At 69.2% G+C, this 56,720-nt stretch carries 49 protein-coding genes, 6 tRNA genes, 2 pseudogenes and 1 riboswitch (2 of these 58 only partly in view); of the genes and pseudogenes, 14 read left to right on the top strand and 43 right to left on the bottom strand.

Annotated elements, in window-relative coordinates; all coding sequences use genetic code 11:
* On the bottom strand, nt 1–420 hold the 5' portion of the coding sequence (gene hisS / locus DYE07_RS02495; RefSeq protein ID WP_115296262.1) for a histidine--tRNA ligase. It extends 930 nt beyond the left edge of the window; 420 of the gene's 1,350 nt are visible here — the first part of the coding sequence; it begins with the start codon at nt 418–420; its stop codon lies off the left edge, out of view.
* Complete coding sequence (locus tag DYE07_RS02500; protein WP_115296263.1) at nt 417–1,133, bottom strand: MBL fold metallo-hydrolase; 717 nt, start codon at nt 1,131–1,133, stop codon at nt 417–419. Before DYE07_RS02500 ends, hisS begins: the two co-directional genes overlap by 4 nt.
* Before the next feature lie 151 nt (nt 1,134–1,284).
* Between DYE07_RS02500 and DYE07_RS02510 the strand changes: the two genes are divergently transcribed.
* Both DYE07_RS02510 and DYE07_RS02515 read left to right on the top strand, forming a co-directional pair.
* Nucleotides 1,285–2,757, top strand: coding sequence for a DUF349 domain-containing protein (locus DYE07_RS02510; RefSeq protein WP_440588207.1), 1,473 nt, complete (start codon nt 1,285–1,287; stop codon nt 2,755–2,757).
* A gap of 8 nt (nt 2,758–2,765) precedes the next feature.
* Entirely contained in the window at nt 2,766–4,145 is a 1,380-nt protein-coding gene (locus DYE07_RS02515; RefSeq protein WP_115296266.1) for a M18 family aminopeptidase, read from the top strand.
* A 136-nt stretch (nt 4,146–4,281) separates the two neighbouring features.
* On the opposite strand, the gene malQ is transcribed toward DYE07_RS02515, so the two are convergent.
* From malQ to pdxT, 11 genes are all read right to left on the bottom strand, one after another.
* A complete protein-coding gene (gene malQ, locus DYE07_RS02520; protein ID WP_115296267.1) occupies nt 4,282–6,525 on the bottom strand; it encodes a 4-alpha-glucanotransferase in 2,244 nt (747 codons plus the stop codon).
* Between the two features lie 85 nt (nt 6,526–6,610).
* Entirely contained in the window at nt 6,611–8,965 is a 2,355-nt protein-coding gene (locus tag DYE07_RS02525) for a RelA/SpoT family protein (RefSeq protein ID WP_115296268.1), read from the bottom strand.
* A 24-nt stretch (nt 8,966–8,989) separates the two neighbouring features.
* Entirely contained in the window at nt 8,990–9,520 is a 531-nt protein-coding gene (locus DYE07_RS02530) for an adenine phosphoribosyltransferase (RefSeq protein WP_038567957.1), read from the bottom strand.
* 10 nt (nt 9,521–9,530) lie between these two features.
* The gene (gene secF / locus DYE07_RS02535) at nt 9,531–10,658 is read right to left on the bottom strand and encodes a protein translocase subunit SecF (RefSeq protein ID WP_115296269.1); all 1,128 of its coding nucleotides are present in this window, start codon (nt 10,656–10,658) and stop codon (nt 9,531–9,533) included.
* Complete coding sequence (gene secD / locus DYE07_RS02540) at nt 10,658–12,511, bottom strand: protein translocase subunit SecD (RefSeq protein ID WP_115296270.1); 1,854 nt, start codon at nt 12,509–12,511, stop codon at nt 10,658–10,660. The genes secF and secD overlap by 1 nt, the downstream gene beginning before the upstream one ends.
* On the bottom strand, nt 12,508–12,813 hold the full coding sequence (locus tag DYE07_RS02545; RefSeq protein WP_006944834.1) for a preprotein translocase subunit YajC: 306 nt from the start codon (nt 12,811–12,813) through the stop codon (nt 12,508–12,510). The genes secD and DYE07_RS02545 overlap by 4 nt, the downstream gene beginning before the upstream one ends.
* A gap of 84 nt (nt 12,814–12,897) precedes the next feature.
* The gene (ruvB, locus tag DYE07_RS02550; RefSeq protein WP_006944831.1) at nt 12,898–13,992 is read right to left on the bottom strand and encodes a Holliday junction branch migration DNA helicase RuvB; all 1,095 of its coding nucleotides are present in this window, start codon (nt 13,990–13,992) and stop codon (nt 12,898–12,900) included.
* Nucleotides 13,989–14,594 carry a Holliday junction branch migration protein RuvA gene (gene ruvA / locus DYE07_RS02555; protein ID WP_074045386.1) on the bottom strand — a complete coding sequence of 202 codons (606 nt, stop codon included), beginning with the start codon at nt 14,592–14,594 and terminating at the stop codon, nt 13,989–13,991. The genes ruvB and ruvA overlap by 4 nt, the downstream gene beginning before the upstream one ends.
* Complete coding sequence (ruvC, locus tag DYE07_RS02560) at nt 14,591–15,250, bottom strand: crossover junction endodeoxyribonuclease RuvC (protein WP_074045387.1); 660 nt, start codon at nt 15,248–15,250, stop codon at nt 14,591–14,593. The genes ruvA and ruvC overlap by 4 nt, the downstream gene beginning before the upstream one ends.
* A 132-nt stretch (nt 15,251–15,382) precedes the next feature.
* The gene (locus tag DYE07_RS02565; protein WP_038570805.1) at nt 15,383–16,156 is read right to left on the bottom strand and encodes a YebC/PmpR family DNA-binding transcriptional regulator; all 774 of its coding nucleotides are present in this window, start codon (nt 16,154–16,156) and stop codon (nt 15,383–15,385) included.
* A 136-nt stretch (nt 16,157–16,292) separates the two neighbouring features.
* Nucleotides 16,293–16,910, bottom strand: a complete 618-nt coding sequence (gene pdxT / locus DYE07_RS02570) for a pyridoxal 5'-phosphate synthase glutaminase subunit PdxT (protein ID WP_115296271.1) — start codon at nt 16,908–16,910, stop codon at nt 16,293–16,295.
* A 75-nt stretch (nt 16,911–16,985) separates the two neighbouring features.
* Between pdxT and DYE07_RS02575 the strand changes: the two genes are divergently transcribed.
* The gene (locus tag DYE07_RS02575; RefSeq protein WP_237723722.1) at nt 16,986–18,926 is read left to right on the top strand and encodes a potassium transporter Kup; all 1,941 of its coding nucleotides are present in this window, start codon (nt 16,986–16,988) and stop codon (nt 18,924–18,926) included.
* Between the two features lie 126 nt (nt 18,927–19,052).
* Here the strand turns inward: DYE07_RS02575 and pdxS are convergent, their stop codons facing one another.
* The 8 genes from pdxS to DYE07_RS02610 all read right to left on the bottom strand — a co-directional run bounded on the left by pdxS (nt 19,053) and on the right by DYE07_RS02610 (nt 25,102).
* On the bottom strand, nt 19,053–19,961 hold the full coding sequence (pdxS, locus tag DYE07_RS02580) for a pyridoxal 5'-phosphate synthase lyase subunit PdxS (protein ID WP_006946845.1): 909 nt from the start codon (nt 19,959–19,961) through the stop codon (nt 19,053–19,055).
* A 161-nt stretch (nt 19,962–20,122) separates the two neighbouring features.
* Nucleotides 20,123–20,782, bottom strand: a complete 660-nt coding sequence (locus DYE07_RS02585; protein ID WP_062257619.1) for a hypothetical protein — start codon at nt 20,780–20,782, stop codon at nt 20,123–20,125.
* Nucleotides 20,779–21,924, bottom strand: a complete 1,146-nt coding sequence (locus tag DYE07_RS02590; RefSeq protein ID WP_115296273.1) for a glycosyltransferase family 4 protein — start codon at nt 21,922–21,924, stop codon at nt 20,779–20,781. Before DYE07_RS02590 ends, DYE07_RS02585 begins: the two co-directional genes overlap by 4 nt.
* A 3-nt stretch (nt 21,925–21,927) precedes the next feature.
* Nucleotides 21,928–22,872, bottom strand: coding sequence for a phosphatidylinositol mannoside acyltransferase (locus tag DYE07_RS02595; protein WP_115296274.1), 945 nt, complete (start codon nt 22,870–22,872; stop codon nt 21,928–21,930).
* 4 nt (nt 22,873–22,876) lie between these two features.
* Nucleotides 22,877–23,497: a phosphatidylinositol phosphate synthase gene (pgsA, locus tag DYE07_RS02600; protein ID WP_074045394.1), complete on the bottom strand. Its 621-nt coding sequence runs from the start codon at nt 23,495–23,497 to the stop codon at nt 22,877–22,879.
* Nucleotides 23,498–23,562: 65 nt separating this feature from the next.
* A complete protein-coding gene (locus tag DYE07_RS02605; RefSeq protein ID WP_115296275.1) occupies nt 23,563–24,138 on the bottom strand; it encodes an HIT family protein in 576 nt (191 codons plus the stop codon).
* A gap of 83 nt (nt 24,139–24,221) precedes the next feature.
* Entirely contained in the window at nt 24,222–24,611 is a 390-nt protein-coding gene (locus tag DYE07_RS14635) for a hypothetical protein (protein WP_172462933.1), read from the bottom strand.
* Nucleotides 24,608–25,102 carry a GNAT family N-acetyltransferase gene (locus DYE07_RS02610; RefSeq protein ID WP_006944541.1) on the bottom strand — a complete coding sequence of 165 codons (495 nt, stop codon included), beginning with the start codon at nt 25,100–25,102 and terminating at the stop codon, nt 24,608–24,610. Before DYE07_RS02610 ends, DYE07_RS14635 begins: the two co-directional genes overlap by 4 nt.
* 123 nt (nt 25,103–25,225) lie before the next feature.
* Nucleotides 25,226–25,341: riboswitch (SAM riboswitch) on the top strand.
* Between the two features lie 72 nt (nt 25,342–25,413).
* Between DYE07_RS02610 and DYE07_RS02615 the strand changes: the two genes are divergently transcribed.
* The gene (locus DYE07_RS02615) at nt 25,414–26,727 is read left to right on the top strand and encodes a bifunctional o-acetylhomoserine/o-acetylserine sulfhydrylase (RefSeq protein WP_006944529.1); all 1,314 of its coding nucleotides are present in this window, start codon (nt 25,414–25,416) and stop codon (nt 26,725–26,727) included.
* 166 nt (nt 26,728–26,893) lie between these two features.
* Here the strand turns inward: DYE07_RS02615 and thrS are convergent, their stop codons facing one another.
* The 11 genes from thrS to DYE07_RS02670 form a co-directional block, all read right to left on the bottom strand.
* Complete coding sequence (gene thrS / locus DYE07_RS02620; RefSeq protein WP_074045395.1) at nt 26,894–28,891, bottom strand: threonine--tRNA ligase; 1,998 nt, start codon at nt 28,889–28,891, stop codon at nt 26,894–26,896.
* Nucleotides 28,892–29,384: 493 nt separating this feature from the next.
* Nucleotides 29,385–30,803, bottom strand: coding sequence for an argininosuccinate synthase (gene argG / locus DYE07_RS02625; RefSeq protein WP_006944507.1), 1,419 nt, complete (start codon nt 30,801–30,803; stop codon nt 29,385–29,387).
* 162 nt (nt 30,804–30,965) lie between these two features.
* On the bottom strand, nt 30,966–32,036 hold the full coding sequence (moaA, locus tag DYE07_RS02630) for a GTP 3',8-cyclase MoaA (RefSeq protein WP_237723721.1): 1,071 nt from the start codon (nt 32,034–32,036) through the stop codon (nt 30,966–30,968).
* On the bottom strand, nt 32,033–32,470 hold the full coding sequence (locus DYE07_RS02635; protein ID WP_006944537.1) for a molybdenum cofactor biosynthesis protein MoaE: 438 nt from the start codon (nt 32,468–32,470) through the stop codon (nt 32,033–32,035). The genes moaA and DYE07_RS02635 overlap by 4 nt, the downstream gene beginning before the upstream one ends.
* Before the next feature lie 77 nt (nt 32,471–32,547).
* A tRNA-Val gene (locus tag DYE07_RS02640) sits at nt 32,548–32,624 on the bottom strand.
* Between the two features lie 59 nt (nt 32,625–32,683).
* On the bottom strand, nt 32,684–33,151 hold the full coding sequence (locus DYE07_RS02645; RefSeq protein ID WP_115296277.1) for a TIGR02611 family protein: 468 nt from the start codon (nt 33,149–33,151) through the stop codon (nt 32,684–32,686).
* Nucleotides 33,152–33,318: 167 nt separating this feature from the next.
* Nucleotides 33,319–34,161: an aminotransferase class IV gene (locus DYE07_RS02650; RefSeq protein ID WP_006944510.1), complete on the bottom strand. Its 843-nt coding sequence runs from the start codon at nt 34,159–34,161 to the stop codon at nt 33,319–33,321.
* Nucleotides 34,158–35,252, bottom strand: coding sequence for a chorismate-binding protein (locus DYE07_RS02655; RefSeq protein WP_082740707.1), 1,095 nt, complete (start codon nt 35,250–35,252; stop codon nt 34,158–34,160). The genes DYE07_RS02650 and DYE07_RS02655 overlap by 4 nt, the downstream gene beginning before the upstream one ends.
* A gap of 116 nt (nt 35,253–35,368) precedes the next feature.
* Nucleotides 35,369–36,343 (bottom strand): calcium:cation antiporter, encoded by a 975-nt coding sequence (locus DYE07_RS02660; protein ID WP_337905396.1) that lies wholly within the window; start codon nt 36,341–36,343, stop codon nt 35,369–35,371.
* Nucleotides 36,344–36,626: 283 nt separating this feature from the next.
* Nucleotides 36,627–36,701 (bottom strand) — tRNA-Val (locus DYE07_RS02665).
* Nucleotides 36,702–36,713: 12 nt separating this feature from the next.
* A tRNA-Gly gene (locus DYE07_RS02670) sits at nt 36,714–36,789 on the bottom strand.
* Between DYE07_RS02670 and DYE07_RS02675 the strand changes: the two genes are divergently transcribed.
* The 3 genes and pseudogenes from DYE07_RS02675 to DYE07_RS02685 all read left to right on the top strand — a co-directional run bounded on the left by DYE07_RS02675 (nt 36,782) and on the right by DYE07_RS02685 (nt 38,330).
* Nucleotides 36,782–37,339, top strand: coding sequence for a hypothetical protein (locus DYE07_RS02675; protein ID WP_147286878.1), 558 nt, complete (start codon nt 36,782–36,784; stop codon nt 37,337–37,339). The two genes, DYE07_RS02670 and DYE07_RS02675, sit on opposite strands and share 8 nt — an antisense overlap.
* A gap of 298 nt (nt 37,340–37,637) precedes the next feature.
* Nucleotides 37,638–37,910: pseudogene (locus DYE07_RS02680) on the top strand (alpha/beta fold hydrolase); the annotation flags it as partial.
* 57 nt (nt 37,911–37,967) lie between these two features.
* A complete protein-coding gene (locus DYE07_RS02685; protein WP_006944512.1) occupies nt 37,968–38,330 on the top strand; it encodes a hypothetical protein in 363 nt (120 codons plus the stop codon).
* A gap of 50 nt (nt 38,331–38,380) precedes the next feature.
* Here DYE07_RS02685 and DYE07_RS02690 read toward each other — a convergent pair whose 3' ends face one another.
* The 5 genes from DYE07_RS02690 to DYE07_RS02715 form a co-directional block, all read right to left on the bottom strand.
* The gene (locus DYE07_RS02690) at nt 38,381–38,833 is read right to left on the bottom strand and encodes a DUF5709 domain-containing protein (RefSeq protein WP_115296279.1); all 453 of its coding nucleotides are present in this window, start codon (nt 38,831–38,833) and stop codon (nt 38,381–38,383) included.
* Between the two features lie 275 nt (nt 38,834–39,108).
* Nucleotides 39,109–39,183, bottom strand: a tRNA-Val gene (locus DYE07_RS02700).
* A 1-nt stretch (nt 39,184) separates the two neighbouring features.
* Nucleotides 39,185–39,255, bottom strand: a tRNA-Cys gene (locus DYE07_RS02705).
* Nucleotides 39,256–39,293: 38 nt separating this feature from the next.
* Nucleotides 39,294–39,366: transfer RNA gene (locus tag DYE07_RS02710), tRNA-Gly, on the bottom strand.
* Nucleotides 39,367–39,452: 86 nt separating this feature from the next.
* Nucleotides 39,453–40,622, bottom strand: coding sequence for a YihY/virulence factor BrkB family protein (locus tag DYE07_RS02715; protein WP_115296281.1), 1,170 nt, complete (start codon nt 40,620–40,622; stop codon nt 39,453–39,455).
* Between the two features lie 112 nt (nt 40,623–40,734).
* Here DYE07_RS02715 and glgX point away from each other — a divergent pair, with 112 nt between their 5' ends.
* Entirely contained in the window at nt 40,735–42,855 is a 2,121-nt protein-coding gene (gene glgX, locus DYE07_RS02720) for a glycogen debranching protein GlgX (protein WP_006944508.1), read from the top strand.
* A 121-nt stretch (nt 42,856–42,976) separates the two neighbouring features.
* On the opposite strand, the gene DYE07_RS15315 is transcribed toward glgX, so the two are convergent.
* Together DYE07_RS15315 and DYE07_RS02730 are read right to left on the bottom strand one after the other, a co-directional pair.
* Complete coding sequence (locus DYE07_RS15315) at nt 42,977–44,371, bottom strand: PPK2 family polyphosphate kinase (RefSeq protein WP_115296282.1); 1,395 nt, start codon at nt 44,369–44,371, stop codon at nt 42,977–42,979.
* Nucleotides 44,372–44,557: 186 nt separating this feature from the next.
* Nucleotides 44,558–45,736 carry an alpha/beta hydrolase gene (locus tag DYE07_RS02730; RefSeq protein WP_115296283.1) on the bottom strand — a complete coding sequence of 393 codons (1,179 nt, stop codon included), beginning with the start codon at nt 45,734–45,736 and terminating at the stop codon, nt 44,558–44,560.
* A 258-nt stretch (nt 45,737–45,994) separates the two neighbouring features.
* Here DYE07_RS02730 and DYE07_RS02735 point away from each other — a divergent pair, with 258 nt between their 5' ends.
* Entirely contained in the window at nt 45,995–47,047 is a 1,053-nt protein-coding gene (locus DYE07_RS02735) for an ATP-dependent DNA ligase (RefSeq protein ID WP_074045495.1), read from the top strand.
* A gap of 258 nt (nt 47,048–47,305) precedes the next feature.
* Here DYE07_RS02735 and DYE07_RS02740 read toward each other — a convergent pair whose 3' ends face one another.
* The 3 genes and pseudogenes from DYE07_RS02740 to ligD form a co-directional block, all read right to left on the bottom strand.
* The gene (locus DYE07_RS02740) at nt 47,306–47,626 is read right to left on the bottom strand and encodes a hypothetical protein (protein WP_038567925.1); all 321 of its coding nucleotides are present in this window, start codon (nt 47,624–47,626) and stop codon (nt 47,306–47,308) included.
* A gap of 236 nt (nt 47,627–47,862) precedes the next feature.
* Nucleotides 47,863–48,309: pseudogene (locus DYE07_RS15320) on the bottom strand (GNAT family N-acetyltransferase).
* Nucleotides 48,306–49,349, bottom strand: a complete 1,044-nt coding sequence (gene ligD / locus DYE07_RS02755) for a non-homologous end-joining DNA ligase (protein ID WP_074045403.1) — start codon at nt 49,347–49,349, stop codon at nt 48,306–48,308. Before ligD ends, DYE07_RS15320 begins: the two are co-directional and overlap by 4 nt.
* 69 nt (nt 49,350–49,418) lie before the next feature.
* Here ligD and DYE07_RS02760 point away from each other — a divergent pair, with 69 nt between their 5' ends.
* Both DYE07_RS02760 and msrB read left to right on the top strand, forming a co-directional pair.
* Nucleotides 49,419–50,225, top strand: a complete 807-nt coding sequence (locus tag DYE07_RS02760) for a (2Fe-2S)-binding protein (RefSeq protein WP_115296284.1) — start codon at nt 49,419–49,421, stop codon at nt 50,223–50,225.
* Between the two features lie 153 nt (nt 50,226–50,378).
* Nucleotides 50,379–50,789, top strand: a complete 411-nt coding sequence (gene msrB, locus DYE07_RS02765; protein WP_006945288.1) for a peptide-methionine (R)-S-oxide reductase MsrB — start codon at nt 50,379–50,381, stop codon at nt 50,787–50,789.
* A gap of 180 nt (nt 50,790–50,969) precedes the next feature.
* Here msrB and DYE07_RS02770 read toward each other — a convergent pair whose 3' ends face one another.
* A complete protein-coding gene (locus tag DYE07_RS02770; protein ID WP_006945215.1) occupies nt 50,970–51,557 on the bottom strand; it encodes a TetR/AcrR family transcriptional regulator in 588 nt (195 codons plus the stop codon).
* A 178-nt stretch (nt 51,558–51,735) separates the two neighbouring features.
* Between DYE07_RS02770 and DYE07_RS02775 the strand changes: the two genes are divergently transcribed.
* The 3 genes in view from DYE07_RS02775 to betT are tightly spaced (at most 46 nt apart) and all read left to right on the top strand, a layout consistent with a single transcriptional unit that may run on beyond the window.
* Nucleotides 51,736–53,232: an aldehyde dehydrogenase family protein gene (locus tag DYE07_RS02775; RefSeq protein WP_115296285.1), complete on the top strand. Its 1,497-nt coding sequence runs from the start codon at nt 51,736–51,738 to the stop codon at nt 53,230–53,232.
* A 46-nt stretch (nt 53,233–53,278) separates the two neighbouring features.
* Entirely contained in the window at nt 53,279–55,021 is a 1,743-nt protein-coding gene (betA, locus tag DYE07_RS02780; RefSeq protein ID WP_038567914.1) for a choline dehydrogenase, read from the top strand.
* A protein-coding gene (betT, locus tag DYE07_RS02785; RefSeq protein ID WP_115296286.1) for a choline BCCT transporter BetT crosses the window boundary here: on the top strand, nt 55,018–56,720 show its 5' portion. Its footprint extends 337 nt past the window's final position; 1,703 of the gene's 2,040 nt are visible here — the first part of the coding sequence; the start codon lies at nt 55,018–55,020; the stop codon falls past the right edge of the window. The genes betA and betT overlap by 4 nt, the downstream gene beginning before the upstream one ends.

The raw sequence follows: 56,720 nt of genomic DNA on the forward strand, positions 1-56,720 counted from the left end.
CAGCTCCCCCACGTCGACGATGTCGATGTCGGCCTGGACGAACTCGCGGTAGCGCCCCGCCTGCGGGCGCTCGCCACGCCAGACCGGCTGGATCTGGTAGCGGCGGAACGGGAACGTCAGCTTGCCCGCGTTCTCGATGACGTAGCGGCTGAACGGCACCGTGAGGTCGAAGTGCAGGCCGAGGCCCGGCTCGGCCTTGTCGGCCTCGTCCGCAGCGAGGCGGCTGACGGCGTAGATCTCCTTGTCCGCGTCACCGCCCTTGCCCGTGAGGCGCACGACGGGCTCGACCGCGCGCGTGTTGATCGGCTCGAAACCGTGCAGCTCGAACACCTCACGGATGATGTCGAGCACCAGCTGCTCGGTGTAACGCTGCGCCGGCAGCCATTCGAGGAAGCCGGAGATGGGGGTCGGTTTGCTCATGCGCCAGATCCTTGGAGTGCTTGCAGGTACGGGTTGCTCACGCGCTCGCGCGCCATCGTGCTGGCCGGGCCGTGCCCGGGAAGGATGAGGGACGAATCAGGCAGCGGCAGCACCTTCGTGCGCAGGCTCTGCTGCATCGCCGCGTCGCTGCCGCCCTCGAGGTCGGTGCGTCCGATCGAGCCGGCGAACAGGACGTCCCCGGTGATGACGCTCTGGTTCACCGTCGCGGCGACGGCGTCGTCGAGCCCGTCGGGCACCTCGTCGACGGTGAACATGACGGAGCCCTCGGTGTGCCCCGGCGCGTGGGTGACGCCGAACGTCAGCCCCGCGAGTTCGAGGGGTTCGCCCTCGTGGATGGAGACGACCTTCTCGGGCTCGCGCCACGTCGCGCTCTTGCCGAACGACTGCTCGAGCATGCCGCGCAGCTGCGGGCCGAGCTGGTCGTAGGGGTTGACGAGGCGGTAGCGATCGTCGGCGTGGATGTGAGCGGCGATCTGCCCGCCGCACACCGGCGTCACGGAGAAGGTGTGGTCGAGATGGCCGTGCGTCAGCAGCACCGCCGTGGGCTTGAGATCGAGATCGCCGAGGACCTCGAACAGCTGGTCGGTGACGCCGATGCCCGGGTCGACGACGACGCACTCGCTGCCGCGTTCACGGGCGAAGACGTAGCAGTTCGTACCCATCGCGGCTGCGGGGAAAGAGACGGTCAACACGTACCCCAGCCTATCGGGCGCGCGCACGGGCCGTCCGACCCAAGGAACGCCGGGCCGCTGCGGGCGCGCGGACGACCTCCTCCCCCTAGACTGATGACGTTGCTGTCCGGTCCGCGCGTACCCGCGGGTCGGCTACGTCGAGAAAAAGGTCATGACCGTGTCCGAGGACTCCACCATCCCCACACCCGCGTCCGTGAAGCCGAGCGCCGTGCCGAAGCCCCCGAGCGCGGCACCCAAGGCGCCGACCCCGGCCGCACCGACGTCGCCGTCGGTTCCTGCGGGCACCCCGGCAGCCGCCGCGACCGAGGCGAGCGCACCGGCCACGCAGGCGGCGCCCGCGCCGTCGGCCGCGGTGGAGACGCCGTCGAATTCGAACGCCGCCTCGTTCGGGCGCGTCGACGAGGACGGCACGGTGTACGTGCGCACGCCCGACGGTGAGAAGGCCGTCGGCTCCTACCCCGGCAAGAGCGCCGATGAGGCCCTCGCCTACTTCGCGCGCAAGTACGACGAACTGCGCGCCGCGGCCGCCTTGCTGCTGCAGCGCGTGACGCAGACCGACATCAGCGCCCACGACGCCGGCGAGTCGCTCAAGACGCTGCGCAAGCAGGTCGCCGAGACGAACGCCGTCGGCGACCTGCCCGCGCTCGACAGCATCATCGAAGACATCGCGACGGCGCTGCGCGTCAAGCAGCAGGTGGAGGGTGAGGCCCGCGCCGAGGCGAAGAAGGAGGCCCTCGTCCACCGCGAGCAGCTCGTCGCCGAGGCCGAGCAGATCGCCGCACAGGATCCCGAGAAGGTGCAGTGGAAGAAGAGCACGACGCGCATGCGCGAACTGCTCGACGAGTGGAAGAACCACCAGAAGAACGGTGCACGTCTCGACCGTGACGTCGAGTCGGCGCTGTGGCAGCGTTTCTCCGCTGCTCGCAACGGGTTCGACAAGACGCGTCGCACGCACTTCAGCCAGCTCGACGAGCAACACGGCGCGGCGAAGAAGGAGAAGGAGCGTCTCGTCGCCGAGGCCGAGAAGCTCGCCACCTCGAACGACTGGGGGCCCACGGCGTCGACGTTCAAGCGCCTCATGAGCGAGTGGCGTCAGGCCGGGCGCGCGTCGCGTTCCGACGACGACGCGCTGTGGCAGCGCTTCAAGAAGGCGCAGGATGCGTTCTTCGCGGCGAAGGATGAGGTCGTCGCCGAGGAGAACAAGGTGTTCGAGGCCAACGCCAAGGTCAAGGAGGAGCTGCTGGCCGAGGGCCAGAAGATCCTGCCGGTCAAGGACCTGGGTGCCGCGAAGGCCCAGCTGCGCGCGCTACAGGAGAAGTGGGACGCCGCGGGCAAGGTTCCGCGCAAGGACATGGACCGCATCGAAAAGGGTATGCGCCGCATCGAGAACGGCGTCCGTGACGCCGAGCAGGCGCAGTGGAAGAAGTCCGACCCCGAGGTGAGCGCGCGCGCCAACTCGATGGTCACCCAGCTCGAGAACGCCGTCGCGTCGCTGCGCAGTGACGTCGAGGCCGCCGAGGCCGCGGGCAACTCGAACAAGGCCGCGAAGCTGCGTCAGGAGCTCGAGGCGAAGCAGTCGTGGCTCGAGCAGGTGCGCTCGACCGCCAACGAGCTGGAGGGCTGAGAGGCATCATGAGTTTCGGATCCGGACGTTTCACGACGGATTCGGCCGCCGAAGGGTTGGTCGCGTACCTGCGCACCAGCCCTTCGCCGTTCCACGCGGTCGCATCCTCTCTGTCGATGCTCGTCGAGGCGGGCTTCACGCCCCTCGACGAGCGTGACGCCTGGGCGAGCGAGCCGGGACGTTACGTCACGACGCGCGGCGGGTCGCTCGTCGCGTGGTCGACGGAGCGCGTGCTCACTCGGCCGTTCGACGGCTCTGGTGGTGGCGCTGATGACGGTGACGCCGGCGGCGAGCGCGGCGCGGTCGCGTTCCGAGTCGTCGGTGCACACACCGACTCCCCCAACCTGCGCATCAAACCTCGCCCCGACCACGAGCGCGTCGGCTGGCAGCTGCTCGGCGTCGAACCGTACGGCGGCCTGCTGCTCAACTCGTGGCTCGATCGCGACCTCGGGCTGTCGGGGCGCGTCGCGGTACGCGAGGCCGACGGTAGCGTCGGTGAACGGCTGTTCGCCGTCGACGAGCCGCTGCTGCGCGTCTCGCAGCTCGCGATCCACCTCGACCGCTCGACCAACGACGCTCTGACGCTCAACAAGCAGCTGCACATGGAACCGTCGTGGGCGCTGTCGCAGGCACCACTGTTCGTCGAGTGGCTCGCCGAGCAGGTTCGCGTCGAACCGGTCGACGTGCTGAGCTGGGACGCGATGACGCACGACGTGCAGCCGGCCGCGCGCACCGGGTTGCACCGCGAGTTCGTCGCGGGCGCCCGGATGGACAACCTCGCGACGAGCTACGCCGCGACGCAGGCACTCATCGACGCCGTCGAGCGCCCGGCACCCGAAGGTGAGGTGCCGCTCGTGCCGCTCATCGCGCTGTTCGACCACGAGGAGATCGGCTCGATGTCGGAGCGCGGCGCGTTCTCGAACCTGCTGCCGACGATCTTCGAACGCATCATCTCGACGCTTGGCGGCGGGCGTGACGACGTGCACCGCGCGATGGCGCACACCGTCATCGCCTCGGGCGACATGGCGCACGCGACGCACCCGAACTACGCCGATCGTCACGAACCTGCGCACCACATCGCGATGAACGGCGGGCCGGTGCTGAAGATCAACACGAACCTGCGCTACGCGACGGATTCGGTCGGCGCCGCCCACTTCGCCGCCGCGTGTCGGGAGGCGGGCGTGCCGATGCAGGAGTTCGTCGTGCGCTCTGACCTGCCGTGCGGCTCGACCGTCGGGCCGATGACGGCGGCGCTCACCGGCGCGACGACCGTCGACTTCGGCGCCCCGACTCTGTCGATGCACTCGGCGCGCGAACTCGTCGGCGCCGCCGACCAGGCGATGTACGGCGCGGCCCTCGGAGCGTTCCTCGCTCCGGGGCGTGACTGACGGGTCGGCGCCTGGCGCGCACGGCCGCTGAGGTTGCACAAAGGTCCCCAGCTCGAGCCACATCGCCCGAGAACGCGTCAGCCGTGACTCGTTCTCGGGCGATGTTCGTGCGGTGACGCCGTACACCGCCGTGAGATCAACCCTGGGCGGCGTGCTCGTTCAGCCCGGCGAAGATGCCGCACAAGCGCGCGGCGCGCTCGCTCGTGAAGACGTCCTCGAGCCGGATCGGCTCGCCGTCGGGGCCGGACAGCGGTACACGCCAGTTCGGGTACTCGTCGGCCGTGCCGGGCTGGTTCTGCACGCGCACGTCGCCGACGGCGTCGACGAGCGCGACGTTGAGCATCCGTGACGGCGTCGTGACGAGGAACGCGTGCAGTGCCTCGACGACCTGTTCGTTCGGCGCGTCGGCGTCATCGAGCAGGCCCTGAGCGACGAGAAACTCGCGCCACCGCCGGCGGTCCGCCTCGTCTCGCGCCAACTCGTCCTCGAGCGAGCCGTCGAGCAGCCCCAGCTCGTGACGCAGCCGCACGTGCGCGGCGTCGAGATAGCCGGCCGTCGGCGGCAGGTCATGCGTCGTCACCGACGCGAGGCACTTCTCGCGCCAATCCTCGGGTGGCAGCGGACGCTGCGCATCCCAGTCCTGTTCGAACCACAGGATCGACGTGCCGTACACGCCGCGCTCGGCGAGGAACGTCTGCACCCACGCCTCGAGCGTGCCGAGATCCTCCCCGACGACGAGCGCACCCGCGCGCTGCGCCTCGAGGACGAGGATGCCGATCATCGCCTCGTGGTCGTACGTCACGTACGTGCCGTCCTTCGGCGTCATGCTCTCCGGCACCCACCACAGGCGGAACAGCCCGAGAATGTGGTCGATGCGCACCCCACCGGCGTGGCGCAGGACGGTGCCGACGATCTCGCGGAAAGGCGCGTAAGCCGTCTTGGCGAGATGATCCGGGCGCAGCGGTGGCTGCCCCCAGTCCTGCCCGAGCTGGGTGAACTGATCAGGCGGAGCGCCGACGTGGATGCCCGCCGCGAACGCGTCCTGCAGGGCCCAGGCGTCCGCGCCCGCGGGGTTGACGCCGACGGCGAGGTCGTGGACGACGCCGAGCGCCATGCCCGCGGCGACGGCGTCCGACTGCACGCCGCGCAGCTGCTCGTCGAGGCACCACTGCAACCAGCGGTGGAAGTCGACCTCGTCGGTGTGCTCGGAGCCGAACCGCGAGACGGCGGGCGCCGTCGCGTCCTGATAATCGTGCGGCCAGGTTCGCCAGTCGGGCCCGAAGGTGCGGCACAGCACGCACCATGTCGCGAAACGGGTGAGCTGCTCGCCGCCGGCGCGGCAGTAGGCGTCGAACGCGGCCTGACGCCCCGGCGTGCGCCCGATCTGCCACAGGACTCGCAACGCCTGCTCCTTCGCCCCCCACGCAGCGTCGCGGTCGATGCGGTCGACGTCGTCGAGGCGCGCGTGGACATCGCGCGCCAGGTCGTCGATGCCCCCGCGGATGTCGGCGGACGCGCTCGCGTACTCCTCGACGTGCTCGACCCGCAGGTAGAGCGGGTTGACGAACCGGCGCGACGTCGGCAGGTACGGCGACGGCTCCATCGGCGCGCTCGGTTGTGCCGCGTGCAGCGGATTGACGAGGACGTAGTCGGCGCCGTGCTCGGCCGCCGACCACACGGCGAGGTCGCGCAGATCGACGAGGTCGCCCACGCCCCATGACCCCTGCGAACGCACCGAATACAGTTGCGTCGCCAGGCCCCACACGCGCTTGTCGCGCATCGTCGCCGGCACCTCGAGCACCCGCGGGGTGACGATGAGGCTTGTGCGCGCACCCGCGGCCCTCATGTCGTGCCCGTCGCCGGCCTCGGTGGACGGGCGATCCTCGCCGTCGACGCGCGTGTCGTCACTGTCGCCGTCGCCCGCAGCAAGGCCAACAGGCGACACGATGACGGTGTGGTACCCCAGCGGCAGGTCGCCGTCCACGCGCGCGACGTGCCGTTCGACGACGCGTCCGTCGACCTCGCGGGTCTCCTGCGCGCGCGACGACACCGTCACCGAGACATGCGTCCCGACCTCGGTGACGACGTGCACGGCCACCTGGTCGCACTCAACGACGTGCACCGGGAACTCGACATCGTCGCCCTCGCGCACGACGACGCACGGCGGCACGACGCGGCGCCACGGTGCGTCCCGACGCGTCTGCAACGCCGAGCGCACGGCGTCGGGCGTCGAAGCGTCGACGTCGAGCGCCGCCAGGACGGCGACGAGCGTGTCAGCCGCGACGTTGACGCGGGCCTTCTTCCAGTCCTCGTACTCGGTCGTGATGCCGTACGCCTCGGCGAGTTCGACGAGGTCGGGCGTGGCTGCGGAGTCGGTCACGGCGGGCGTCCGTTCGTGCGGGGGCAGGTCGCCGTCAGCCTATCGCTGGGCGCAACACACCGTCGGCACCGTCAGCGGCTGCGGTTCACTCGTCCTCGTCGGCCGCCGGCGACGCGGCGGGCTTCACCTGCTCCGGCGTCGTGCGATGGTCGGCGCGCGCGCCGGTGCCGGTGATGCGGTAGACGTCGAACACGCCACTGACCTTGCGCACCGCGCGCATGACGTGGTCGAGGTGGCTCGCATCGCCCATCTCGAACGTGAACTTGCTGATGGCGACGCGGTTGGCTTGCGTCGCCAGGTTCGCCGACAGGATGTTGACGTGCTGGTCGCTCAGCGCGCGCGTGATGTCGGAGAGCAACCCGCTGCGATCGAGCGCCTCGACCTGCAGCTGCACGAGGAAAACGCTCGCCTGTCCGGGCGCCCACGCGACGTCGATGAGCCGCTCGGGCTGGCGACGCAGGTTCTCGATGTTCGTGCAGTCCTCGCGATGCACGGACACGCCCGAGCCCGTCGTGACGAACCCGACGATGTCGTCGCCCGGCACTGGTGTGCAGCAGCGCGCGAGCTTGACCCACACGTCGTCGGTGCCGACGACGGTGACGCCCGGGTCGCCCGCACGTGAGCGCGGCGCGGTGCGCGGCGTCGTCGCCTCCGCCATGTCCTCCGTGGCTGCTTCCTCACCGCCGTGCGCCTTGACGAGGGCACGCATGACGGCTTCGGTCGAGACGTGCCCGTCACCGATCGCGGCGTACAGGGCGTCGATGTCGGCGTGGTTCATCCGCGTCGCGACCTCGGTCAACGACTCGTGCGACATGAGGCGCTGCAGGGGCAGACCCTGCTTGCGCAGTGTCTTCGCGAGGGAATCCTTGCCCTTCTCGATGGCCTCCTCGCGGCGTTCCTTCGTGAACCATTGCTTGATCTTGCTCTTGGCACGCGGCGACTTGACGAACGTCAGCCAGTCGCGACTCGGCCCGGCGCCGTCCGCCTTCGAGGTGAGCACCTCGACCGAGTCGCCCGTGACGAGCGTCGTCTCGAGTGGCGCGAGACGCCCGTTGACGCGCGCGCCGATGCAGTGGTGGCCGACCTCGGTGTGCACGGCGTACGCGAAGTCGACGGGCGTCGACCCGGACGGCAACCCGATGACGCCGCCCTTCGGCGTGAAGACGTAGATCTCGCGGCTGCCGACCTCGAAGCGCAACGACTCGAGGAACTCGCCCGGATCCTCCGTCTCGCGCTGCCACTCGAGCAGCTGACGCAGCCACGCCATGTCGTTCGTGCCCGTCGCCGGCGAGGCGCTGACCGTGCCGTCGGCGCTCGTCGCGCCCTTCTTCGCGTCGTCCTTGTACTTCCAGTGCGCGGCGACGCCGTACTCGGCGCGACGGTGCATGTCGTAGGTGCGGATCTGGATCTCGACGGGTTTGCCGCCGGGGCCGATGACCGTCGTGTGCAACGACTGGTACATGTTGAACTTCGGCATCGCGATGTAGTCCTTGAACCGCCCCTGGACGGGCGTCCACCGCGTGTGCAGCGTGCCGAGCACGGCGTAGCAGTCGCGCACCGACTCGACGAGGACGCGCACGGCGACGAGGTCGTAGATGTCCTCGAAGTCGCGGCCGCGGACGATCATCTTCTGGTACACGGAGTAGTAGTGCTTGGGCCGGCCCGTCACCTCACCGGCGATGCGCGCGGCCCTTAGATCGGCCGACACCTGCTCCTTGACGGTGCGCAGGTACGACTCGCGCGCCGGTGAGCGGTCGGCGACGAGGCGGACGATCTCGTCGTAGACCTTGGGATAGAGCGTCGCGAACGACAGATCCTCCAGCTCCCACTTGATCGTGTTCATGCCGAGCCGGTGCGCGAGCGGCGCGTAGATCTCGAGCGTCTCCGTCGCCTTGCGCTGGGCGGACTCGGCGGAGACGTACCGCCACGTGCGCGCGTTGTGCAGGCGGTCGGCGAGCTTGATGACGAGCACGCGGATGTCCTGTGCCATCGCGACGACCATCTTGCGCACCGTCTCAGCCTGCGCGGCGTCGCCGTACGTCACCTTGTCGAGCTTCGTCACACCGTCGACGAGACGCGCGATCTCGGGCCCGAAGTCGTCGGTGAGCTGCTCCAGCGAGTAGTCGGTGTCCTCGACCGTGTCGTGCAGGAGGGCCGCGGCGAGCGTCGGCGGGGTCATGCCGAGCTCGGCGAGGATGGTCGCGACGGCGAGCGGGTGGGTGATGTACGGGTCGCCGCTCTTGCGCACCTGATGACGGTGGCAGCGCTCCGCCACCTCGTAGGCGCGCTCGATCAGCGCGGTGTCGGCCTTCGGGTGCGTCTCACGCACCGTGCGCAGCAGCGGGTCGAGCACGCGGTTCAAGCCCGGACGCGGGCCCCCGAAGCGGACGAGACGGGCGCGCACGCGCGAGGTCGCGTTGGAACCGGACTGCTCAGCCATGCGCCGATCGTAGTGCCCCTGGCGTCAGTTGACGACGAGGCCCGTGTGGAGCTCCCACCGATCAAGCCGTTCGCGGCCGGGCAGGAAGGCCAGTTCGACGAGCACGTCGAGGCACGCCACACGCCCGCCGACCTTCTCGATCAGCTCGCAGGCAGCCACGGCCGTGCCCCCGGTCGCGAGCACGTCGTCGACGACGAGGACGTTCGCACCCGGCGTCACCGCGTCCGTCTGCACCTCGATCGTCGCCGAGCCGTACTCGAGGTCATAGGAGGCGGAGACGACGTCACCGGGCAGCTTGCCCTTCTTGCGGATCGGCACGAAACCGACGCCCATGCGCTGCGCCAGCGGCGCGCCGATGATGAACCCGCGCGCCTCGACGCCCGCGACGACGTCGACGCCGTCATGACGCTCGGCCAGCAGGTCGAGCACCTGCCCGAACGCCGCCGGGTCGGCGAACAGGGGCGTCAGATCCTTGAAGACGACACCGGGGCTCGGGAAGTCGGCGATATCACGCGTGTGGCGGGCGACGACGTCGGCGATGCGCTGCTCGATCATCGCGGCGGCCTCAGTCGTCACGCTTGGCAGCGGGGTGGATGCCGCGCGTGCGCGCCGTCTGCGACGCGCCACCGCCCTGGGAAGGGGCCGGCGCCGTCACGACGCCCGAGGCGGACGCCGCGGTGGCGTGCTCGTCGTCGGTCGTGGCACGCGACTGGTAGCTCTCGGCTCGACGCGCGAGCTCCTGGACGCCCTTCTCGCGGCGGCGCAGGTCCGTCAGGGCCGGCGTCGCGATGAAGATCGACGAGAAGGTGCCCACGGCGATACCGATGAACAGGGCGACGGCGATGTCGAGCAGCGTGCTCGGGCCGATGAACAGCGCGCCGACGACGAGGATGGCCGAGATCGGCAGCAACGCCACGACGGAGGTGTTGATGGAGCGCACGAGCGTCTGGTTGACCGCGTAGTTCGCGGCCTGGTCGAAGCTGCGGCGGCCGGTCGCGAACGCCTCGCTCGTGTTCTCGCGCACCTTGTCGAACACGACGACGGTGTCGTAGATCGAGTAGCCGAGGATCGTGAGGAAGCCGATCGTCGTCGCCGGCGTCACCTCGAGCCCGGTGAGGGCGTAGATGCCGACCGTGAAGAACAGGTCGTGCAGCAGGGCGATGAGCGCGGCCGCGGCCATCGTCCAGGTGCGGAAGTACAACGCGAGCAGGACGGAGACGAACGCGAGGAAGACGAACAGCGCGACGATCGCCTTGTGCGTCACCGTCTCACCCCACGAGGGGCCGATGAACGAGGACGTGACGTTGCTCGGCGACACGCCGAACTCCTTCGCGAGGGACGTCTTGACGGCGTCCGTCGCGTCGGCGGTGCCGTTGCCAAGCTTCTCGCTCTGCACGCGGATCGTGTCGGAGCCGAGCTTCGTCACGACGATGTCGGCGTTCGAGCCGGTCGCCGACTGGACGGCCTTCTCGGCGCGCGTGTCGTAGTCGTGCGTGCTCGAGACGCCGGGCACGCGCAGTTCCGAGCCACCGGTGAACTCGAGGCCGAAGTTGAGCCCCCGCCCGAACAGACCGACGGCGGCGAGCGCGAGCAGCAGCGCCGTCAGGGCGTACCAGCGCTTGCGCTTGCCGATGAAGTCGATCTGGCGGCGACCGGTGAACAGGTCGTTGCCGAATGTTGCGAGGCTGGCCATCAGGCTGTCTCCTCCTGTGCGGCGGCGCGGCGGCGGTCGGCGATCGTCACGCGACCGCGGCCCGCGTATGCGGCCTGACGGGCGCCCAGACGCGCGGGGTCGAGACCGGAGGCGGGGTGGCCGCCACCGAAGAACTTCGTGCGGGCGAGCAGGGCCAGCACCGGGTGGGTGAAGAACATGACGACGACGATGTCGATGATCGTCGTGAGACCGAGGGTGAACGCGAACGCCTTGACGGTGCTCTCTGACAGCACGTAGAGCACGGCGGCGGCGAGGAAGTTCACCGCGTCCGAGATGATGATGGTGCGCTTCGCGCGCGTCCATCCCGTCTCGACGGCGGCCCGCAATGGCCGTCCGGCGCGCACTTCGTCTCTGACGCGTTCGAAGTACACGATGAACGAGTCGGCCGTGATGCCGATGGCGACGATGAGGCCGGTGACACCCGCCATCGACAGGCGGAAGTTGTTGAGCGAGCCGAGCAGCGTGACGGCGAGGTAGGTCATCGCCGCGGCGACGAGCAGGCTCGCGACGGTGACGAGGCCGAGCGCGCGGTACTGGATGAGCGAGTACAGCACGACGAGGCCGAAGCCGATGGCTCCCGCGATGAGACCCTTCGTCAGCTGGTCGGAGCCGAGCTGGGGGCTGACCTGGTCGGAGGTGAGTTCCTTGAAGGACATCGGCAGCGCACCGAACTTCAGCGAGTCTGCGAGCAGCTTGCCGCTCGACTCGGTGAAGCCACCGGTGATCTTCGCCTGACCGTCCGTCAGCGGGGCCTGCACGGTCGGCGCCGAGATCGACTGACCGTCGACGACGATGGCGAAGCGGTTGCGGGGCTGCTCGAGCGGGGCGACGCGACGCGTCACGTTCGCCAGGGCCGTCTTGCCCGAGCCGTTGAGCGACAGGTTGACCGCGACCTCGCCGGTCTGGTTGCCCTGCTGGTTCGTGTCGAGGCCGCTGCTCGCGTCCGTCAGCTGCGAACCCTTGATCTCGACCGGGCCGAGGAGCAGCTTCTCGTTGCCCTCCTTCGCGCACATGACGGTCGGCTTGTTGTCAGGGGCGGCCGCGGCCACCTCCTGGTAGGCCGGGGTGCAGGCGTAGAGCTGCAGCAGCTGGTTGTACGTCGTCGACGGGGTCGCGATACCGGCCTTGACCCAGACCGAGTCGACCTTCTCGTTTCCCCACGCCGGGTCGCTCGCGTTGGCCGGGCCGGCGGTCTTGAATGCGGCCGGCAGTCGGTCCTTCGAACTGGACGACGGTGACGACGAGGCCGAGCTCGACGCAGAACCCGAAGCGGAGGCCGATGAAGACGGTGACGCGGACGCCGAGCCGGAGGCGCCGTTCTTGGCGGCGTTCGAGGGGTTGACGACCTCGGGCAGGCGATACGGCGAGGTACCCGTCGTGCTGCCCTGCGCGGCGGCGATGACTGCGCGGAAGTTGAGCTGCGAGCTGCGCGAGAGCGAGTCGAGCACCTGCTGGCTGGGGTTTCCGGGGATGGAGACGACGATGTCCTTCTCCCCCAGCGTCGTCACCTCCGCCTCGGACGTGCCGGTGGCGTCGACGCGGTTGCGGATGATGTCGACGGCTTGCTTGACCTGGCTCGAGTTGACGCTCTTGCCGCCTGTGACGACCGGTTCGAGGACGACGGTGCGCCCACCTTCGAGGTCGAGCCCCAGCTTCGGTGTCCAATGTCCCGTCGCAGCGATGCCACCGACGAGGACGAGGAACAGGGCGAGAAGCACGGCCAAGCCACGCTTGGGGTTGGTGTGCTTCGGCTTCTTGCGCGCCGCGGGGCGGTTCGAATCGACCGCATAACGGTTCTCGTCGGCGCGCTCGGCGCCTGCGGGCGTGCTCATCGACCCTTCTCCATCTCGTCGGGGGCTGCGGGCAGCAGGGCCCGACGATCGAACCTCACCACGGTGCCGGGGGCGATCTCGAGGTGTCCACTGACGTCGTCGAGTTCGCGCAGCGTGCCGAACAGCCCACTCGTCGTGCGCACCTCGTCACCGACGCGAAGCGCGGCCTGCGCGCGCATCGTCGCCTGGGAGCGCCGACGCTGCGTGAAGAACATCAGCGCGAGCAGGAGGAAGGGCAGCAGCACGAGCAGGATCGGGAAGCCCGAGCTTCCCGCCTGCGACTCGGCGACCAGGTACGGCATGTGGGTCCTCACGTCAGATCTCGAAGCGCCTCGCGCGCTCTCACCGGTGCGCGGTGCGCGGACTCGAGCGGTGGCCGCACCACCCTACCCGGTGAAACGTCCGCCCCCGTCGTCGGTGTCGCGCTGAAATGTCTCGGTGAAGTGCCCGTCCGGCGGGCGCAGCCCGAGGTGCGTCCACGCCCGCGGTGACGCGGCACGCCCACGCGGCGTGCGGATCATGTAGCCCTCGCGCACGAGATACGGCTCGGCCACCGTCTCGACCGTGTCGGGTTCTTCACCGACGGCGACGGCCAACGTCGACAGCCCGACCGGCCCACCCCCGAAGCGTCGGCACAGGGCTTCGAGCACCGCGCGGTCGAGGCGATCGAGGCCGTCGTCGTCGACGTCGAACAGCTCGAGCGCGGCACGCGCGGACGTCAGGTCGACGACGTGGCGCCCGTGCACCTGCGCGTAGTCACGCACCCGGCGCAGCAGCCGGTTGGCGATGCGCGGCGTGCCGCGGGAGCGGCCGGCGATCTCGGTGATGCCCTCACGTGTCGCGGGTACGCCGAGCAGGTCGGCGTTGCGGGCGAGGATGTCGGCGAGGTCGGCCGCGTCGTAGTAGTCGAGATGGCCGGTGAAGCCGAAGCGGTCGCGCAGTGGCGCCGGCAGCAGACCGGCGCGCGTCGTCGCACCGACGACGGTGAAGCGCGGCAGCTCGAGGGGGATCGCGGTGGCCCCTGGGCCCTTGCCGACGATGACGTCGACCCGGAAGTCCTCCATCGCGAGGTAGAGCATCTCCTCCGCGGGGCGGGCCATGCGGTGGATCTCGTCGAGGAAGAGCACCTCCCCCTCGTTGAGCGAGCTCAGGATGGCGGCCAGGTCACCGGCGTGCTGGATGGCAGGGCCGCTCGTGATGCGGATGGGCGCCTCGAGCTCACTCGCGACGATCATCGCGAGCGACGTCTTGCCCAGGCCGGGCGGGCCGGAGAACAGGATGTGGTCGGGCGGCGTCGCTCGGCGCCGTGCCGCCTCGATGACGAGGCTCAACTGCTCGCGCACGCGTGGCTGCCCGGGGAAATCGGCCAGCTTCTTCGGCCGCAGGGCCGCTTCGAGCTGCTGCTCGTCCTCGGTGCCGTTGGGGTCGACGAGGCGCGGCGAGACGTCGGCGCTGTGGTCCTCGAAGTGGGACGGGCTCATCGGCCCAGCTCGCGCAGCGCCAGCCGGAGCACGGTGGGCGTGTTCGCGCCCTCGGCCTCAGGACGGGCAGCCACCTTGGCGACGGCGTCCTCGGCCTGTTTGGCGCTCCAGCCGAGCCCGATGAGCGCCTCGGCGACCTGGTCGTCACCCGCAGTGGCCGGGACGACGGCCTGGGGCGCCGCCTCCCCGCCGCCACCACTGACGGAGACGACCTTGTCCCGCAGTTCGAGGACGATGCGCTCGGCACCCTTCTTGCCGATGCCGGGCACCTTCGTCAGCGCCCTGACGTCGCCGCCCGCGATCGCGGTGGCGAGCTGCTGCGGCGGGTGCACGGCGAGCATCGCGAGGGCGAGACGCGGCCCCACGCCACTGACCGTCTGGACCTGCTCGAACAGGGCCCGTTCGTCGTCGTCGGCGAAGCCGAAGAGTGTCAGCGAATCCTCACGCACGACCAGGGACGTCGCGAGGCGCATCGACTCCCCCGGGCGTGCCGCGGCGGCGGTTGCCGGCGTCGTGTGGACGAGCAGACCCACGCCACCGACCTCGACGACGACACTGTCGAGACGGGCGGTGAGCACCTCACCGGTGAGGCTGGCGATCATGGGCGAACTCCCCTGTTGGCGGGTCGAGTGGCAGGCGCGCTCTGGGACGCGGCACCGAGGGCGTCACGGTATGTCTTGCTCGCCGAGCGGGAACGTCGCGCCGCGGCAGCCGCAGCCTGCCGGTACGCGACGGCGGCCGGCGCTGCCGACGCTCCGTCAGCGCTCGCACCCCGGCGCGCCAACCCGCCACCGCGCCAGTGATGACAGATGGCGAGGGCGAGCGCGTCGGCGGCGTCGGCCGGTCTGGGAGCGGCCTCGAGGCCGAGGATGCGCGTCACCATCGTCGTCACCTGCGCCTTGTCGGCGCGCCCGTTACCCGTCACCGCCGCCTTGACCTCCGAGGGCGTGTGCAGCCCGAGCGGCAGGCCGCGTTCAGCCGCGGCGAGCATCGGGACGGCCGACGCCTGCGCGGTGCCCATGATCGTCGAGACGTCGTGGCGCGCGAACATCCGCTCGACGGCGACCGCATCGGGGTGGGTGCGCTCGAACACGGCGTCCAGTTCGACGCGCAACTCGTGGAGGCGTTCGTGCAACGGCAGGTCTGCCGAGGTACGGATGACCCCCACCGTCACGATCTGCAACGTCGAGCCCTGGCCCGTCGCGACGACGCCCACGCCGCAGCGCGTCAGACCGGGGTCGACAGCGAGCACCCGCACGTCACACCTCCGGCCTCGACGGGTGCGAACGACGCACCCGATAGAACACTTGTTCGCATCCACCGTACCCGATGCACGCGACGGCCGTGCCCCGCGGGGCACGGCCGTCGATCACTCACGGAACGACCGGGATCAGTCCTCGGCGTCCAGTTCGGCGAGAACCTCATCAGAGACCTGGCCGTTGGCAAAGACGTTCTGCACGTCGTCCGAGTCCTCGAGGGCCTCGATGACGCGGAACATCTTCTTCGCGCCGTCCTTGTCGAGCGGCACCTCCATCGACGGCACGAACGACGCCTCGGCCGAGTCGTAGTCGATGCCGGCGGCCTGCAGCGCCTCACGCACGCCGACGAAGTCACCCGCCTCGGACACGATCTCGAAAGATTCGCCGAGGTCGTTGACATCCTCCGCGCCCGCTTCGAGCACGATCTCGAGCAGCGCGTCCTCCGTCGTGTCGGGCTTGTCGCCCTGCGCCTTCGGGACGATGACGATGCCCTTGCGGTTGAACAGGTAGGCGACCGAACCGGAGTCCGCCATCGAGCCACCGTTCTTCTGCAACGCGGTGCGGACCTCGGCGACGGCGCGGTTCTTGTTGTCCGTCAGGCACTCGATGAGCAGCGCGACGCCACCGGGCGCGTAGCCCTCGTACGTGAGGGCCTGGTACTCGGCGCCACCGGCCTCGGCGCCCGAGCCGCGCTTGACGGCGCGGTCGATGTTGTCGTTGGGCACCGACGACTTCTTCGCCTTCTGGATGGCGTCGTACAGCGTCGGGTTGCCCGTCGGGTCACCGCCGCCGGAGCGGGCCGCGACCTCGATGTTCTTGATCAGCTTCGCGAACAGCTTGCCGCGCTTGGCGTCGATCGCAGCCTTCTTGTGCTTCGTCGTCGCCCACTTGGAGTGACCGCTCATGTCTGCCTCTCGGATGCTCGTGCTGCCGTGCTCGAACACGCCCGATGCGGGGCGCGGGGCGAACGCGACGGCAGATGGGCGCGCTCGCTCGGATCGCGGGCCAGTCTAGCGCCGTCGCGAGCCGCGGCCCCAGTCGTCATCCGAGAGCGTGCCCGACCATGCGCACGAACAGGGCATGGACGCGCACGTCGTTCGTCACCTCCGGGTGGAACGACGTGGCGAGCAGATTGCCCTGACGCACGGCGACGACGGCCTCACCGCCCGTCGGCAGCGCAACGCTGGAGAGCACCTCGACGCCGGCGTCGACCTCCTCGACCCAGGGCGCGCGGATGAACACCGCCCGCACCGGGCCGCCGTCCACGCCGTCGACGGTGACGTCCGCCTCGAACGAGGCGACCTGACGACCGAACGCGTTGCGCCGCACCGTGACGTCGAGCCCGCCGAGCGTCTGCTGACCCGCCGCCCCGTCGAGGATCCGATCGGCGAGCAGGATCATGCCGGCGCACGAGCCGTAGGCCGGCATCCCCGCGGCGATGCGTTCGCGCAGCGGTTCGAGGAGGTCTCCCTGAGCGATGAGGCGCATCATGACCGTCGACTCCCCGCCGGGGATGACGAGTGCGTCGACGTTCGCAAGATCCGCGGCACGACGAACGCGCACGGCATGCGCGCCGACGTCCTCCAGCATGCGGACGTGCTCGACGACGTCGCCCTGCACCGCGAGCACCCCGATGACGATCCGTGGCGTTGATTCCATGCCCGCGACCCTATGACACAGGCGTATCTGCTACCCGTGTGGCGCGCGCAGGGGCGGTGGCCCCATACTTTCCGGGTGAGTACTGAAGCGAGCGTGACGAGCGAGGGCGCGTCCACCCCCGAGTCGAACCCCGGCGGCCATGCCAAGAAGGGCATGGCCGCGCTCATGCTCGGCGCCCTGGGCGTCGTCTTCGGTGATATCGGCACCAGTCCGCTGTACTCGGTGCAGAGCGTCTTCAACGTCGACCACAACGCCGTCGTCGCCAACGAGAGCGACATCTACGGCGTCATCTCCTGGATGTTCTGGGCACTCACCATCATCGTGACGATCAAGTACGTCCTGTTCGTCCTGCGCGCCGACAACGACGGCGAGGGCGGCATCATGGCGCTCGCCGCGCTCGTGCGACAGGGCGTGCCCAAGGGCGGCAAACGCTGGGGCATCGTCATGATCCTCGGTGTCATCGGCGCGTCCCTGTTCTTCGGCGACAGCGTCATCACGCCGGCGATCTCCGTCATGTCGGCCATCGAAGGTCTCGAGACGGTGCATGAAGGGCTCACCGAGTACGTCGTCCCCATCGGCGCGATCGTCATCACAGCGCTGTTCTTCATCCAGCAGAAGGGCACGGACGCCGTCGGCAAGTTCTTCGGCCCCGTCATGATCGTCTGGTTCGTCACCCTCGCCGCGCTCGGCGTCAACCAGATCGTCCGCGACCCGGAGATCTTCCGAGCACTGCTGCCGACGTACGCGGGCAGCTTCGTCATCGGCCACCCCTTCATCGCGTTCGTCGCGGCCGGCTCGATCGTCCTGTGCGTGACGGGCGCCGAGGCACTGTACGCCGACATGGGCCACTTCGGTCGCGCGCCGATCACGCGCGCCTGGTTCGTGCTCGTCTTCCCCGCCCTCATCCTCAACTACATGGGGCAGGGCTCGCTCATCCTCAGCGACCCGAAGAACATCTCCAACCCGTTCTTCCTGCTCGCCCCCGAATGGGCCAAGCTCCCCCTCGTCATCCTCGCGACCGCGGCCACCGTCATCGCCTCGCAGGCCGTCATCTCCGGCGCGTTCTCCGTCGCCCGCCAAGCGGAGCGCTCCGGCTACCTGCCGCGCATGACGGTGCGTCACACCGGCGAGGAGGAAGAGGGCCAGATCTACATCCCCGGCGTCAACTGGGTGCTGTTCATCGGCGTCATAACGCTGCTGCTCGCGTTCCGCAGCTCCGAGAAACTCGCCGTCGCCTACGGCCTCGCCGTGACGGGCACGTTCCTCATGACGACGACACTGTTCCTCGTCTACGCGCAGAGCACGCTCAAGTGGCCCAAGTGGCGCCTGGTCCTCCTCGGCTTCTTCCTCTACCTGTTCGAGGGGATCTTCTTCACCGCGAACGTCGCGAAACTGTTCCACGGCGGTTGGCTGCCCGTCGTCATCGCCTGCGGCATCGGCCTGTCGATGCTGACGTGGCAGAAGGGCCGCGACATCGTCGCGCGCCGCCGCCACGACATCGAAGGCCCCCTCGACGACTTCGTGCGCTCCGCCCGCTGCGGTGACCTGCGCGAGGTCCCCGGCACCGCCGTGTTCCTCCACCCCGACCGGACGACGACGCCGCTCGCCATGCGTGAGAACGCCAACTTCAACCACGTCATCCACGAGAACGTCTTCATCGTCACGACGAAGAGCGCCAACGTGCCGCACATCGCACCGGAGGACACCGTCGTACTCGACCACCTCGGCAACGACTACGACCGCATCACCCACCTGACGCTGCGCTACGGCTTCCAGGACGACCAGGACGTGCCCGCCGCCCTGCGCATCGCCGCCGACCAAGGCGTCGACATCGACCCCGACACCGCCTACTACTTCGTCTCCGAGATCGGCCTCATCGACGCAGGCCGCCCCGGCATGTCGAAGCTCCGCAAACTGCTGTTCATGGCGATGAGCCACAACGCCGCCGTCCCCGCCGACTACTTCCGCCTCCCCAAGGAACGGACGGTGATGATGGGGGCTCAGATCCTTCTCTGATCCGCGAGCGGATCAGAGAAGGATCTGAGCCGTTCTCCCCGCGTGCTGTCGCACCGAATGAGCACGTGTCCGGGGCGAGCTTGCGAGCCCCGGACACGGCGAACCGGAAGACGAGCCGAGGAATTATCACCAGCCCCGTTCGGACAGGCGGTGGGGTTCGGGGATCTCGTCGACGTTGAGGCCGACCATGGCTTCGCCGAGGCCGCGGGAGACCTTGGCGAGGGTGTCGGGGTCGTCGTAGAAGGTGGTGGCCTTGACGATCGCTTCGGCGCGTTGGGCGGGGTTGCCGCTCTTGAAGATGCCGGAGCCGACGAAGACGCCTTCGGCGCCGAGCTGCATCATCATGGCTGCGTCGGCGGGCGTCGCGATGCCGCCTGCGGTGAACAGGACGACGGGCAGCTTGCCCTTCTCGGCGACCTCACGCACGAGGGCGTAGGGAGCCTGCATCTCCTTGGCCGCGACGTAGAGTTCGTCCTCGGCCATCGACGTCAGGCGGCGGATCTCGCCGCGGATCTTGCGCATGTGCGTCGTCGCGTTCGACACGTCGCCGGTGCCCGCTTCACCCTTGGAGCGGATCATCGCGGCGCCCTCGTTGATGCGTCGCAGCGCCTCACCGAGGTTGGTCGCGCCGCACACGAACGGCACGTCGAAGGCCCACTTGTCGATGTGGTTGGCGTAGTCGGCGGGCGAGAGCACCTCCGATTCGTCGATGTAGTCGACGCCGAGCGCCTGCAGCACCTGCGCTTCGACGAAGTGCCCGATGCGCGCCTTCGCCATGACGGGGATCGACACGGCCTCGATGATGCCGTCGATCATGTCGGGATCACTCATGCGCGAGACACCGCCCTGCGCGCGGATGTCCGCGGGCACACGTTCGAGGGCCATGACGGCGACGGCTCCTGCGTCCTCGGCGATCTTCGCCTGCTCGGGGGTGACGACGTCCATGATGACGCCGCCCTTGAGCATGTCGGCCATGCCGCGCTTGACGCGGTCGGTCGCCACGGCGGTGTTCTGTTCGGAGCCTGCAGAGCTCATGTGTTCGTCCCTCTTTCTGATGGGCGCCGCGGATGCGACGCGAGAGCCCACGCTAGCCCCGAGACGGGCATGAAGGAGACAGATGATCGTCGATGGCAGCTACCGGCCACGGCATGATGGGGCCGACGACGCCAGCCCGAACACGGCTGCTCCGGCAGAAATCAGCGCCACGCGTCGGTGCGACCGAGGCCGTGGACGCGGGTGGCAAACGTGACTTCTTCCGGCAGCTGCGTGCGTCCAGCCAGGTGCAACGCCCGGACGATCGCCTTGGCGCGTACGCGACGTACGTCGCGTACGGCCTCGTTGTGGAATCGGTAGGCGAGTTCGACGCGATCGCATGCGTCCGCGAGACGCTGACGGGCCCCGTCGTCACCCTCCGCGGGCGCGCTGCCTGGGACGTCAGGCACGGTGCTGATCGGGCGGCGCCCAGCTGCTTCCGCCCGCGACGCGGCGCCGTCCGTCGCCGACGCGTCACCCACGACGAGCGCAAGCGTCTGCGTCAGCGCCGTCTCGGCCTGCGCACGCTCGACCGGTACGCCGACCTGTTGCACGTCGTCCGTGATGAGGGCGCCGTCGGCGGCCTGCAGCGAATCGGCCGCCGACGAGGCGAGCAGCAGCGCGCTCGCCGGGTCGAGAGCGGTGGCCTGCGCGTACTCGGCCGCGGCCTCGGCGCGGCGCACGAGCTGCGCGTCGAGCGAGGCCAGCGACCCCTCGACGCGAGCGTGCAGCCGGTCGAGGCGCGCTGCGGTGTAGCTGAGATACCAGGCGAGCGCGAGCAACAGCGCGACGACGACGGCGACGTCGGCCCACACGCCGCTCATGATCGGCGTCCCGCCACCGCGGCGGCCGCGGCATGCGAACTGCGGACCGTCTCGTACGCGGAGATGACCTGCTGCCCGACGGCCGACCAATCGTAGAGCCGCGCGCGCTCTCTCCCGGCCCGGGACAGGGCGTCACGCGCACCGCGGTCAGCGAGCACCCCCGTCACCGCATGCGCCAGCGCCGCCGCGTCGCCGGTGTCGAAGAGGACGCCGCAGCGGCCGTCGTCGAGCACGCGCGCGAAGGCCTCCAGATCGCTGGCGACGACGGGGGCGCCGGCGCTCATCGCCTCGATGAGGATGATCCCGAAGCTCTCGCCACCGATGTTGGGCGCGACATACGCGTCGCACGACGCCAGCAACGACGCCTTCTCGGCGTCGCTGAGCAGCCCGAGGAACTCGACGTGACCCTCAGCCGAGGCGGGCACCTCCCGCCGCGCCGCGTCGACGTCACCCGGCCCCGCGACGAGGACGCGCACCCCGGGGTGCGCCCGGGCGATGAGCGGGACGGCGTCGAGCAGAACGCGCAGGCCCTTGCGCGGCTCCCCCATGCGTCCGAGAAAGGCGATCGTCGGGCGCTCGCCCCCATCCTGCCAGCGCGCCTCGGGGCGAGCCGTCGCGAACCGGTCGACGTAGACGCCGTTCGGCACGAGCGCGGCGTCACCGCCGAGATGGCGCGCGACGGTGTCCCGCGCGGCGCGCGAGACGGCGATGCGCCCGGTGATCTTCTCCAGCGCCGGGCGCAGGAACGGTTGGGCGAGCTGCAGCGCGCGCGAACGCTCGATCGAGGTGTGGAACGTCGCGACGAGCGGCCCGTCGTACGTGCGCAGCGCGAGCAGCGACACGCTCGGCGTCATCGGTTCGTGGACGTGCAGGACGTCGAAGTCGCCGCGCTCCACCCAGCGCGCCGTCCGGCTCGCCGCGACCGGACCGAACGCCAGGCGCGCGACGGAACCGTTGTAGCGGATGGGCATCGCTCCCCCGGCGCTCGTCACGTACGGCGCACCCGCGTCGTCACCGTCGCTCGGCGCGAGGACGCTGACCTCGTGCCCTTCTGCGAGCAGGTACGTCGCGAGGTCGCGCACGTGCAGCTGCACACCGCCGGGCACGTCGAACGAGTACGGGCTGACGAGGCCGATCCGCACCGCTCAGCCCCGGCGCGAGTCGAGGTCGCGGACGAACACGCGCTGCATCATGTGCCAGTCCTGCGTGTGCTCGCGGATGGCGCCACCGAGCGCGTCGGCGCACGCCTGGACGGCGGCCTGCACGTCGGCGCGGGCATCATCGGTGTGGGCGATGTCGACCGCCGCGTGGAAACGGATGTCGATGCCCCAGCCGCTGCCGCCGTCGCTCCGGCGGTAGGTGATCGTGATCGGCACGAGTGCCGCACCGGTGCGTCGGGCGATGACGGCGGGGCCGGCAGCGAGGCTGGCCGGCTCGCCGCACAGGTCGACGGTGACGCCGCGGCTCGTGAGGTCGCGATCCGACAGCAGCGGCGCGAACGCACCCGGTTCGCGCACGAGCGTCTCGACCTGGCCGAGGACGTTCTCGCCCTTGGTCAGGGGGATGATCGTCATGCCCAGCTCTTCGCGGAAGTGCAGGAACGCGCGGAAGAGAGCGTCGGGCTCGAGTCGCTCGGCGACCGTCGTCACGTGCGCGAGCTGTGACGCCGACCAGGCGCCCGCGAGATCCCAGTTGCCGAGGTGGCCGAGGTAGGCGACGACGCTGCGTCCATCGGCGAGCATGCTGCGGGTCGCCTCGAGTTCACCCGAGGTGGTCACCCGCTCGGCGATCTGCTCACGCGTCAGCGAAGGCAGTCGGAACGCCTCGCACCAGTAGCGCAGGTACGAGCGCACGCCGGCGGCGACGAGGGCGTCGAGGGCTGCGTCGTCGAGTTCGGGGCGCACGATCGCGTAGTTGGAGCGCATCCGCGCGACGCTCGCGCCGCCGCGGCGCGTCGTGACGTCCGCGATGGTGTCGAAGAGGCGGTGGGCGGCGCGCTCGGGCAGCGCCCGCACGCCCCACCAGGCGCCCTTGAACGCTGCGACGGTGACGGCGTCGCGGGCGCGCGTCGTCAACCCCTCGGCGGCCACGCGCTCAGCCCTCGAACGGCTTGGCGAGGGCCTGCCCCCGCACCATGAGCATGCGCTGCACGACCGTGATGAACGATGCGACCGCGAGCAGCGTGAGCACGACCGTCAGCACGATCTCGGGCAGGAACCAGCCGACGAGGCCGGTCGTGACGAGCACCGCGACGAGACGGTCGGCGCGCTCGGCGATGCCGACGTTCGCCTGCATGCCGAGACCCTCGGCCCGGGCCTTGGCGTAGGAGACGACCGAGCCGAGCACGAGGCACGCGAGCGCGAGGCACGCCATGAGGAAGTTGTCGCCCTTGCCCGCGTAGTACAGGACGAGGCCGCCGAAGATCGCGGCGTCACCGACGCGGTCGAGCGTCGAGTCGAGGTAGGCACCCCACGTCGACGAGCGGCCCGACAGGCGCGCCATGTTGCCGTCGAGCATGTCCGAGAAGACGAAGACGGTGATGAACAACGTGCCGACGAGGAAGTCGCCGCGCGGATAGAACCACAGTGCACCGAACGCGACACCGACGGTGCCCACGATCGTCACGACGTCGGGGCTGATGCCGAGACGCAGCAGGAGCTGGGCGATGGGCCGGAAGATGGCGGAGAAAAACGCGCGCGCGTACTTGTTGAGCATGGTGGTTCAACTGTAGCGGTTCGATATACCCGTTCGAGGCAGCGCACTGCCCGTGGTGCCCGGTGTCAGTCGTTCGGCCAGTTCGCGACGATGCGCTGACGGCTGTCCTCGAGCAGCACCGGCAGCGCCTTGGTGCGCCCGATGATTGGCATGAAGTTCATGTCGCCACCCCAGCGCGGCACGATGTGCTGATGCAGGTGCGCGGCGACGCCGGCACCTGCGACGTCACCCTGGTTCATCCCGAGGTTGAACCCGCCCGGGTTCGACGCGGCCTTGAGGGCACGCACCCCGGCCTTCGTCAGCTTCGTGAACTCCTCGGTCTCGTCGTCGGTGAGGTCGATGTACGAGGCGACGTGACGGTACGGGCACACGAGCAGGTGGCCCGGGTTGTACGGGAACAGGTTCATCACGACGAAACAGTGCTCACCACGGTGGACGATGAGGCCGTCGGCGTCGGTCTTCGTAGGCGACGCGCAGAACGGGCAGCCGTGGCCGGCGTCCTTTGTCGGACGCTCGCCCTCGATGTACGCCATGCGGTGCGGCGTCCACAGCCGCCCGAACCCGTCGGCCTCACCCGCGAAGGCGCCGGCTTGCTCGATGAGGATGTCGTCCTGCGAATCAGCGTTGAACTCGTCGACCATGGCCCGATCCTAGAGCCCCGCCTGCCTCGACGCAGCGGCCGCGGGTGGGCTCGCGCGCACCACGCACCCCCGGGTGAGCGGTCTCAGGCCGCCGCGATCTCGCGCAGACGCGCCGGGACAATGGTTCGATCGGCTTCGCCCGCGTGCGCGACGTCGCCGACACGGCCCGCCAACGTCCGCGCGACCTCGGCCGCGTCGCCGTCACCGACGACGGCGACGATGCTCGCCAGCCCGGCGAGGCCCGTGACGGCGTCCTCGAGGTCGAGCCAGTCGTCGTCATCGAGGCCGGCCGCCGCCCCCGGCCATGCGACCGAGGCGGCCATGACGCCGTCACGAGCCCACTGCTCGACAGCGTCGCGCGCGAGGGCGCCGTCAGCACCGAGGTGCAGGACGACGGCGTTCGCGACCGGTTTGGACGGGCAGGCGATGCAGCGCTCGCGCTGATCGAGCGCCCAGATGACGTCGTCGCTCATGACGCACGCTCCGCATCGCGGCGGGCGTCGAGGCCGAACGGCGCCACACGCTGCATGTGACGTTCGTCCGGCGGGCCGAAGCCGGCCCGTTCGTACAGCCTGCGGGCACGCGGACGGGCGTTGAGCATCATTCGCGCGACGTCGTGCGCGTCGGCCCAGGCGTCGACGATCCGCAGCATCCGCTCGGCCAGGCCCTGGCCGCGCGCCGACGGCGTGACGAAGACGACCGCGATGTAGAGCGACGGCTGCGCCGGCCGAGCCAGCGCCGGGGGCCGGTGCACGAGCGACGTCTGCACCATGCCGAGAGCCGTCCCGTCAGCACTCGAGGCGAGCCACGTCGGCAGATCGTCGTAGTGCGCGAGCCAGTGATCGGCATACTCGGTGATGAAGCCGGAGCGGTTGCTCTCCCCCGCCTCGAGGTCCATCTGCAGACGCAGCGCCGCGCAGGCGAACGCGTCTTCGCGGCGCGCGCGGACGATCGTCGGTGTCATGGCAACAGTCAAGCACGGCATGAGGGTCGTCGCCCGTAGGCGCGTCGCGTCAGCACGGGGCCGCGACCGGAATGTGAGACAGCATTCCCGCCTGATGACACCACCCGGCCTAGAGTGGCCGCAGGTCACGAGCGCCAGCGTCAAACCCCGGTTTGCTGGCCGGCAACCCTCCCACCGCGGCGGGGTGCTCCGGGTGACGACCTGGCCCGGCGCCGAGCGCGTCCGGGCAAGCGCGGAGGGATTCCCCTTCGGGCACCACACGTACGGTGCGCCGCCCGTGCGTCCACGCACTCCTCAAGAGGGACATCATCATGAGCTCCGAGAACTGGGCCTTCGAGACCAAGCAGATCCACGTCGGCCAGAACGTCGACGGCGACACCGGCGCCCGGGCGCTGCCGATCTACCAGACGACGTCGTTCGTCTTCGACTCCGCCGAGACCGCGGCCAACCGCTTCGGCCTGTCGGATCTCGGCCCCATCTACACGCGCATCGGCAACCCGACGGCGCAGGCGGTCGAAGACCGCATCGCCGCGCTGGAGGGCGGCGTCGGCGCGTTGCTGCTCGCGTCGGGTCAGGCGGCGACGACGTTCGCCATCCTCAACGTCGCTCAGGCCGGCGACCACATCGTCGCCTCGTCCGCGCTGTACGGCGGCACGTACAACCTGCTGAAGTACACGCTCAAGCGACTCGGCGTCGAGACGACGTTCATCGACAACATCAACGATCTCGACGAGTGGCGCGGCGCCATCCGCGACAACACGAAGCTGCTGTTCGGCGAGACGCTGAGCAACCCCGACCAGAAGGTGCTCGACGTGCGCGGCCTCGCCGACATCGCGCATGACGCCGGGGTGCCGCTGTTCGTCGACAACACCGTCGCGACGCCGTACCTGCTGCGCCCGATCGAGCATGGCGCGGACGTCGTCATCCACTCCGCGACGAAGTACCTCGGGGGGCACGGGACGTCGATCGCCGGCGTGCTCGTCGACGCCGGGACGTTCGACTACGCCGCCGACCCGGCGAAGTTCCCGCAGTTCAACGAGCCGTCGGAGAGCTACCACGGTCTCGTGTTCGCCCGCGACCTCGGCGTCGGATCGCCGCTCGGCGCGAACCTCGCCTTCATCCTCAAGGCGCGCGTCGAACTGCTGCGCGACCTCGGCGCGGCCGTCTCCCCGTTCAACGCGTTCCTCATCGCGCAAGGCCTCGAGACGTTGTCGCTGCGTGTGGAGCGACACGTGGAGAACGCGAAGAAGGTCGTCGAGTTCCTGAAGTCGCAGCCGCAGGTCGAGAAGTTGTTCTACGCCTCCGACCCGTCGAGCCCCTACAAGGAACTCGCCGACCGCTACCTGCCCGCCGGCTCCGGCGCCGTGCTGTCGTTCGAGATCGCCGGCGGCGTCGAGGCGGGCAAGAAGTTCGTCGACGCTCTCGAACTGCACTCGCACGTCGCGAACATCGGTGACGTCCGTTCCCTCGCCATCCATCCTGCGTCGACGACGCACTCCCAGGGCAGCGACGAGGACCGCCGCGGCGCCGGCGTGACGCCCGGACTCGTGCGGTTGAGCGTCGGCATCGAGAACTCCGCCGACATCATCGCCGACCTCGAGAAGGGCTTCGCTGCAGCGAAGTGACCGTGCGCTGAGGTGGGTCCCCGCGACGGGTGACGCAACCGGGTTCCCTACCCCGAGCGTGGTCACCCGGCCGTGTCGAACGCCGGCCCTCGGGTGCACATGCCAACACACGAGCGCGCCCCCGAACCGCGAGGTTCGGGGGCGCGCGTCGTCGTCGAGGCAGACGTCAGCCGGCCGTCGGGTCGGTGTTCTGACGTTCGGTGATGACGCGGGTGATCTCGGCGATCGCGTCGGCCACCGGCACGCCGTTCTTCTGCGACCCGTCGCGGAAACGGAACGAGACGGCGCCGTTGTCGCGGTCCTCTTCACCGGCGATCAGGATGAACGGCGCCTTCGACTTGGACGCGTTGCGGATCTTCTTCGGGAAGCGGTCGTCGCTCATGTCGACCTCGACACGCACGCCGGCTTCGCGCAGCTTCATCGCGACGTCCTGCAGGTAGTCGTAGTACTCCTCCGCGACGGGCACGGCGAGCACCTGAACCGGCGCGAGCCACGCCGGGAACGCGCCCGCGTAGTGCTCGACGAGCACGCCGAGGAAGCGTTCGATCGAGCCGAACTTCGCCGAGTGGACCATGACGGGCTGCTGACGCGAACCGTCCGCCGCCTGGTACTCGAGGCCGAAACGAGCGGGCTGGTTGAAGTCGTACTGGATCGTCGACATCTGCCAGGTACGGCCGATGGCGTCGCGCGCCTGCACGGAGATCTTCGGGCCGTAGAACGCGGCACCGCCCGGGTCCGGCACGAGCTCGAGGCCGGACTCGAGCGCGACGTCCGATAGCACCTTCGTCGCGATGTCCCACTGTTCGTCGGTGCCGATGAACTTGTCCTGCTTGTCGCCGTCGACGTCGCGCGTCGAGAGCTCGAGGTAGAAGTCGTTCATGCCGAAGTCGCGCAGTAGGCCGAGGATGAAGTCGAGCAGGTGCTTGATCTCTCCCGGCGCCTGTTCGGGCGTGACGTAGCTGTGCGAGTCGTCCTGGGTGATCATGCGCACGCGCGTCAGACCGGAGAGCACGCCCGACTTCTCGTCGCGGTACACCGTGCCGAACTCGAAGAAGCGCAGCGGCAGCTCACGGTAGGAGCGCCCACGCGAACGGAAGATCTCGTTGTGCATCGGGCAGTTCATCGCCTTGAGGCGGTAGTTCTGCCCGTCGACGTCGAGGGGCGGGAACATCCCGTCCGCGTAGTACGGCAGGTGACCCGAGGTGTAGAAGAGGTCTTCCTTCGCGATGTGCGGCGTGCCGACGTAGGAGAAGCCCTCCTCGATGTGACGGCGGCGGACGTAGTCCTCCATCTCACGCTTGATGATGCCGCCCTTGGGGTGGAACACGGGCAGGCCGGGGCCGATGTTCTCGGGGAAGCTGAACAGGTCGAGCTCGGCGCCGAGCTTGCGGTGGTCGCGCTTCTCGGCCTCGGCGAGGCGCTCGAGGTAGGCCTTCAGCTCGTCCTTCGTCGGCCACGCAGTGCCGTAGATGCGCTGCAGCTGCGGGTTCTTCTCGCTGCCGCGCCAGTACGCGGCGGCCGAACGCATGAGCTTGAACGCGTTGCCGAGCACCTTCGTCGACGGCACGTGCGGGCCGCGGCACAGGTCGCCCCAGGCGACGGTGCCGTCGCGGCGGACGTTGTCGTAGATCGTCAGCTCACCGCCACCGACCTCGGCCTCCGCGCCCTCGGCCGCATTCGCAGCGTTGCCCTTGAGGCCGATGAGCTCGCACTTGTAGGGCTCGTGCGCGAGTTCTTCGAGGCCCTCGGCGTCGGTGATGACGCGGCGGTTGAACGTCTGGCCCTCGTTGACGATCCTTTGCATCGCCTTCTCGAGCTTCTTGAGGTCGTCGGGCGTGAACGCCTCGGCGACGTCGAAGTCGTAGTAGAAACCGTCGGTGACGGGCGGGCCGATGCCGAGCTTCGCGCTCGGGTTGATCTGCTGCACCGCCTGCGCGAGCACGTGGGCCGCGGAGTGACGCAGGACGGCGAGGCCCTCCGGGTCCTGAGCGGTGACGGGCTCGACGGACGCGCCGTCCGGGATCTCGCGGAACAGGTCGCGCAGTTCACCGTCGATGCGCATGACGAGGACGGCCTTGTCGCCGCCGAACAGGTCCGTGCCCGTCGTGCCCTGCTCGACCTCGCGTGGTTCGCCGTTGACGGTCAGGGTGATGTTCTCGGACACGGCTGTGCTCCTTGTTCGTGACGTGCAGACTCGGCCGCACACGTACGAATGGCACGGCCCGTGCGGCCAAGGCTACCGGGTGCCCCCGACCACCCCACGCCGAGCCGCCGGCACCACCCAGGCGTGACGTTGGTCGCCCGCGGTGATGCGAGGCGGCCGTTGCTGAGGATCTCCTACGAATGTGGACGTAGATCGCCGATGTGGACGAAAATCGCAGGTGGGTCAGGGGCCCGTACTCATCTGCGATTTGCGTCCACATTCGCGATTCCTCTACACCTCGGCGAGCGGCGTCCACAGTCGCGAGGTTCGGCCGCCATTACCAACCTGGGTGACGGTCGTCGACGGCGCCGTGTCCAGCCGACGACCACATTGCCGTCCGGACGCGACGAGGCCGCCCACCATCCAGTGGGCGGCCTCCTCGATCGCGCCGAGCGTGCAACCTTCCTCGACCGATGCCGATGTCTTGGTCGATCGGCGCCGACGTCTCGGCAGGTCAGTCGGTGCCGAACTCCATCGCCGCTTCGTCGAGTGCGAGAGCGTCGGCGTCGACGTTCGGGTTCGACGCGATCTGCTGCGCGCCACCGGGCTCGAGCTGGCCGACGAGGTCGGTCTGCGCCTTGCCCAGCCCGCCGCGTGCGGCGTAGAACTCGAGCTTGCCACGCGTGTCGGCGATGTCGAGGTTGCGCATCGTCAGCTGCCCGATGCGGTCGACGGGGCCGAATGCGGCGTTCTCGGTGCGCTCCATGGACAGCTTGTCGGGGTGGTAGGAGAAGTTGTCGCCCTGGGTGTCGACGATCGAGTAATCCTCGCCGCGACGAAGGCGCAGCGTCACCTCACCCGTGACGGCGGACGCCACCCAACGCAGCAGACCCTCGCGGATCATGAGCGACTGCGGGTCGAACCAGCGTCCTTCGTACAGCAGCCGCCCGAGGCGCCGTCCGTCGTTGTGGTACGCGGCGATGGTGTCCTCGTTGTGGACGGCGTTAAGCAGCCGTTCGTAGGCGATGAACAGCAGCGCCATGCCGGGCGCCTCGTAGATGCCGCGCGACTTGGCCTCGATGATGCGGTTCTCGATCTGGTCGCTCATGCCGAGCCCATGGCGTCCGCCGACGGCGTTGGCCTCCTGGAACAGGGCGACGACGTCGCCGCCGAAGTCGTCACCGTTGATCGCGACGGGCAGCCCCGATTCGAAGCGGATGACGACGTCCTCGGTGTCGATCTTCACCGCGTCGTCCCAGTACGCGACACCCATGATCGGCTTGACGATCTCCATCGACTCGTCGAGGTGCTCGAGCGTCTTTGCCTCGTGCGTCGCGCCGAGGATGTTGGCGTCCGTCGAGTAGGCCTTCTCGGCCGAGTCGCGGTAGGGCAGATCGTGCGCCGTCAGCCATTCGGACATCTCCTGGCGCCCACCCAGTTCGCTGACGAAGTCGGCGTCGAGCCACGGCTTGTAGATGCGCAGGCCCGGGTTGGCGAGCAGACCGTAGCGGTAGAAACGCTCGATGTCATTGCCCTTGAACGTCGAGCCGTCGCCCCAGATCGACACACCGTCGGCCTGCATGGCGCGCACGAGCAGCGTGCCGGTGACGGCGCGACCCAGCGGCGTCGTGTTGAAGTACGTGCGCCCGCCGGAGCGGATGTGGAACGCGCCGCACGCAATGGCGGCGAGACCCTCCTCGACGAGCGCCTTCTTGCAGTCGACGAGACGCGACAGTTCGGCGCCGTACTGGCCGGCACGGCCCGGGATGCCTTCGATGTCGTCCTCGTCGTACTGGCCGAGGTCGGCGGTGTAGGTGCAGGGGACGGCGCCCTTGTCGCGCATCCAGGCGACGGCCACGGAGGTGTCGAGGCCACCGGAGAAGGCGATGCCGACGCGTTCGCCGACGGGCAGGGAAGTCAAGACCTTGGACATGCCTTCAGAATACCCCGACTGAGTAGTTATGCCAAAACAGTGCATAACTACTCAGTCGGCAGGCCTGGGGAGGCGGGACGACGCGCCGGCGCCCCGCAGCGCGAGCCTGGCACCCACGTGTGCACCGACCCGACTACCCGACCTAGGCGCGCCATCGATCGCTCAGCCGCCGATGGCGCTCATCGGCCGCGGCGGCTGGAGGAATCCGGGTTCGTCGATGCCGTGGCCGGGTTGCTTGCCGGCGAGGCAGGCTCGGATGCGGGCGCGGACATCGGCGTCCGCGCCACCGCTGCGCAGCACCGAGCGCACGTCGGTCTCGCCGCGCGCGAACAGGCACGAGCGCAGCTGTCCGTCGGAGGTGAGCCGCAGCCGGTCGCACGCGCCGCAGAACGGCATCGTCACGCTCGCAATGATGCCGACGCGGCCCGGGCCTCCGTCGACCTCGTACAGCTCGGCCGGGGCGGCGCCGCGTCCGGGCAGCGCGTCCAGTGAGTGCGTGCGACGCAGCAGGGCGAGCGTCTCGGCAGCCGTCACCATCTCGGCGCGGTTCCACACGTGCCCGCCGTCGAGCGGCATCTGTTCGATGAAACGCAGTTCGTGCCCCTCAGCGAGGGCCCAGTCGAGCAGTGCAGGCGCCTCGTCGTCGTTGACACCGCGCAGCAGCACCGTGTTGATCTTGATCGGCGCGAAACCGGCGCAGCGCGCCGCGTCGAGACCGGTCATGACGTCGTCGAGTCGATCCCGACGGGTCATGGTCGCGAAACGCGAGGGCGAGAGCGTGTCGAGGCTGACGTTGAGTCGCGCCAGGCCCGCGTCGCGCAACGGTTTCGCCAACTGCGCGAGCCGAACGGCGTTCGTCGTCATCGACAACTCGGGGCGCCCGCCCGGCCCCTCGAGTGCCGCCAGGCGTTCGACGAGGTCGACGATGTCGGGGCGCAGCAGCGGTTCGCCGCCCGTGAGGCGGATCTCGTCGATGCCGGCCTCGACGGCGATGCGAGCCACCGTGACGATCTCGTCGCTCGCCAACAACGAGTCGCGCGGCGCGAGCGGCACACCCTCGGCAGGCATGCAGTAGGTGCAACGCAGATTGCACTTGTCGGTCAGCGAGATGCGCAGGTCACGATGCACCCGCCCGAACGAGTCGACGAGCGGACCGTCATCCGAAACGCCTGCAGCGGTGGAGAGTTCGCCGCGCAGGGCACGGCGCACGCGGGGTGTCGGCAGGTCGATCATGACGGCAGCCCGGACCACACCGCGCTGCCGTCGCGCAGGTGTTGCTGCTTCCACAGCGGGACGTCGTGCTTGATGCGGTCGACCAGTTCGCCGCACACCGTGAACGCCAGGGCACGATGCGGCGAGCTGACGGCGGCGACGATGGCGCTCTCCCCCACCGCGACGCGTCCGATGCGGTGGCTGACGGCCACGCGTGTCTCACCGTACGGATCCAGCTGCGTGACGACGGCCTCCGCCACCTCGCGCAACGTCGCCGCGGCGCTCGGGTGCGCGGTGTAATCGAGCGCGACGACCTCGCCGTCAGCCTCCGGGTCGTGGTTGCGCACCGTCCCGACGAACGTCACGCACGCGCCCTGACGTGCGTCGTCGACGGCGCGCACGTGGGCGTCGACGTCGAGGGGCGAGTCGGTGACGGCGGCGAGCAGGACGGGCATGGGCGCTCCTTCCATCGGCGGCCCAGCGGTGTCCGCGGGACGCAAAAAACGCGGAATCCGATGATTCCGCGTCCTGATGGTGGATGTAAAGGGACTCGAACCCCTGACCTCTCGCGTGTGAAGCGAACGCTCTAACCAACTGAGCTATACATCCGTGTGGTGCGCGGGAAACACTAGCCCACGGCGTCGATGAACACCAAACGGGCCGGCGCGTCAGCCGCCGAGCCCCGGCACGTCGTCGAGCCAGTTCTCGGCGAAGTCCGGCAACCATCCCGGCACCCCGGACACCGCGAACATCGCCCAGAAGATCGCGACGACGAGCGCGAACGTCGCGAGACCGGCCAGCGCCTGCGCCCACCAGCCCTTGCGTTCGAGCCAGTCCCACCACGCTTGCACCTTCGCGCGTACCCAGCCGAGCAGCCGCTGCGCGCGCTCGAACTCGCTCGCCCAGATGCCGAGGCCGAGGAAGATGACGAGCCAGCCCGGCCCCGGAAACGGCAGCAGCACGATGCCCACGATGACGACGATTGCGCCGAGCACACCGACGCCGATGCGGTACAGTCGCGCGCTCTTCGGGTTGGCGCGGATGCGTCGACGCCACTCCCAGTCGTGCTCCTCGCCCTGCCCGGGCTCTCGAGAATCGCGGGAATCAGCGTCGCGGGCGGAGGTCGTCGAGCTCATGACAGCCAAGCCTAACGGGGGCGCCTGAGCCGACCATTCCAACGCCGCGCGCGGGAGACTTCACGGCCGGGCGTGAACCGACGTCAACCCACATCAACCGCCACGACATCGCGCCGCCCCGTGTCGAGGGAACCCCACGCCGAGGCAGACCCGACGGGAACCCGCCGTCAGCCGAGCAGCTCACCCTGACGCTCGGCGAAGATCGCCGCGATGCGCGAGGTCATGGGTCCGGGGGTGCCCTCGTCGCACAGCGCCCGGTCGTTCATGGCGTGCACGCCCTGCACGTCGCGTGTCGAGGAGGTGACGAACGCCTCGTCGCATTCGTCGAGCACGTCGAAGCTCAGGTGTTCCTCGGCGATCTCGACGCCGGCCTCGCGCGCCCACTCGATCGTCAGCGCGCGCGTGATGCCGGCGAGCGGGCCGTCCTCGAGCGGCGGCGTGACGACGCGCTCACCGAGCACGACGAAGATGTTCGACCCGGTGCCCTCGCACAGGTTGCCGAGCGTGTTCGAGAAGATCGCCTCGCTCGCGCCGGCCTCCTTGGCCGCGGCGAGCGCGACGACGTTCTCCGCGTACGACGTCGTCTTCAACCCGGCGACGGCCGAGTTCTCGTTGCGCGTCCAGCGCACCGTCGCGACCTTCGTCGTCGGCGCGGGTCGCGGCACGGCGCCCGCCGTCACGATGTACGTCTGCGGGGCGTCGCCGCGATCCGAACCGAGTGGGCCGACGCCGCCGGTCACGGTGTAGCGCAGGCGCCCGAAGTCGATGTGCTCACCCTCGAGCACGGCCTTGACGCCCTCGTCGATGCGGTCGCGATCGAGCTTCGGCAGGCCGAGGCCGGCGAGGCTGCGATCCATCCGATCATGATGACGCGACAACGCGAACACGCGGCCGCCGTCGATCTTGGCGGTCTCGAACACGCCGTCGCCGACGGTGATGCCGTGGTCGATCGGTGAGATGGCCGCGCCCTCGTCGACGCGGCGACCGTCGACCCAGATCCGGATGCTCATGGTGTCTCCTCCAGTGCCGCGCCCCGCGCAATGGCGAGCAGGCGATGTGCCTTCAGTTCGGTCTCATCCCATTCTGCCGTAGGCACCGAATCCCACGTGATCCCGGCGCCCACCCCGAAGTGGGTCGACGGAGACGATATCCCGTGCCCGTTCGCGGCCGCAGCCCCACCCCCGGCGAGTTTCTGCCAGAACGTACGGATGCCGACGGCCAGCTCCGCGGCGCCCCGATCGGCGTCGATCCACCCGATGGCGCCGCAGTACGGCCCGCGCGCCCCCACCTCGAGTGATTCGATGACGTCGAGAGCCCGCCGTTTCGGGGTGCCCGACACCGAGCCGGGCGGCCCCGTCGCGCTGAGCAGCCGCGCCCACGTCACGCCGTCACAGACCTCGCCCCACACCGTCGAGACGAGGTGGACGAGGCCGGGGTGCTGTTGCATCTCGAGCAGCGGATCGACGCGCACCGAGCCGGGCACACAGACACGTTGCAGGTCGTTGCGCACGAGGTCGGTGATCATGACGTTCTCCGTCACGTCCTTCGCGAGCATCGTCTCCGGACACGTCGACGTGCCCTTGATCGGCGCGGAACTGATGACGGCGCCCTCGCGCGCGAGGTACATCTCCGGCGAGGCACTGACGATCTGCGGCAGGCCCGCGATGTCGATACGCGCGGCGTGACGCGCCGGGTTGTGGGCGAGCACGCCGTGGAACAGGACGTCGAGGTCGAGCGCGGCGTCCGTCGTCAGCGTCCGACAGAGGTTGACCTGGTACACGTCGCCTGCCGCGATGTGCTCGCGGATCCGTTCGACGCCGTCGCAGTAGGCGTCGCGCGACAGCGACGATCGCCATTCGACGTGACATTCCGCGGGCCTTGACGGCGGCTCGGCCAGGGCCGCACTCCCCCGCCACGGCTGCGTCGGGTGCCACACCACCGATCGCATGCGCGCGGCCAACAGCTCGCCCTCGAACGTCTGCACGACGACGTGGAAACCGTGCTCGAGATCGTCGGGATCCGACGTCACCGCCTCGACGTCCCACGCCGTGACGTCGCGAAAGAGCGCACGATCCGTGCTGGCGGCGAGAGCGTCGATCACGAGAGGCCACAGTAGTCCGGCCGCGTCCCGCGCAGGCGGATGCGCCGCAGCGGATGAGCCCGGCCACGTGGCGACCTACCGAGGACGCACGCCCTCTGCCCGGACGCGGGTCACGGTCACGGATTCGCGGCGAGGAAAACGTACGCGAACAGCAGCACGAGCAGGATCCACCCGGAGAACCGCGTCGCGCGGCCCTGGACGATCGTCAGGATGCCGACGACGAGGCTGAGCACGAGCAGCACGATGTGCATGCTGCCGAGGCCCAGTTCAAGCGGTGACGACAGGAACGGCGACAGCGCCGCGAGCGTCGGGATCGTCAGGCCGATGCTCGCCATCGCCGAGCCGTACGCGAGATTGAGGCTGTTCTGAACGCGTCCAGCGCGCGCGTACTTCGCGGCGGCGAGCGTCTCCGGCAGCAGCACGACGAGGGCGATGACGACGCCGACGAAGCTCTGCGGGAAGCCCGCGGCGTCGACGGCCTGTTCGATCGACGGCGACAGCACCTTCGCCAGACCGACGACGGCGACGAGCGCCACGACGAGCAGGCCCAGGCTGACGAGCGCGGCGCGCGTCGACAGGGCCGGGCCGTGGGCGTCCTCGTCGTCGAGCGGCTTGCCGGCGCGGTCGACGGGCACGAAGAAGTCGCGGTGACGCACCGTCTGGGTGAGGACGAACATCGCGTACACACCGATCGAGCTGATCGCGGCGAACGCGAGCTGCGACGGCGAGAACTCCGGCCCGCTGCGGGCCGAGGTGAACGTCGGCAGCACGAGGCACAGCCCCGCGACGGTGACGACGCCCGCCAGCGCGGCCGCCGACCCTTCCGGGTTGAAGCGTGCCAACCCGCGGCGCCCCGCGCCGAGGAAGATGCACAGACCGGCGATGCCGTTGATCGTGATCATGAGCGCCGCGAACACCGTGTCGCGCGCAAGCGTCTCGACGCCGTCCTTGCCGGAGGCCATGAGGGTGACGATGAGCCCCACCTCGATGACGGTGACGGCGACCGCGAGGACGATCGAACCGAGCGGCTCGCCCACCTTTGCGGCGATGACCTCGGCGTGGTGGACGGCGGCGAGAACAGCGCCGAACAACGCCGCGGTGACGAGGACGGCGACGACGCCCGGCAGGCTGCGTCCCCCAGGTGGCCGCGAGGACGACGGCTCCGAGGATCGGAGCCCACGTCGTCCACTGGGCGATTCCTGGTCGGTGCGTGGCTTCGGCGCTCATGCGCTCCCCTTGGATCGTGCGGCGGTCACGGACGCTGCGTGCTCGGCCCCTGCCTGAGGGAGACGGTTCCTGCGAGAGCGAGCCTCGATCAGTCTTGGCCGAATGTGCATCAAGGCCTCCGGCGACACGCCGAAGGCCTTGATGTGATGGTGGGCGATACTGGGTTTGAACCAGTGACCTCTTCCGTGTCAAGGAAGCGCGCTACCGCTGCGCCAATCGCCCCAGATATGGGAATGGAGCGGACAACCGGGCTCGAACCGGCGACCTCAACCTTGGCAAGGTTGCGCTCTACCAACTGAGCTATGTCCGCCTGTTTCCTCGGGCTTTCCGCCCTCGGCAACGACGAGAACGTTACCCGGATCATCGCGCGTTCACCAAATCGGCATCGCCGAGTCGACGGGGATCGGGGCCCACGCACGCCGCTCGTCGAGTGCGCGATCGCGACGACGAAGGCGGGACGGATGACGCTGGCTTCACGCCGACTGTGCCTCATCACCGCCGTGCCGTCCTCGACCTGGCTCATCGCGCCGCTGCTCGATCCGCAGCTGCATCCGTGGACGTCGTACGCCTCGGCGTACTTCGTCTCCGGACGCCCAGCCGCCACGCTCCTGCGCACCACCGACGGCCTCTCGGGAGTGCTGCTCGTCGTCATCTCCGCGCTGTCCTACGCCCGCCTGCGCATCGTGTGGCGGGAGCTGCGCCTCGACCACGACGCCGCAGCGGCCGTCGGTCACGTCTCGACCCGCCGTCGCGAACGCGTCGCCGTGCGGACGTGGTGCGCCGCCACGGTGCGGGCCGCATCGATTCGCCGGGCCGGGCCACCGCCGGGCGTCCGATTCGTCCTCGGCCTCCCCTGCTGAGCCGTTTCCCGGCGCGCTTCCCAGATGATCAGCGTGACGGGCCGCGCGACGCGCGTTCTCGACGCAGGCGACGGGCCCGCGCTCGCCTGCTCCCCCGGCATCGCGTCGTTCGTGTGGGATTGTGCGCCTGTCGCGCCATGCTTGTCGGCCACCCATCGCGTCATCGCCGTCGAAGCTCCCGCCGACGAGCGTCTTGGCACCGGGCACCTCGACGCCGAACGCCTTGATGTCGAGCACCCTGGCGCCGCGCATGTCCTGATGCCGCACGTCGCGATGTCGAACGCGCGGACGCCGACCGTCCCCAAGAACAGAAACGGCCGGCGCGCCGACCATGCTCGAGGACGACGCAGCGCACCTGCTGAACGCGCTCGACGCGCTGGGCGTGCCGGGCCCTGTCACATTCGTCGGTCATTCATTCGGGGCTGTCGTGGCGGAAGCCGCGGCGCGCATGGCCCCGGAGCAGGCCGCGGCCCTCGTCCTGCTCGACGGGTCACTCGCCGAGGACGGCTCCGCCGAGCCCGAGACGCCTCGATCGGGCCGACGCGCACGACTCCTGGCGGCAGCCCTGTGAAGCCGCTCGGCCGTCGCTGCTTGGCGGGTCTGCGGCCCCACGATTCGCACGCTGGCGGTGCCCGCGCGTCGTTCACTCGCGCGATCGGTCCCCGGCCTGCGCGACGAGATGGCGTCGATCAGCGTGCTCGAGACCTGTCTTCACGAATTGTCGGCATATTCGTCCTGCGTTCGTCAGCTGCATGCGCTGCGCACGACGTCACCGCTGACGCCGCAGTTGCCGACGCTCGTCGTCGCCGCCAACGGGCGCCTGCAGCGACGCACGCCAACCCGTTGGGTGCGCGCCGTGCTGCGCCAGGCGCGCGAAATCGCCGCCGATGCAGACGTGCGGAAGGCCGTCCTCGAGCGATCCGGCCATTTCGTCATGCTCGACCGCCCTCAGCGCATGGCCGACCTCATCCTCACGCTCGGATCCCGCTGACGGCGGCGCACCGCGACGCTCCGGCGGCCTCGCACTCTGCGTCCGCTCGATCAGGCGCCGGGCTCGTCGACGATGCCGTCGTCGAAACCCGCCGCGTCGCGACCGTCCGTGAAGTGCAGCGCAGCCTCTTCAGCGCTCGAGGCGCCACCCGCGAAACCGTCGTCCTCGGCGACGAGTTCGGATTCGCGATCCTCCGCCAGGCCCTCGTCGGGGGCGACGACGCGGCCGACGCGCGTGTCGTCGAACTCGTCGTCAGGTGACGGAACGCCGTCGGGGTTGCCGTACGCCGAGTCGGGGTCGACGTCGGGCACCTCCTCCTCGAGGCGCTCGCCGAGGGTCTCGTGCTCGTTCTCCCAGCGCTCGACGTTCGGCTCGCGCTCCGGTGTCGTGAACCCCTGGTCGAGCATGTTCTCGTACGCCTCGCCCGTGACGTCGTCGGCGGCCTGGGCCTGATCCGCGTAGCCGTCCATGGGGCCGAGGTCGAAGTTCGATTCATTCGTCATGACGCCATCATGCGCACATGAGCCCCACCAAGGAAAGCCGGCCGGCCCGCTGCACGTCGGTCGACGGCCCCGCCCGCATGCGCCGCTCGACTTTGCCCCACAACGCGTCATCCATGACGCGTTTCCGGGCGATGGCCGCCGGGCCCCGTGCCCACGGCGTCCCCCACACACCGGCCCGGGATCTCTCGCCCAGCCGGCAGCTGGCAGCCTGCAGCGGAACAGCCACGATGCTCCCGACGGCCGGGCCGTGGGAGCATCGTGGCTGTGTTCTGTTCTGGTGGGCGATACTGGGTTTGAACCAGTGACCTCTTCCGTGTCAAGGAAGCGCGCTACCGCTGCGCCAATCGCCCGAGGTGGAGACGGGATTTGAACCCGTGTAGACGGCTTTGCAGGCCGTTGCCTCGCCTCTCGGCCACTCCACCGAACACGGTTCGCACCGTGCGTGTCCAAGAAGACACAGAGCGGACAACCGGGCTCGAACCGGCGACCTCAACCTTGGCAAGGTTGCGCTCTACCAACTGAGCTATGTCCGCCTGCTACTGCGCTGTCGCGCTGCAACGAGAGGAAACACTAACCGATGCTCACGTTCACGCGCAACGTGGGCGGCGCGGATGCCGCGTCACGCGCTGCGACGCTGCGCCATGTCGTCGGGGCGAGCAGTCTCGGCGGCGGCTTCGCCCTGCGTCGCCACGCCACCGTCGGGCCGCGCCCCACGATCCACCACGGCAGCTCGCTCGCCGTACGGGCGCCCATGCCTTGCGCCGGCCGACGTCTCGTTCTCCTGGTCGTACGGGGCGTCGTCGCCCGCCCGTGAACGCACCTTGGCCACCTGTTCCTCGATGAGCCCACGCGTCCGCGCACGCACTCCGATGGGCGCGGCGGCGACGGGCCACAGCCGCGCGACGGCACTGTTGAGCGCGGCACCGATGAGCACGGCAATCGACAACGAGTACAGCCATATCAGCGCGATGATCGCTGCTGCGAGCGGGCCGTAGATCGAGATGCCGCCGACGGACGCCGACAACCAGCTCCGCAGGAACAGCGAGATGATGACCCAGGCGATGAGGGTGAATCCGGCGCCGGGCAGGTCGCGCACCCATGGCGTGCGCACAGGTGTCGCGATGTAGTAGAGCGTCGCGAACCCGACGATCGTGATGGCGCCGACGACGGGCCAGTACAGCGTCAGCAGGAACAGCAGACCGGGCGGCAGCATGCGTCCGAGCAGATCCGGGCCGATGACGATGAGTGGCAGCACGGCGCCGATGAACAGCAGCGAGACGAAATACAACGTCACCGACAGCGCACGGGCGCGCACGATGCCGCGCACGCCGCCCTGGCCGTACATGATCGAGATGGTGTCGACGATGACGTTGATCATCCGCGAACCGGACCACAGCGACAGCAGGAAGCCGATGGAGACGACGTCGGGGCGTCCGCCCTCGAGCGCGTCGTGCAGCGTCGGCATGACGACGTTCTGCAGCGCCTCCCCCGACAGGATCCCCTCGAGGTAACGCTCGATCGAGCGGACGATGTCGTCCACGGTACGTCCGCCGAGGGCGCCGCCGACGTAGCCCATGACGCCGAGCAGGCCGTAGACGAGCGGCGGGAAGGACAGCAACGCGAAGAAACCCGCCTCGGAGGCGAGGCCGGTGACGCGGTAGCGCATGCACTGGCGCAGCGTCTCGAGCACGAGGCGGCACACGGCGTAGAGGCCGGGCACGCGGCGCGCCACGCGGCGGGCGCGGGTACGCAGCATCGACGGTTGATCCTGCTCCGCCTGCTCGCTCACCCGAGCACGTTAGCGGCGTTCGTCGCGGAAGGCGGGGAGGCTCGCCGCAGCCGTGTCCACGCCCGAACCGGCGTGCGACGAGCGCGTCCTACTTCATGGTTAGGTAGACGCCATGGATATCTGGCCGGGCAAGCCCTACCCCCTCGGTGCCACGTTCGACGGCACCGGCGTCAACTTCGCAATCTTCTCGGAAGCGGCCGAGAAGGTCTTCCTCTGCTTGGTCGACGACGACATGGTCGAGACGCGCATCGAGCTGACGGAGGTCGACGGCCACGTCTGGCATGGTTACGTGCCGAGCGTGCAGCCCGGTCAGCGGTACGGCTACCGCGTCGAGGGCCCGTACGACCCCGAGAACGGGCAGCGTTGCAACGTCAACAAGCTGTTGCTCGACCCGTACGCGAAGGCGATCGAGGGTCAGATCGACGGCGACGAGTCTTTGTTCAGCTACTACTTCCTCGAGCAGGACAAGCGCAACGACGACGACTCGCTCGCTCACACGATGCTGAGCGTCGTCATCAACCCCTACTTCGACTGGGGTCACGACCACCCGCCGCAGCACGAGTACCACCAGAGCGTCATCTACGAGGCGCACGTCAAGGGTCTGACGATGACGCACCCGGACGTGCCGGAGGAGATCCGTGGCACGTACGCCGCGATCGGTCACCCCGCGATCGTGCAGCACCTCGTCGACCTCGGCGTGACGGCGATCGAGCTCATGCCGGTGCACCAGTTCGTGCAGGACACGACGCTCGTCGAGAAGGGCCTGACGAACTACTGGGGTTACAACACGATCGGCTTCCTCGCGCCGCACAACGCGTACTCGGCGAGTGGCGAACGCGGTCAGCAGGTCACCGAGTTCAAGGCGATGGTCAAGGCACTGCACGAGGCGGGCATCGAGGTCATCCTCGACGTCGTCTACAACCACACCGCCGAGGGCAACGAGAACGGCCCGACGCTGAGCTTCCGCGGCCTCGACAACGAGAACTACTACCGCCTCGTCGACGACAACAAGGCGCACTACTTCGACACGACGGGCACGGGCAACTCGCTGCTCATGCGCAGCCCGCACGTGCTGCAGCTCATCATGGATTCGCTGCGGTACTGGGTCAACGAGATGCACGTCGACGGTTTCCGCTTCGACCTCGCTGCGACGCTCGCGCGTCAGTTCCACGAGGTCGACCGGTTGAGCGCCTTCTTCGACATCATCCAGCAGGATCCCGTGATCAGCCAGGTCAAGCTCATCGCCGAGCCCTGGGACGTCGGTGACGGCGGCTACCAGGTCGGCAACTTCCCGCCGCTGTGGACGGAGTGGAACGGCAAGTACCGCGACACCGTGCGCGACTACTGGCGTGGTGAGCCGGGTTCGCTCGGCGAGTTCGCCTCCCGTCTCACTGGTTCGAGCGACCTGTACGCGCACTCGGGGCGTCGACCGATCGCGTCGATCAACTTCGTCACCGCGCACGACGGCTTCACGATGCGCGACCTCGTCAGCTACAACGAGAAGCACAACGACGCCAACGGCGAGGGCAACAACGACGGCGAATCGCACAACCGCAGCTGGAACTGCGGCGTCGAGGGCGAGACCGATGACGCGAGCGTGCTCGCGCTGCGGGATCGTCAGATTCGCAACCACCTCGCGACGCTCATGCTGAGCCAAGGCGTGCCGATGCTGCTGCACGGTGACGAGCTGGGACGCACGCAGGGCGGCAACAACAACACGTACTGCCAGGACAACGAGATCTCCTGGATCGACTGGGATCTCGACGACCGTCGCCGTTCGTTGCTGGAGTTCACGCAGCAGCTCATCGCGTTGCGTCGTACGCACCCGGCGTTCCAGCGTCGACGCTTCTTCGCCGGCGACGCCGAGCACGGTGGGCGCAGCGACTGGGGCGACATCGTCTGGTTCGGCGCGAACGGTGAGGAGATGCAGGACGGCGACTGGGCCTCCGGAGCTGGCACGATCATGGTCTACCTCAACGGTGACGCGATCCACGCGCAGGATGCGAAGGGCCAGTCGGTCGTCGACGACCACTTCCTGCTGCTGTTCAACCCCGGCCACGAGGAGACGCACTTCGTCATCCCCGAGGTCGTCAAGAAGGGTTCGGAGTGGAGTTTCGCCATCTCCAGCCTGCCCGAGGACGCCGAAGCAGGCGTCGAACTGAGCGGCGGCGACACCGTCAAGCTGCCCCCGCGCACCCTCGCGGTGCTGCAGGCGCCACGCACAGAGAGCTGACGAACGCATGACGAGGGGCTGACCGGTTCGATCGAACCGGTCAGCCCCTCGTCATGTTCGTCTTCTCGTGCCTGGCGCGCCGCCGGCCGTGCTCGTACGGACCCGGCCCGCGGCGTGGACGTCAGAGCTTCTCGAGGCGAGCGCGCTGCTCGGGGACGTCGAACGTCGCCTCCGGCCACTCGAGGGCGAGGGCGCGCAGGTGCTCGAGGACGAGCTGCTGCACAGCAAGACGCGCATACCACTTGTTGTCGGCCGGGACGACGAACCACGGCGCGACGTCCGTCGACGTCTTCTCCAGCAGCGCCTGGTAGGCCTCCTGGTACTCACTCCAGTAGGAGCGTTCGACGAGGTCGCCCGGGTTGAACTTGTAGAACTTCTCCGGGTCCTCGAGACGCTCGGCAAGGCGCGCCTTCTGCTCGTCGGCGGAGATGTGGAGCATCACCTTGATGATCGTCGTGCCATTCGCGACGACCGACTCCTCGAACGCGTTGATCTGGCCGTAGCGACGCATCCACACCGGTCGCGAGACGAGGTCGTGGACACGCACGACGAGGACGTCCTCGTACTGGCTCCGGTCGAACACCCCGACATAACCGGGCTTGGGCAGCGCATTGCGGATGCGCCACAGGAACGGATGCGCTTGCTCTTCCTTCGTCGGCGTCTTGAAGGCCGTCAGCTCGACGCCCTGTGGGTCCATCGTGCCGACGACGTGACGCATGATGCCGCCCTTGCCGGAGGTGTCCATGCCCTGCACGAGCAGCAGGACGCTGCGCCCGCCGGGGTGACGCTCGCTCGCGTAGAGCCGCTCCTGCAGGTCAGCGAGCTCGTCGCCCGTCTTGCGCATGACCTTCTCGGCCTTCTTGGGCCCGCCGTCGAACGCGGGCGTGGACGACGCGTCCAGGTCGGCGAGGACGAACCCCTCACCGACGCGCAGCGCCGAGGCGAAGTCGCTCTTGACGGCCTTGAACTTCTTCGTCTCCTTGCGCGTCGCCTTGTCACGGCCGACGTTCGCGATGACCTCCTCGGCCTGCTTGAGACGAGCCACCTTGGCGGGCGCAAGGCGAGCCGTGCTCGTCGACGTGTCGACGTTCTTCGCCTCGGACGTGGCGTCGGACGCCGACTTCTCCGCCTTCTTCTCGCCCTTCGCCGTCGGTGCCTCCGCCTCGGCGGTCTTCGACGTGGCCGCCGTCTTGGCCGCGCTCGCCTCGGACTTCTTCGTCGCCTCGGACTTCTTCTTCGCGTCGGACTTCGCCGTCGTGTCAGCCGACTTCTTGCTCGAGGACGACTTCTTCGACGCCTTGCCAGCCGACTTCTTCTTCGGCTGCGCGTCAGACGTCGTGGTCTTCGTGGACGCTCCCCCGGCGGCCGTGGTCTTGGCGGACGTCTTCGACGACGTTCCCGCCTTCTTCGCCGACTTGGTCGTGTCGCTCTTGGTGGCGACCTTCGACGACGAGGAGGCGCTCTTCGCTGCCTTCTCGGGCGCCTCGGGCGACTCGCTCTTGGCCTTCTTGGACATACCAGTCATCGTGGCAGACCCGACCGGCGTTGTCATGCACTTCGCCTCCGCACGGACAAGCGATTCGGCGAGATCACGGTGATCCGTTGGGGCGCAACGCTTTCGAAGGACGCCGATTCAACGCTCGTCGGCGACAGAGCGACCACCACCCGCTCGTTCCGCAGCGATCAGGCGTACGAACGGCCCTCAGCGAGCGAGGAACTCGCGGACGTATCGCTCCCAACGGGCCGGGTCGGTGTTCCACTCGCGCACATGTCGGGCCTGCTCCCAGCGCTGCCAGGTGACGATGTCAGGGCGCAGTCGTGCGAGCTCCGCGCTCGGTCCGTAGGGCACGAACTCGTCGTTGACGGAGTGGATGACGAGCATCGGCTTCGTCAGCTCGTCGGCGCGCGCGACCCAGTTCGTCAGCGTGACGTCGATCGCCTGCGCGAGCCCCGTCATCCGCCGGCTCGATCGGTTGCCGCCCAACAGACGTGCCGCGAGGTCGGCGAGGCGCGGGTGCAGCCGATTGGCCCGCGCATGGTGAGCCATGACGTCGGCCCAGTCGAGCACCGGCCCGTCGAGGACGACGCGACGCACCGCCCCCGCGTGGCCGCTGCGCGCGAGTACCTGCATGACGATCGCGCCGCCCATCGACCAGCCGAGCAGGTCGATGCTGCGCGCGCCCTCCCGCAGCGCGAACTCGAGGGCGAGATCGACGTCTTCCCACTCGGTGAGTCCGAGGGCGTACTTGCCGTCGCTGCTGGCGGGCCCGTCGGAGTCGTTGCGGTAGCTCGGGATGATGCACGAGATGCCGAGGTCGGTGAGCACCGGGACGGCGCGCAACGTCTCCCCGCGACGGGCGCCGCGGCCGTGGACGAGAACCGCCCAGCGGGTGCCGTCGCCGGCGCGCGTCACCCATGCCGGCGCGCGGCCGTTGACGGTGGGAAGCGCGAGTTCTTCGGTTCGGATGCCGTACGCGTCCTGGGGCGAACCGTCGACGTACCAGCCGCTCCAGCGGGCGGGGCCCGGGAGGAGCTCGCCGCGCGTGACGGCGTCGACGGCCCGGATGACGCCGCCCGCGTCGGTGTGACCGAGGATCTCGCCGATGCGAGCGTGGCCGCGTTCGTCGTCCCAGTACAGCCCGTAGCGGCCGGGCGCGAGGGATTCGACGCTCGACGCGAAGACTGCGCTCGTGGCCACCCCGTCGAGGCCGTGACGGACGGTCAGGACGTCCGCGTCGTTCGGTTTTTCCTTCTCAGGTGTGACGAGCTTGCGCGCGAAGACCGCCGCGATGGTGACGGACGCCGCGCTCGTCGTCGCGGCGAGCGCCGCGCCCGTTCCGAGACCGAGCACGACGGACTGGCGGCTACTGAGACGCTTCACTCTTCAATTGTTTCATCGCGGCGGCCTCACGCCGTCGGGCGCCCCGTTCGTTCATCGGTGATCGAGGGTGTTCGTCGCGCCGACCTCCCCGCTGTCGGGACGCTTCTGGTTTCGGCGACCGCTCGTTCGTTCACTCGTGGCCGGGGTGTGCCGCTGCGCGCGTTCCGGTCGTGATGGTCATGAGTGACGCCTCATCTCGGATCGGAGCAGCGCCGAAGCACGGGCCGCGGCGACACGGATGGGGCGACAATGGGTGGCATGAGCTTGCCCATCACACTGCCCGTCCAACCGATGCTCGCGAAGGCCGTCACGAGCGTGCCGGAGGGTGACGAGTTCACCTACGAACCGAAGTGGGACGGTTTCCGCTGCATCGTCGCGCGGGACGGCGACGACGTCGAGTTGCACTCGCGCGGCTCGAAGTTGCTGACGCGCTACTTCCCGGAACTCGTCGAGGCGCTGAAGTTGGCGCTGCCCGAGCGTGTCGTCCTCGACGGTGAGATCGTGCTGCGTCAGGGCTCGCCCGGGCATGAGCGGCTCAGTTGGGACGCGCTCAGCGCACGCATCCACCCCGCCGCGTCGCGCATCGAGAAGTTGGCCGCAGAGACGCCGGCGCAGTTCGTCGCGTTCGATCTGCTCGCCGAGGGCGACGACGACGTCATGGGCGAGCCGTTCGAGAAACGTCGCGCACGTCTGGAGGCGCTGTTCGCGCAGTGGCCGACGAGCGATTCGGTCTACCTGACGCGCACGACGCGCGACGCCGACGAGGCACGTCGCTGGTTCGAGCAGTTCGAGGGCGCGGGGCTCGACGGCGTCGTCGCGAAGCGTCGCTCCGACGTCTACGAGCCGGGCAAGCGCACGATGCTCAAAATCAAGCACAAGCGCACGGCCGAAGCCGTCGTCGTCGGTTATCGCGTGCACAAGAGCGGCGATGGCGTCGGATCGCTGCTGCTCGCGCTCGCCGACGCGGACGGCGAGTTGCACAACGTCGGGGGCGTCAGCGCGTTCACGGCGGCGCGACGGCGCGAACTCGTCGACGAACTCGACCCGCTCGTCGTGCGCGACGCCGACGGCAACGCCGCGCACGGTGAGACGGATCGCTCACGCTTCAGCAGCTCGAAGGACGTCTCGTTCGTGCCCCTTCGCCCCGAACGCGTCGTCGAGGTCGCGTTCGATCAGTTGGAGGGCAACCGCTTCCGTCATGCCGTGACGTTCCTGCGCTGGCGCCCCGACCGCGAGCCGACTTCCTGCACTCTCGAGCAGGTTGAACGCGCCCCCGACTATGACCTCGGAGAGGTGCTGCGACGCGGCTGACCCGCCGCGCCTGGTTCGCCGTCACGCCCGTTCGTCGTCACGCCCAGCGCCCCGGCATCCCCGTCGTCATCGCTCCCCCGTCGTCCCTACTCCCCTGACGACGACCGTTCTGCGATTCCTGTCCCCTTCGCGAATCCCGTTTCCTTTCTCGATTTGCGTCCACATCTGCGATCTTCGTCCACATTCTCAAGCCAGCAGGTCCCAACGGACGCCGGCGTGAATATGGACGAAGATCGCAGATGTGTACAGGCGAGCGCGTCAGCCCGCCAGCGCGATGTTCTCGTCGACGACGGGCTTGTCGGCCTTCTTGCCGAAGCGCTGCTGCGCCGCCTGCTTGCTGATGCCGAGGCTCTCGCCGATCTGGGCCCACGAGTCGCCCTTGGCGCGACGCTCGGCGACGACCCACTTGATCGTGTCGGACATGAGGTTGTTGAGCATGGCGAGCCCCTCGAGCTCGTCCTTGGTGAACAGGTGCGTCTGCACCCGGAAGCCCTCCATGATGCGCGCGGCCGCCTCTTCGACGGACTTCTCGGAGATTCCGCGCAGTTCCTGGGGCAGGGGCTTACTGATCTTGGGCATGCCCTGAGGCTAGGTCGCGCAGCAGGGCGTGTCAATTAGAGTTGACTGGGTCACAGAGCCGCACCCCATCGAATACTCCACGCACCCCTACGGCTGTCGCCCATCACATCGCGCGACCGCGAGCAACCTCGCCGCTGGGCTCGACGTGGCAACGCACGCGTCGCACGACTACGTCGCTCGCGGCGCCTCCCAGATGACGTGTTCGACGGGTCGCGATCGTGCTGGCGGTCGCTGAGCTACAGCCCCACGCGCTCCGCCACCCGCGCTGACGCCGGGTTGTTCGTCGCCATGACGGCGACGAGCGGCGCGTCAGGCCCCTGGCGCAGCGCCCATTCGACGACGGCGCTGGCGGCCTGGGCCGCGTAACCCGGGCCCCAGTGGTCGGAGTCGAAGCGGTAGTAGAGGTTGAGCACGGGCTCGCCACCGAGGTCACGCAGCTCTACGCCTCAGAAACCGACGACCTCGCCCGTGTCGTCGACGACGGCTGCGTACCCAAACCCGTGCTGACGCCAGTGCGCGCGCCACGACGCGATGAGGTCGACGGCCTCGGAGGCCGCCTTCATGCGCCCCGACGGCAGATGGGCATACGTCCGCGGATCCCCGTGGATGCGCCAGCACGCGTCGACGTCGGCGTCCGAGGGCTCGCGCAGCACGAGCCGCTCGGTCTCGAGCCACGGCGTCACGGCGCGTCTTTCTTGGCGCGGCTCGGCTGCACGCGCGGCGGCTCACCGGGCATTTTCGGGTAATCGGGCGGAAACGGCAACTCGGGCAGGCCGCGTTCGACGTCGGCGTCCCACAGCGCGATGGCCGCGTCGACGTCACCGACATGGTCGTTCATCGACTCCCCCGGCGCCCGCGCCCATGCGTCACCGTCCGCAGCGACGATGCCGGGCACGGTGCGCACCGTGAAGTCGGACGGCGTGACGTCACGCAGCTGCGACCACGCCACCGGCATCGAGACCGGCGCACCCGGCAGCGGCCGCGGCGAATACGCCGCGGCGATCGTCCGGTCGCGGTTCGCCTGGTTGAAGTCGACGAACACCTTCTCGCCGCGCAGCTCCTTCCACCACTCCGTCGTCACCAGATCGGGCAGCCGACGCTCCAACTCGCGCGCAAGGCCGATGACACCGTGACGCACGTCGAGGAACTCCCGCGTCGGCGCGATGCGTGCATACACATGGACGCCACGGTTGCCGGACGTCTTGACGAACGGTGTGAACCCCAGCGACTCCATGAGCTCCTTGAGCGCGAACGCCGCCTCGACGGCATCAGCAAAATCGCGCCCCGGCTGCGGGTCGAGGTCGATGCGCAGCTCGTCAGGATTGTCGTTGTTCTCGGCGCGCACGGGCCACGGATGAAACGTCACCGTGTTCATCTGCACGCACCAGGCGAGCATCGCGGGCTCGTCGAGGACGAGCTGCTCGTGCGCCCGGGCGCTCGGGTACGTGCACATCACACTGCGCGCGTAACTCGGCGCACCCTTGGGCGGGTTCTTGCTGAAGAACGGCTTGTCCGCCAGCCCCTTCGGGTAACGCTCCAACGCGACAGGCCGATCGCCGCTCCAGCGCAGAAACGGCTCGGCCACGGCGAGCACATACTCGACGAGGTCGAGCTTCGTCACCCCGTCGTCGGGATAGACGACGCGATCGGGACTCGACACCCTGACGGTGCGCTCCTCGCCGTCGGGGCCGGGAATCTCGAGGGTCACTGCGGTGGACGCCATGCTCGAAGCGTAGGCGACGGATGCCCGCCCCGCGTTGCCTCGCCCCACTCGCCTTGGCAGGGTTGAGGCATGCCGTCCCCCTCCGCCTCCCGCGTGAGCGAGCCCGACCTGGGCCCGTTCTTCCGCGTGGATGCCATGACGCCGGTGGCGGATTGGCGGCCCCTCGGCGCCGACCTCGCGTCCCGTGGCGCCCTGGGCGCGTGGATCGACCGAGCTCGCGAGCGGACGGCCGCTGCCGGTTCTCTTCACTCCGATGATGTCGACGTCCGTGCGCTCGGCGCCGTCTTGCATCTCGGGGTGTGCGCGCGGGTGCTGTCACCGTGGATCGGGTCGGCGCTGCGGAATACACCCTCCGGGGGCTCGAGAGGTGCCTGCGTCCCCACGCTCGACCAACTGTTCTGGCAGGACGACGGCACGACCACGTTTCCGCTGGCGCTCTCCCCCGAATGGAGTGCCCGGCCGGCGCTCGCCACCCCCGTCGCACACGCCGCCAGCGACGCGAGCGTCGCCGTCAACACGAGCGTCGATCACTTCGCCCGCGCCCTCGTCGATCGACTGGCAATTCCCCTGACGTCGACCGCGCTGACGCCGTCAGCTTCGATTGCCTGGGGCAACGTGGCGTCGGCGCTCCATGGCGCGGCGCGCACCGTCGTCAGGGTCGATCCCGGCCAGTCGACGGCGGTGAGACAGATCGCCGATGCCTGCCTCACGGCACTGACCGCAGCCCGTGGCCGACCACTGACCGACGGCCGCATCGGGACAGTGAGCTTTCGCCGTCACAGCTGCTGTCAGCTCTATCGGCTGCCGGGCAACTCACGCGACACGGTCTGCGGCGACTGCGTCCTGCGGGAACGAACCGGCGCCCCGCGTGGTTGACGATGACGTGAGCCCGAACCGTTTGTCAGGCCGCCCCTGCTCGGGGGACGCTGCCAGCACCAGCGAGAGGGCTCACCGCTCGAGCGACGATGACTCGACACCCCACGGCCCGCCACTCGGCGGCGCCGACGCCCTCGTCCAGGAGGTTCTTCGATGAGCGACCCGACCACCCCGACGTCCGAGCAGGACTGGCGAGCCACGCTCTCCCCCGCCGAGTACGCCGTCCTGCGCGAGGGCGGCACCGAGCCGGCCTTCCGTGGCGAGTACACCGACACCGAGACCGAGGGCGTCTACGCGTGCCGCGCCTGCGGCGCCGAACTGTTCACGAGCCGCGAGAAGTTTCACAGCGGATGCGGCTGGCCCGCGTTCTTCGCGCCCGCCGATGCTGACGACGTCCGTCTCATCGAGGATCGCAGCCACGGCATGATACGCACCGAGGTGCGCTGCGCGAAGTGCGACAGCCACCTCGGCCACGTCTTCCGCGGTGAAGGTTTTTCGACGCCGACGGACGAGCGCTACTGCATCAACTCGATCAGCATGACGTTGCGGCCCGCCACGAACTGACGGTCGCCACGCCCGATCCTGACGTAGCCCCAACCCTGCCGCGGAGGATCTGCTCGAAAATTACGCATCTGCACGAGGAATGTGCCGCACACTCCTCGTGCAGATGCGCATTTCTCGTGCAGTTTGCGTCACCGCGCCCTGTCCGCCGGCCCACGCGCGAGCACGAGCGGCGCTCCAATCTCAGACCGCCCGCTCCCGCGCGACGCGATACGAGCGCACGAGCATCTCGGCGGCACGTCGCCCCTCCTCGAGGGCGTCCTCGTACGGTTCGCGAAGCATGAGCGCGAGCGTCCCGGCGTAGATCGTCATGAGCGCTGACGCCAGGTGCGGCGCCGCCGCCCCTGCAACGGGTTCGCTGTACGCCAGCAGCCTGTCGCGCAGTAGCGCCGTTTCCTCCTCGAGCACGGCGCGCAGATCCGGGCCAGGGTTGACGATGGCGGCGCTCGTCCCGCTGAACGCGCACCACCGCTCGGGCAGGCGCTCCGCCTGGTAGGTCGCGAGCGCCGGCCACAGCGCGAGCAGGCGTTCCTCATCATCGGCGGCGGCGGCGATCGCGTCGTCCCACACCTGGGTCCAGATGTTCAGGCGACGTCGCAGCGCCGCGGCGATCAGCCCCTCCTTGTTGCCGAAGTGGGCGTAGAGGCTGGGCGGCGAGGCGCCCGCGCGCTTGAGGATCGTGTCGACGGGCGTCGCGAAGGCACCTTCGATGAAGAGGAGCGAGTCGGCCGCGTCCAGCAGCCGTTCACGCACGGGTGTTCGGGTGTTCACATCACCAGAATATAACGTGCGTTATCCTGGTGCCGATAACGCACGTTATATCCCCTCTGGCCACCCGCCCGTTGCGTCGCACTGGCAGGCCAGACCCGCGTCGCGCACGTCACGAGACACCCGCACCCAGGGCGGCCGGCTCGTCGCCTGCGTCACGCACCGAGCACGAGGAGGCCGAATGAACACCCTGTACATCGACGGCGAATGGGTCGCCGCAGCGTCCGGCGAGAAGCGCACCATCACCTGCCCGGCCGACGGCAGCGAGGTCATCGTCGTCGACGAGGCCGGGGCCGAGGACGCGGCGAAAGCCATCGCCGCCGCACGTCGCGCGTTCGACTCGGGTGAGTGGCCGAACACGCCCGCCCCCGAGCGCGCCGCCCTGCTCACGAAACTCGCCGACCTGCTGGAGCGGGACAAGGAGAAGGTTGCGCGCATGGAGTCGCAGGACACGGGCAAGCGCTACGCCGAGTCGCTCATCGACATGGACGACATCATCGGTGTCTTCCGCCACTTCTCGGCGCTGACGACGCAGCACGCCGGCCGTGTCGTCGAGACAGGCATGCCGGACGTGTCGAGCCGCGTCGTCACCGAGCCCGTGGGTGTGTGCTCGCTCATCACGCCCTGGAACTACCCGCTGCTGCAGACGGCGTGGAAGGTCGCACCGGCGCTCGCGGCGGGCAACACGTTCGTCCTCAAGCCCGCCGAACTGACGCCGCAGAGCGCGATGTGGCTCATGGACGCCCTCGCCGAGGCCGGCCTGCCCGCGGGCGTCGCGAACCTCGTCCTCGGCCCGGGCTCGAGCGTCGGCGTCGAGATGACGGAGAACGTGGAGGTCGACCTCGTCTCCTTCACCGGTGGCGTCGTCACCGGCCGCGCGATCATGGCTGCGGCCGCCCCGACGGTCAAGCGGGTCGCTCTCGAACTCGGCGGCAAGAACCCCAACGTCGTCTTCGCCGACGCCGACATGCCCGCCGCCATCGACAACGCCCTGACCGCGATCATGCTCGACTCGGGCCAGGTGTGCTCCGCCGGTGCGCGTCTGATCGTCGAGGAGTCGATCCACGACGAGGTCGTCGACGAACTCGTGCGTCGCTGCGAGCTGATCCGCCTCGGCGGCCCGTTCGACGACGACGCCGAGACGGGCCCGCTCATCAGCGAGGCGCACCTCGAGAAGGTCGACGCCTACGTGCAGCGGGCCGTCGCCGACGGCGCCGTGCTGCGCACCGGAGGCAAACGCGGCGAGGGTGAACTCGCGAACGGCTCCTACTACCTCCCGACGATCCTCGACGCGTGCGACGCCTCGATGGCGTGCGTCCACGACGAGTCGTTCGGCCCCGTCCTCACGGTCGAGACGTTCTCCGGCGCCACGCGCGAGGAGGCTGAGGACGCCGCCGTCGCCATCGCGAACGACACGATCTACGGCCTCGCCGGCGCGGTGTGGACGGAGAACGCCGGCCGCGCGGAGCGCGTCGCGAAGCGTCTGCGTCACGGAACGATCTGGATCAACGACTACCACCCCTACGTCCCGCAGGCCGAGTGGGGCGGCATGAAGCAGAGCGGCATCGGCCGCGAACTCGGTGAGGCCGGCCTCGGCGAGTACGTCGAGACCAAGCACATCTGGCACAACACGCGCCCCGCGCCCGCCGACTGGTTCTCCGGTCGCGAGCAGGCCTGAGCGCACCCACGACACCGAGACCGATCGAACGACCAGGAGAGACACCATGAAGAAGCGTTACGACTACGTCATCGTCGGCGGTGGATCCGCCGGTTCCGCCCTCGCCAACCGCCTCTCGGCGGACGCCGGCACGAGCGTCCTCGTCCTCGAGGCGGGGCGCGCCGACTTCAAGTTCGACCCGCTCATCCACATGCCCGCCGCGCTCATGTTCCCCTCGGGCAACCCGCTGTACGACTACAAGTACGAGACCGACCCGGAGCCCTACATGGGCGGCCGCCGCGTCGCGCACACGCGCGGCAAGGTGCTCGGTGGTTCGAGCTCGATCAACGGCATGATCTTCCAGCGCGGCAACCCCGGCGACTACGAGAAGTGGGCATCGTTCGAGGGCATGCAGGACTGGGACTACAAGCACTGCCTGCCTTACTTCAAGCGCATGGAGACGACGCTCGCCGGCGCTGACGCCTGGCGCGGCGGCTCCGGCCCCCTCGTGCTCGAGCGCGGCCCCGCGTCGTCGCCGCTGTTCCAGGCCTTCTTCGAGGCGACGCAGCAGGCCGGCTACGCGCTGACGGACGACGTCAACGGCTACCGCCAGGAGGGCTTCGCGCCCTTCGACCACAACACGTTCAACGGCTCGCGCATGAGCGCGTCGCGCTCGTACCTGTGGCCGATCAAGAACCGCAAGAACCTCGACATCGCGACGCTGTCGTTCGTCACGAAGCTGCGCTGGGACGGCAACCGCGTCACGGGTGTCGACTTCGTGCGCGGCGGCCGTCGTCACCACAGCGTCGACGCCGGCGAGGTCATCCTGTGCGGTGGAGCGTTCAACACCCCGCAGCTGCTGCAGCTTTCGGGCGTCGGCAACCCCGAGTACCTGCGCGAGGCCGGCGTCACGCCGCGCGTCGAGCTGCCCGGAGTCGGTGAGAACCTCCAGGACCACCTCGAGGTGTACCTGCAGCACGAGTCGAAGCAGCCCGTCTCCATCCAGCCGTGGCTGAAGAAGTGGAAGGCACCGTACATCGGTGCGCAGTGGCTGTTCCTCAACTCCGGTGTCGGCGCCTCCAACCACTTCGAGGCCGGCGGCTTCCTCCGCACGAACGAGGACGTCCAGTACCCCAACCTGATGTTCCACTTCCTGCCCGTCGCCGTCCGCTACGACGGCACCGGCGGTGACCACGAGCACGGCTACCAGGTGCACATCGGCCCGATGAACTCTGACGTGCGCGGTCACGTGCGCATCAAGAACGCCGACCCGAAGCAGCACCCGAGCATCCTGTTCAACTACCTGTCGACGGAGAACGACCGTCGCGAGTGGGTCGAGGTCGTGCGCACCGCGCGTCACATCCTGTCACAGCCCGCGTTCGCCTCGTTCGACGGCGGCGAGATCAGCCCCGGGCCCGACTGCGCCACCGACCAGGAGATCATCGACTGGATCGCGAAGGACGCGGAGACGGCCCTGCACCCGAGCTGCTCGGTCAAGATGGGCACCGACGAGATGTCGTGCGTCGACCCGAACTCGATGAAGGTGCACGGCACCGAAGGCCTGCGCGTCGCAGACGCCTCGGTCTTCCCGAGCATCACGAACGGCAACATCTACGCGCCCGTCATGATGGTCGCCGAGCGCGCCGCCGACCTCATCGCCGGCAACACGATGCTCGAGCCGCAGGACCCGCCGGTCTACCGCGCGAAGGCCGGGATGCCGCTGTGGCCCCAGGGTGACCCCCGCAACGACGCCTGGGACGCCAAGGACGAGATCCCGAGCGCCGCGAAGGTGATGGCGGAGCAGCCGTGAGCAGCCCCGCCACCGTCACCGTCGAGGACGAACAGGTCGTCGACCCCAAGGTCAAGCCTGTCGTCCTCGGCGGCACGGCCGTCTTCATCGTCCTCGTCGCCGGATGGTGCCTCGTCGCGCCCAAGACCGCCGAGAAGCAGCTCGGTGATCTGACGGCGTGGATGGGCGACTGGTTCGGCTGGTTCTACATCCTCCTCGCGACGGCGACGCTCGTCTTCGTCGCGTACATCGCGCTGCGTCACTCGAAGGTGCGCATGGGCGCCGACTCGGACCGGCCCGAGTACTCGACGTTCTCGTGGGCGTGCATGCTGTTCGCCGCCGGCATCGGCACCGACCTCATGTTCTTCGCGGTGGCCGAACCGGCGACGCAGTACCTCAACCCGCCGGCCGGCAAGGGCGGCACCGTCGAATCGGCACGTGAGGCGACGGTCTGGACGCTCTTCCACTACGGCATCACCGGGTGGGGCATGTACACGCTGATGGGCCTCGCCCTCGGCTACTTCGCCCACCGCAAGGGGCTGCCGCTCGCCGTCCGTTCAGCGCTGTACCCGCTGTTCGGCAAGCGCATCAAGGGTGGCATCGGCAACGCAGTCGACATCGCCACCGTCCTCGGCACGATCTTCGGTGTCGCGACGAGCCTGGGTATCGGTGTCGTCATGCTCAACGTCGGCCTCGCCGTGCTGTTCGGCGCGCCGCAGGGCCTGCCGGTGCAGATCGGCCTCGTCGTCCTCGCCGTCGTCATGGCGACGATCTCGGCGACGTCCGGCGTCGACAAGGGCATCCGCATCCTCAGCCAGCTCAACGTCATCCTGGCGCTGCTGCTCGCGGGTTGGGTGCTCGTGTTCGGCGACACGTCGTTCCTGCTGCGCGCCGCCGTCATGAACGTTGGCGACTTCGTCTCGATGTTCCCCGGCATGACGATGGACACGATGGCCTACGACTACCCCGCCGACTGGATGAACGGCTGGACGCTGTTCTTCTGGGCCTGGTGGATCGCCTGGGCGAGCTTCGTCGGCATGTTCCTCGCGCGCATCTCGAAGGGGCGCACGATCGGGCAGTTCGTCACCGGCACGCTGACGATCCCGTTCCTCTACATCGTCATGTGGGTGACGATGTTCGGCAACAGCGCGATCGAGCGCATCCGGGGCGGGGACGCGGCGTTCGGCGAATCGGCCGTCAACGCACCGGAGACGGGGTTCTTCGACCTGCTCCAGCAGTACCCGGCCGCGACGTTCATCATCGGGCTCGCGACGTTCGTCGGCCTGCTGTTCTATGTGACCTCGGCCGACTCCGGCGCGCTCGTCATGGCGAACCTTTCGTCGACGCTGCCCGACCCGGAGACGGACGCGAAGCCGTGGGTTCGCATCCTGTGGGCCGCCGCGACCGGTCTGCTGACGGTGGCGATGCTCGTCGTCGGCGGCATCAAGGCGCTGCAGTCGGCGACCGTCGTCATGGGGTTGCCGTTCGCGGTCGTCATGGTGCTCGTCGTGATCGGGTTGCATCGCGCGCTCGAGGGCGAGCGGCGTCAGAGCGACGCGCTGCGCGCTTCGCTGCGCTCGTCGATCGTGTCGGCGCCACCCGCGCCGACGCAGGGTTCGTGGCGCAACCGGCTGGCACGCCAGTTCGGCACCGTCTCGCTGCGCACGCTCGAGACGCGCATGACGAGTGTCGTCGAACCGGCCCTCGAGGAGGTCGCGGC

The sequence above is a fragment of the Dermacoccus nishinomiyaensis genome (assembly GCF_900447535.1).
Taxonomy (GTDB): Bacteria; Actinomycetota; Actinomycetes; order Actinomycetales; family Dermatophilaceae; genus Dermacoccus; species Dermacoccus nishinomiyaensis.

What these genes read in the sequence shown, in the direction of transcription:
- secD (WP_115296270.1), bottom strand. Translation starts at nt 12,511, where the DNA reads ATGAGCACGCCCGCAGGCGCCGAGCGCGCCGACGAGAACCGTTATGCG.
- DYE07_RS02775 (WP_115296285.1), top strand. Translation starts at nt 51,736, where the DNA reads ATGAACACCCTGTACATCGACGGCGAATGGGTCGCCGCAGCGTCCGGC.
- ruvB (WP_006944831.1), bottom strand. Translation starts at nt 13,992, where the DNA reads ATGAGCCCGTCCCACTTCGAGGACCACAGCGCCGACGTCTCGCCGCGC.
- DYE07_RS02585 (WP_062257619.1), bottom strand. Translation starts at nt 20,782, where the DNA reads ATGAGCGGCGTGTGGGCCGACGTCGCCGTCGTCGTCGCGCTGTTGCTC.
- ligD (WP_074045403.1), bottom strand. Translation starts at nt 49,349, where the DNA reads ATGGCGTCCACCGCAGTGACCCTCGAGATTCCCGGCCCCGACGGCGAG.
- glgX (WP_006944508.1), top strand. Translation starts at nt 40,735, where the DNA reads ATGGATATCTGGCCGGGCAAGCCCTACCCCCTCGGTGCCACGTTCGAC.
- betA (WP_038567914.1), top strand. Translation starts at nt 53,279, where the DNA reads ATGAAGAAGCGTTACGACTACGTCATCGTCGGCGGTGGATCCGCCGGT.
- DYE07_RS14635 (WP_172462933.1), bottom strand. Translation starts at nt 24,611, where the DNA reads ATGAGCGACGACGTCATCTGGGCGCTCGATCAGCGCGAGCGCTGCATC.
- pdxT (WP_115296271.1), bottom strand. Translation starts at nt 16,910, where the DNA reads ATGGAATCAACGCCACGGATCGTCATCGGGGTGCTCGCGGTGCAGGGC.
- ruvA (WP_074045386.1), bottom strand. Translation starts at nt 14,594, where the DNA reads ATGATCGCCAGCCTCACCGGTGAGGTGCTCACCGCCCGTCTCGACAGT.
- DYE07_RS02565 (WP_038570805.1), bottom strand. Translation starts at nt 16,156, where the DNA reads ATGAGCGGTCACTCCAAGTGGGCGACGACGAAGCACAAGAAGGCTGCG.
- DYE07_RS02530 (WP_038567957.1), bottom strand. Translation starts at nt 9,520, where the DNA reads ATGATCGAGCAGCGCATCGCCGACGTCGTCGCCCGCCACACGCGTGAT.
- DYE07_RS02650 (WP_006944510.1), bottom strand. Translation starts at nt 34,161, where the DNA reads ATGAGCATCCGGATCTGGGTCGACGGTCGCCGCGTCGACGAGGGCGCG.
- DYE07_RS02615 (WP_006944529.1), top strand. Translation starts at nt 25,414, where the DNA reads ATGAGCTCCGAGAACTGGGCCTTCGAGACCAAGCAGATCCACGTCGGC.
- argG (WP_006944507.1), bottom strand. Translation starts at nt 30,803, where the DNA reads ATGTCCAAGGTCTTGACTTCCCTGCCCGTCGGCGAACGCGTCGGCATC.
- DYE07_RS02610 (WP_006944541.1), bottom strand. Translation starts at nt 25,102, where the DNA reads ATGACACCGACGATCGTCCGCGCGCGCCGCGAAGACGCGTTCGCCTGC.
- DYE07_RS02645 (WP_115296277.1), bottom strand. Translation starts at nt 33,151, where the DNA reads ATGAGCTCGACGACCTCCGCCCGCGACGCTGATTCCCGCGATTCTCGA.
- secF (WP_115296269.1), bottom strand. Translation starts at nt 10,658, where the DNA reads ATGGCCAGCCTCGCAACATTCGGCAACGACCTGTTCACCGGTCGCCGC.
- pdxS (WP_006946845.1), bottom strand. Translation starts at nt 19,961, where the DNA reads ATGAGCTCTGCAGGCTCCGAACAGAACACCGCCGTGGCGACCGACCGC.
- pgsA (WP_074045394.1), bottom strand. Translation starts at nt 23,497, where the DNA reads ATGCTCAACAAGTACGCGCGCGCGTTTTTCTCCGCCATCTTCCGGCCC.
- DYE07_RS02515 (WP_115296266.1), top strand. Translation starts at nt 2,766, where the DNA reads ATGAGTTTCGGATCCGGACGTTTCACGACGGATTCGGCCGCCGAAGGG.
- DYE07_RS02545 (WP_006944834.1), bottom strand. Translation starts at nt 12,813, where the DNA reads ATGCCGTACCTGGTCGCCGAGTCGCAGGCGGGAAGCTCGGGCTTCCCG.
- DYE07_RS02690 (WP_115296279.1), bottom strand. Translation starts at nt 38,833, where the DNA reads ATGACGAATGAATCGAACTTCGACCTCGGCCCCATGGACGGCTACGCG.
- moaA (WP_237723721.1), bottom strand. Translation starts at nt 32,036, where the DNA reads ATGATCGACCTGCCGACACCCCGCGTGCGCCGTGCCCTGCGCGGCGAA.
- DYE07_RS02675 (WP_147286878.1), top strand. Translation starts at nt 36,782, where the DNA reads ATGTCCGCCTGTTTCCTCGGGCTTTCCGCCCTCGGCAACGACGAGAAC.
- DYE07_RS02510 (WP_440588207.1), top strand. Translation starts at nt 1,285, where the DNA reads ATGACCGTGTCCGAGGACTCCACCATCCCCACACCCGCGTCCGTGAAG.
- DYE07_RS02735 (WP_074045495.1), top strand. Translation starts at nt 45,995, where the DNA reads ATGAGCTTGCCCATCACACTGCCCGTCCAACCGATGCTCGCGAAGGCC.
- DYE07_RS02605 (WP_115296275.1), bottom strand. Translation starts at nt 24,138, where the DNA reads ATGGTCGACGAGTTCAACGCTGATTCGCAGGACGACATCCTCATCGAG.
- DYE07_RS02635 (WP_006944537.1), bottom strand. Translation starts at nt 32,470, where the DNA reads ATGCCCGTCCTGCTCGCCGCCGTCACCGACTCGCCCCTCGACGTCGAC.
- DYE07_RS02760 (WP_115296284.1), top strand. Translation starts at nt 49,419, where the DNA reads ATGCCGTCCCCCTCCGCCTCCCGCGTGAGCGAGCCCGACCTGGGCCCG.
- DYE07_RS15315 (WP_115296282.1), bottom strand. Translation starts at nt 44,371, where the DNA reads ATGTCCAAGAAGGCCAAGAGCGAGTCGCCCGAGGCGCCCGAGAAGGCA.
- DYE07_RS02740 (WP_038567925.1), bottom strand. Translation starts at nt 47,626, where the DNA reads ATGCCCAAGATCAGTAAGCCCCTGCCCCAGGAACTGCGCGGAATCTCC.
- msrB (WP_006945288.1), top strand. Translation starts at nt 50,379, where the DNA reads ATGAGCGACCCGACCACCCCGACGTCCGAGCAGGACTGGCGAGCCACG.
- DYE07_RS02525 (WP_115296268.1), bottom strand. Translation starts at nt 8,965, where the DNA reads ATGGCTGAGCAGTCCGGTTCCAACGCGACCTCGCGCGTGCGCGCCCGT.